General features: G+C 43.5%; 53 protein-coding genes and 1 pseudogene (1 of these 54 cut by a window edge). 27 read left to right on the forward strand and 27 right to left on the reverse strand.

Annotated elements, in window-relative coordinates:
• Positions 1 to 24: 24 nt before the first annotated feature.
• From efp to ACM0OZ_RS03120, 3 genes are all read left to right on the forward strand, one after another.
• Positions 25 to 582, forward strand: a complete 558-nt coding sequence (efp, locus tag ACM0OZ_RS03110; protein WP_069349036.1) for an elongation factor P — start codon at positions 25 to 27, stop codon at positions 580 to 582.
• A gap of 129 nt (positions 583 to 711) precedes the next feature.
• On the forward strand, positions 712 to 1,257 hold the full coding sequence (gene accB, locus ACM0OZ_RS03115) for an acetyl-CoA carboxylase biotin carboxyl carrier protein (protein WP_096570442.1): 546 nt from the start codon (positions 712 to 714) through the stop codon (positions 1,255 to 1,257).
• A gap of 65 nt (positions 1,258 to 1,322) precedes the next feature.
• A complete protein-coding gene (locus ACM0OZ_RS03120) occupies positions 1,323 to 1,667 on the forward strand; it encodes an ArsR/SmtB family transcription factor (RefSeq protein WP_041035432.1) in 345 nt (114 codons plus the stop codon).
• Between the two features lie 40 nt (positions 1,668 to 1,707).
• Here ACM0OZ_RS03120 and ACM0OZ_RS03125 read toward each other — a convergent pair whose 3' ends face one another.
• The 5 genes from ACM0OZ_RS03125 to ACM0OZ_RS03145 all read right to left on the reverse strand — a co-directional run bounded on the left by ACM0OZ_RS03125 (position 1,708) and on the right by ACM0OZ_RS03145 (position 6,118).
• On the reverse strand, positions 1,708 to 2,151 hold the full coding sequence (locus ACM0OZ_RS03125) for a zinc ribbon domain-containing protein (RefSeq protein ID WP_414581459.1): 444 nt from the start codon (positions 2,149 to 2,151) through the stop codon (positions 1,708 to 1,710).
• 3 nt (positions 2,152 to 2,154) lie between these two features.
• The gene (locus ACM0OZ_RS03130; protein ID WP_414581364.1) at positions 2,155 to 2,472 is read right to left on the reverse strand and encodes a helix-turn-helix domain-containing protein; all 318 of its coding nucleotides are present in this window, start codon (positions 2,470 to 2,472) and stop codon (positions 2,155 to 2,157) included.
• 281 nt (positions 2,473 to 2,753) lie between these two features.
• Positions 2,754 to 3,374, reverse strand: coding sequence for a GerMN domain-containing protein (locus ACM0OZ_RS03135; RefSeq protein ID WP_414581365.1), 621 nt, complete (start codon positions 3,372 to 3,374; stop codon positions 2,754 to 2,756).
• Positions 3,375 to 3,439: 65 nt separating this feature from the next.
• Complete coding sequence (locus ACM0OZ_RS03140; RefSeq protein WP_414581366.1) at positions 3,440 to 4,243, reverse strand: DUF2993 domain-containing protein; 804 nt, start codon at positions 4,241 to 4,243, stop codon at positions 3,440 to 3,442.
• Between the two features lie 51 nt (positions 4,244 to 4,294).
• Positions 4,295 to 6,118 (reverse strand): proline--tRNA ligase, encoded by a 1,824-nt coding sequence (locus ACM0OZ_RS03145; protein WP_414581367.1) that lies wholly within the window; start codon positions 6,116 to 6,118, stop codon positions 4,295 to 4,297.
• 82 nt (positions 6,119 to 6,200) lie between these two features.
• On the opposite strand from ACM0OZ_RS03145, the gene ACM0OZ_RS03150 reads away from it, so the two are divergent.
• The gene (locus tag ACM0OZ_RS03150) at positions 6,201 to 7,631 is read left to right on the forward strand and encodes a 1-acyl-sn-glycerol-3-phosphate acyltransferase (protein WP_414581368.1); all 1,431 of its coding nucleotides are present in this window, start codon (positions 6,201 to 6,203) and stop codon (positions 7,629 to 7,631) included.
• A 261-nt stretch (positions 7,632 to 7,892) separates the two neighbouring features.
• On the forward strand, positions 7,893 to 8,801 hold the full coding sequence (locus ACM0OZ_RS03155) for a class I SAM-dependent methyltransferase (protein WP_414581369.1): 909 nt from the start codon (positions 7,893 to 7,895) through the stop codon (positions 8,799 to 8,801).
• Between the two features lie 9 nt (positions 8,802 to 8,810).
• On the opposite strand, the gene ACM0OZ_RS03160 is transcribed toward ACM0OZ_RS03155, so the two are convergent.
• Positions 8,811 to 9,392, reverse strand: coding sequence for a Uma2 family endonuclease (locus ACM0OZ_RS03160; RefSeq protein WP_414581370.1), 582 nt, complete (start codon positions 9,390 to 9,392; stop codon positions 8,811 to 8,813).
• A gap of 90 nt (positions 9,393 to 9,482) precedes the next feature.
• Positions 9,483 to 10,124 carry a CocE/NonD family hydrolase gene (locus tag ACM0OZ_RS03165; protein WP_414581371.1) on the reverse strand — a complete coding sequence of 214 codons (642 nt, stop codon included), beginning with the start codon at positions 10,122 to 10,124 and terminating at the stop codon, positions 9,483 to 9,485.
• 178 nt (positions 10,125 to 10,302) lie between these two features.
• On the opposite strand from ACM0OZ_RS03165, the gene ACM0OZ_RS03170 reads away from it, so the two are divergent.
• Complete coding sequence (locus ACM0OZ_RS03170; RefSeq protein ID WP_414581372.1) at positions 10,303 to 10,527, forward strand: hypothetical protein; 225 nt, start codon at positions 10,303 to 10,305, stop codon at positions 10,525 to 10,527.
• Between the two features lie 4 nt (positions 10,528 to 10,531).
• On the forward strand, positions 10,532 to 11,134 hold the full coding sequence (locus tag ACM0OZ_RS03175; RefSeq protein ID WP_414581373.1) for a sensor histidine kinase: 603 nt from the start codon (positions 10,532 to 10,534) through the stop codon (positions 11,132 to 11,134).
• Here ACM0OZ_RS03175 and ACM0OZ_RS03180 read toward each other — a convergent pair.
• The 3 genes from ACM0OZ_RS03180 to rimO all read right to left on the reverse strand — a co-directional run bounded on the left by ACM0OZ_RS03180 (position 11,114) and on the right by rimO (position 15,033).
• A complete protein-coding gene (locus tag ACM0OZ_RS03180; RefSeq protein ID WP_414581374.1) occupies positions 11,114 to 11,791 on the reverse strand; it encodes a response regulator in 678 nt (225 codons plus the stop codon). The two genes, ACM0OZ_RS03175 and ACM0OZ_RS03180, sit on opposite strands and share 21 nt — an antisense overlap.
• Before the next feature lie 287 nt (positions 11,792 to 12,078).
• Positions 12,079 to 13,617: a DEAD/DEAH box helicase gene (locus ACM0OZ_RS03185; RefSeq protein WP_414581375.1), complete on the reverse strand. Its 1,539-nt coding sequence runs from the start codon at positions 13,615 to 13,617 to the stop codon at positions 12,079 to 12,081.
• Between the two features lie 96 nt (positions 13,618 to 13,713).
• Entirely contained in the window at positions 13,714 to 15,033 is a 1,320-nt protein-coding gene (gene rimO / locus ACM0OZ_RS03190; protein WP_414581376.1) for a 30S ribosomal protein S12 methylthiotransferase RimO, read from the reverse strand.
• 838 nt (positions 15,034 to 15,871) lie between these two features.
• Between rimO and btpA the strand changes: the two genes are divergently transcribed.
• From btpA to ACM0OZ_RS03210, 4 genes are all read left to right on the forward strand, one after another.
• Positions 15,872 to 16,720, forward strand: a complete 849-nt coding sequence (btpA, locus tag ACM0OZ_RS03195; protein WP_096570444.1) for a photosystem I biogenesis protein BtpA — start codon at positions 15,872 to 15,874, stop codon at positions 16,718 to 16,720.
• Between the two features lie 141 nt (positions 16,721 to 16,861).
• Positions 16,862 to 17,824 (forward strand): vitamin K epoxide reductase family protein, encoded by a 963-nt coding sequence (locus ACM0OZ_RS03200; RefSeq protein ID WP_414581377.1) that lies wholly within the window; start codon positions 16,862 to 16,864, stop codon positions 17,822 to 17,824.
• Between the two features lie 313 nt (positions 17,825 to 18,137).
• Positions 18,138 to 20,339, forward strand: a complete 2,202-nt coding sequence (locus ACM0OZ_RS03205) for a CHASE2 domain-containing protein (RefSeq protein ID WP_414581460.1) — start codon at positions 18,138 to 18,140, stop codon at positions 20,337 to 20,339.
• Between the two features lie 553 nt (positions 20,340 to 20,892).
• Positions 20,893 to 21,231 carry a hypothetical protein gene (locus tag ACM0OZ_RS03210; RefSeq protein ID WP_414581378.1) on the forward strand — a complete coding sequence of 113 codons (339 nt, stop codon included), beginning with the start codon at positions 20,893 to 20,895 and terminating at the stop codon, positions 21,229 to 21,231.
• A 13-nt stretch (positions 21,232 to 21,244) separates the two neighbouring features.
• Here the strand turns inward: ACM0OZ_RS03210 and nadB are convergent, their stop codons facing one another.
• From nadB to ACM0OZ_RS03225, 3 genes are all read right to left on the reverse strand, one after another.
• Positions 21,245 to 22,918: an L-aspartate oxidase gene (gene nadB, locus ACM0OZ_RS03215; RefSeq protein WP_414581379.1), complete on the reverse strand. Its 1,674-nt coding sequence runs from the start codon at positions 22,916 to 22,918 to the stop codon at positions 21,245 to 21,247.
• Positions 22,919 to 23,197: 279 nt separating this feature from the next.
• Complete coding sequence (gene psbU, locus ACM0OZ_RS03220) at positions 23,198 to 23,638, reverse strand: photosystem II complex extrinsic protein PsbU (protein ID WP_414581380.1); 441 nt, start codon at positions 23,636 to 23,638, stop codon at positions 23,198 to 23,200.
• Between the two features lie 538 nt (positions 23,639 to 24,176).
• A complete protein-coding gene (locus tag ACM0OZ_RS03225) occupies positions 24,177 to 24,917 on the reverse strand; it encodes a DUF3120 domain-containing protein (RefSeq protein ID WP_414581381.1) in 741 nt (246 codons plus the stop codon).
• Positions 24,918 to 25,102: 185 nt separating this feature from the next.
• Between ACM0OZ_RS03225 and ACM0OZ_RS03230 the strand changes: the two genes are divergently transcribed.
• Positions 25,103 to 26,050 (forward strand): undecaprenyl-diphosphate phosphatase, encoded by a 948-nt coding sequence (locus tag ACM0OZ_RS03230; RefSeq protein WP_414581382.1) that lies wholly within the window; start codon positions 25,103 to 25,105, stop codon positions 26,048 to 26,050.
• A 171-nt stretch (positions 26,051 to 26,221) separates the two neighbouring features.
• On the forward strand, positions 26,222 to 27,184 hold the full coding sequence (locus ACM0OZ_RS03235) for an undecaprenyl-diphosphate phosphatase (protein WP_414581383.1): 963 nt from the start codon (positions 26,222 to 26,224) through the stop codon (positions 27,182 to 27,184).
• Positions 27,185 to 27,347: 163 nt separating this feature from the next.
• Here ACM0OZ_RS03235 and ACM0OZ_RS03240 read toward each other — a convergent pair whose 3' ends face one another.
• Together ACM0OZ_RS03240 and ACM0OZ_RS03245 are read right to left on the reverse strand one after the other, a co-directional pair.
• Positions 27,348 to 28,235 (reverse strand): ABC transporter substrate-binding protein, encoded by an 888-nt coding sequence (locus ACM0OZ_RS03240; protein WP_414581384.1) that lies wholly within the window; start codon positions 28,233 to 28,235, stop codon positions 27,348 to 27,350.
• Between the two features lie 40 nt (positions 28,236 to 28,275).
• Positions 28,276 to 29,061: an ABC transporter ATP-binding protein gene (locus ACM0OZ_RS03245; protein WP_414581385.1), complete on the reverse strand. Its 786-nt coding sequence runs from the start codon at positions 29,059 to 29,061 to the stop codon at positions 28,276 to 28,278.
• A 226-nt stretch (positions 29,062 to 29,287) separates the two neighbouring features.
• Here ACM0OZ_RS03245 and ACM0OZ_RS03250 point away from each other — a divergent pair, with 226 nt between their 5' ends.
• The 4 genes from ACM0OZ_RS03250 to ACM0OZ_RS03265 all read left to right on the forward strand — a co-directional run bounded on the left by ACM0OZ_RS03250 (position 29,288) and on the right by ACM0OZ_RS03265 (position 35,396).
• The gene (locus ACM0OZ_RS03250; RefSeq protein WP_414581386.1) at positions 29,288 to 30,379 is read left to right on the forward strand and encodes an effector-associated domain EAD1-containing protein; all 1,092 of its coding nucleotides are present in this window, start codon (positions 29,288 to 29,290) and stop codon (positions 30,377 to 30,379) included.
• Positions 30,380 to 30,499: 120 nt separating this feature from the next.
• On the forward strand, positions 30,500 to 31,909 hold the full coding sequence (locus ACM0OZ_RS03255) for an effector-associated domain EAD1-containing protein (protein ID WP_414581387.1): 1,410 nt from the start codon (positions 30,500 to 30,502) through the stop codon (positions 31,907 to 31,909).
• Positions 31,906 to 32,925: an AAA family ATPase gene (locus tag ACM0OZ_RS03260; protein WP_414581388.1), complete on the forward strand. Its 1,020-nt coding sequence runs from the start codon at positions 31,906 to 31,908 to the stop codon at positions 32,923 to 32,925. The genes ACM0OZ_RS03255 and ACM0OZ_RS03260 overlap by 4 nt, the downstream gene beginning before the upstream one ends.
• Positions 32,922 to 35,396 (forward strand): SAV_2336 N-terminal domain-related protein, encoded by a 2,475-nt coding sequence (locus ACM0OZ_RS03265; RefSeq protein ID WP_414581389.1) that lies wholly within the window; start codon positions 32,922 to 32,924, stop codon positions 35,394 to 35,396. Before ACM0OZ_RS03260 ends, ACM0OZ_RS03265 begins: the two co-directional genes overlap by 4 nt.
• A 137-nt stretch (positions 35,397 to 35,533) precedes the next feature.
• Here ACM0OZ_RS03265 and ACM0OZ_RS03270 read toward each other — a convergent pair whose 3' ends face one another.
• The 3 genes from ACM0OZ_RS03270 to ACM0OZ_RS03280 all read right to left on the reverse strand — a co-directional run bounded on the left by ACM0OZ_RS03270 (position 35,534) and on the right by ACM0OZ_RS03280 (position 37,256).
• Positions 35,534 to 35,695, reverse strand: a complete 162-nt coding sequence (locus ACM0OZ_RS03270) for a hypothetical protein (protein ID WP_414581390.1) — start codon at positions 35,693 to 35,695, stop codon at positions 35,534 to 35,536.
• A complete protein-coding gene (locus tag ACM0OZ_RS03275) occupies positions 35,692 to 35,934 on the reverse strand; it encodes an AbrB/MazE/SpoVT family DNA-binding domain-containing protein (RefSeq protein WP_414581391.1) in 243 nt (80 codons plus the stop codon). The genes ACM0OZ_RS03270 and ACM0OZ_RS03275 overlap by 4 nt, the downstream gene beginning before the upstream one ends.
• 323 nt (positions 35,935 to 36,257) lie before the next feature.
• Positions 36,258 to 37,256 carry a FecCD family ABC transporter permease gene (locus tag ACM0OZ_RS03280; RefSeq protein ID WP_041035394.1) on the reverse strand — a complete coding sequence of 333 codons (999 nt, stop codon included), beginning with the start codon at positions 37,254 to 37,256 and terminating at the stop codon, positions 36,258 to 36,260.
• A 291-nt stretch (positions 37,257 to 37,547) separates the two neighbouring features.
• Here ACM0OZ_RS03280 and ACM0OZ_RS03285 point away from each other — a divergent pair, with 291 nt between their 5' ends.
• The 6 genes from ACM0OZ_RS03285 (at position 37,548) to ACM0OZ_RS03310 (ending at position 51,284) form a co-directional block, all read left to right on the forward strand.
• A complete protein-coding gene (locus ACM0OZ_RS03285) occupies positions 37,548 to 38,891 on the forward strand; it encodes a TIGR03279 family radical SAM protein (RefSeq protein ID WP_414581392.1) in 1,344 nt (447 codons plus the stop codon).
• A 79-nt stretch (positions 38,892 to 38,970) separates the two neighbouring features.
• The gene (locus ACM0OZ_RS03290; RefSeq protein WP_414581393.1) at positions 38,971 to 41,868 is read left to right on the forward strand and encodes a glycoside hydrolase family 10 protein; all 2,898 of its coding nucleotides are present in this window, start codon (positions 38,971 to 38,973) and stop codon (positions 41,866 to 41,868) included.
• Positions 41,869 to 42,273: 405 nt separating this feature from the next.
• Positions 42,274 to 47,067, forward strand: a complete 4,794-nt coding sequence (locus ACM0OZ_RS03295; protein WP_414581394.1) for a PAS domain S-box protein — start codon at positions 42,274 to 42,276, stop codon at positions 47,065 to 47,067.
• Positions 47,045 to 48,256: an EAL domain-containing protein gene (locus tag ACM0OZ_RS03300; protein WP_414581395.1), complete on the forward strand. Its 1,212-nt coding sequence runs from the start codon at positions 47,045 to 47,047 to the stop codon at positions 48,254 to 48,256. The genes ACM0OZ_RS03295 and ACM0OZ_RS03300 overlap by 23 nt, the downstream gene beginning before the upstream one ends.
• Before the next feature lie 236 nt (positions 48,257 to 48,492).
• A complete protein-coding gene (locus ACM0OZ_RS03305) occupies positions 48,493 to 49,587 on the forward strand; it encodes a response regulator (RefSeq protein ID WP_414581396.1) in 1,095 nt (364 codons plus the stop codon).
• A gap of 359 nt (positions 49,588 to 49,946) precedes the next feature.
• Positions 49,947 to 51,284 (forward strand): PQQ-dependent sugar dehydrogenase, encoded by a 1,338-nt coding sequence (locus tag ACM0OZ_RS03310; RefSeq protein ID WP_414581397.1) that lies wholly within the window; start codon positions 49,947 to 49,949, stop codon positions 51,282 to 51,284.
• A 94-nt stretch (positions 51,285 to 51,378) separates the two neighbouring features.
• Here the strand turns inward: ACM0OZ_RS03310 and ACM0OZ_RS03315 are convergent, their stop codons facing one another.
• The 3 genes from ACM0OZ_RS03315 to ACM0OZ_RS03325 all read right to left on the reverse strand — a co-directional run bounded on the left by ACM0OZ_RS03315 (position 51,379) and on the right by ACM0OZ_RS03325 (position 53,155).
• The gene (locus ACM0OZ_RS03315; RefSeq protein ID WP_414581398.1) at positions 51,379 to 52,137 is read right to left on the reverse strand and encodes a HEAT repeat domain-containing protein; all 759 of its coding nucleotides are present in this window, start codon (positions 52,135 to 52,137) and stop codon (positions 51,379 to 51,381) included.
• 159 nt (positions 52,138 to 52,296) lie between these two features.
• Positions 52,297 to 52,848 (reverse strand): GNAT family N-acetyltransferase, encoded by a 552-nt coding sequence (locus ACM0OZ_RS03320; protein WP_414581461.1) that lies wholly within the window; start codon positions 52,846 to 52,848, stop codon positions 52,297 to 52,299.
• A gap of 67 nt (positions 52,849 to 52,915) precedes the next feature.
• A complete protein-coding gene (locus ACM0OZ_RS03325) occupies positions 52,916 to 53,155 on the reverse strand; it encodes a hypothetical protein (RefSeq protein ID WP_414581399.1) in 240 nt (79 codons plus the stop codon).
• Between the two features lie 617 nt (positions 53,156 to 53,772).
• Here ACM0OZ_RS03325 and ACM0OZ_RS03330 point away from each other — a divergent pair.
• Complete coding sequence (locus ACM0OZ_RS03330) at positions 53,773 to 53,928, forward strand: hypothetical protein (protein ID WP_414581400.1); 156 nt, start codon at positions 53,773 to 53,775, stop codon at positions 53,926 to 53,928.
• A 263-nt stretch (positions 53,929 to 54,191) separates the two neighbouring features.
• Positions 54,192 to 54,338 carry a hypothetical protein gene (locus ACM0OZ_RS03335; RefSeq protein WP_414581401.1) on the forward strand — a complete coding sequence of 49 codons (147 nt, stop codon included), beginning with the start codon at positions 54,192 to 54,194 and terminating at the stop codon, positions 54,336 to 54,338.
• Here the strand turns inward: ACM0OZ_RS03335 and ACM0OZ_RS03340 are convergent.
• The 5 genes and pseudogenes from ACM0OZ_RS03340 to ACM0OZ_RS03360 form a co-directional block, all read right to left on the reverse strand.
• Entirely contained in the window at positions 54,318 to 54,719 is a 402-nt protein-coding gene (locus ACM0OZ_RS03340) for an ABC transporter permease (RefSeq protein ID WP_414581402.1), read from the reverse strand. The two genes, ACM0OZ_RS03335 and ACM0OZ_RS03340, sit on opposite strands and share 21 nt — an antisense overlap.
• Positions 54,704 to 55,994 (reverse strand): annotated as a pseudogene (locus ACM0OZ_RS03345) (AmpG family muropeptide MFS transporter). The gene ACM0OZ_RS03340 and the pseudogene ACM0OZ_RS03345 overlap by 16 nt, the downstream one beginning before the upstream one ends.
• A gap of 122 nt (positions 55,995 to 56,116) precedes the next feature.
• Positions 56,117 to 56,275: a hypothetical protein gene (locus tag ACM0OZ_RS03350; protein ID WP_414581403.1), complete on the reverse strand. Its 159-nt coding sequence runs from the start codon at positions 56,273 to 56,275 to the stop codon at positions 56,117 to 56,119.
• The gene (locus tag ACM0OZ_RS03355) at positions 56,263 to 56,469 is read right to left on the reverse strand and encodes a hypothetical protein (RefSeq protein WP_414581404.1); all 207 of its coding nucleotides are present in this window, start codon (positions 56,467 to 56,469) and stop codon (positions 56,263 to 56,265) included. Before ACM0OZ_RS03355 ends, ACM0OZ_RS03350 begins: the two co-directional genes overlap by 13 nt.
• Positions 56,438 to 56,611, reverse strand: a complete 174-nt coding sequence (locus ACM0OZ_RS03360; protein WP_414581405.1) for a hypothetical protein — start codon at positions 56,609 to 56,611, stop codon at positions 56,438 to 56,440. The genes ACM0OZ_RS03355 and ACM0OZ_RS03360 overlap by 32 nt, the downstream gene beginning before the upstream one ends.
• 68 nt (positions 56,612 to 56,679) lie before the next feature.
• Here ACM0OZ_RS03360 and ACM0OZ_RS03365 point away from each other — a divergent pair, with 68 nt between their 5' ends.
• Complete coding sequence (locus tag ACM0OZ_RS03365; RefSeq protein ID WP_414581406.1) at positions 56,680 to 56,931, forward strand: helix-turn-helix domain-containing protein; 252 nt, start codon at positions 56,680 to 56,682, stop codon at positions 56,929 to 56,931.
• Between the two features lies 1 nt (position 56,932).
• Positions 56,933 to 57,250 (forward strand): hypothetical protein, encoded by a 318-nt coding sequence (locus ACM0OZ_RS03370; protein ID WP_414581407.1) that lies wholly within the window; start codon positions 56,933 to 56,935, stop codon positions 57,248 to 57,250.
• On the opposite strand, the gene ACM0OZ_RS03375 is transcribed toward ACM0OZ_RS03370, so the two are convergent.
• Positions 57,225 to 57,671: the end of a chemotaxis protein CheB gene (locus ACM0OZ_RS03375; RefSeq protein WP_414581408.1), read on the reverse strand. The gene runs 2,541 nt beyond the window's last position; 447 of the gene's 2,988 nt are visible here — the last part of the coding sequence; its start codon lies beyond the right edge, outside the window — the gene reads right to left on this strand; the stop codon is at positions 57,225 to 57,227. The two genes, ACM0OZ_RS03370 and ACM0OZ_RS03375, sit on opposite strands and share 26 nt — an antisense overlap.

Here is a 57,671-nt window from a genome sequence, read left to right on the forward strand (position 1 = left end):
TGTCTTCCAAATTTTGAAAGTTTCATGATCTCCAGTAACGACTTTCGACCTGGTGTCTCGATAGTATTAGATGGGTCTGTGTGGCGAGTGGTGGAATTCCTCCACGTCAAGCCAGGTAAAGGCTCTGCTTTTGTACGGACAAAGCTGAAAAATGCCCAAAGTGGCAGTGTGGTAGAAAGAACGTTCCGCGCCGGCGAAACAGTTCCGCAAGCCAACCTGGAAAAAAGCACGATGCAGCATACCTATAAAGAAGGCGATGAGTACGTCTTTATGGATATGGAAACGTACGAAGAAGGCAGATTGAGCGCAGCGCAGATTGGCGATCGCGTAAAATACCTTAAAGAAGGTATGGAAGTCAACGTCGTTCGTTGGGACGACCAAGTTCTAGAAGTAGAACTGCCTAATTCCGTCGTGTTGGAAATTGTGCAAACAGATCCAGGTGTCAAGGGTGATACTGCAACTGGTGGTTCCAAGCCTGCAACTGTGGAAACAGGAGCAATGGTCATGGTTCCGCTGTTTATTTCTCAAGGAGAACGCATCCGTATAGACACCCGTAACGACACATACCTTGGCAGGGAGTAACTTTATTTTTACCTCTTGATGCAAATCCCTATTTTCATTTATAACAGGGATTTACATCCCTGCCTGACGAGCAAATTCACTTCACGGATAAAGTCTATCTACACCTAATTGCATGAGGTCAGAAAAGCTGTGCCATTGGACTTTAATGAAATCCGCCAACTGTTGACAACTATTGCACAAACCGACATTGCAGAAGTCACGCTCAAAAGCGACGATTTTGAGCTAACGGTTCGTAAGGCGGTAAGCACTCATCAAATTTTGTCAGCACCTCAAGCGGCGTTAGGCGCGGTTGGTTCGGAACTGACGCCAGTTCCACCACCTGCGTATGCGGTGGGATCGCCTCCAACCGTAACTCAAACCCCGCCACCTCGCGTCTTTGATAGCAATAGCGTGGGTGTACCGCCACAGACTGTTCCGTCACTCATAGAACAGAAATTCGTTGACATCCCTTCCCCAATGGTAGGAACGTTTTATCGCGCTCCTGGTCCTAGTGAATCACCATTTGTGGAAGTGGGCGATCGCGTCAGAAGCGGTCAAACAGTATGTATTATCGAAGCTATGAAACTGATGAATGAAATCGAATCAGAAGTATCCGGACAAGTGATAGAAATTCTCGTTCAAAACGGTGAACCTGTGGAATATGGTCAACCTTTGATGCGAATTAACCCTGATTAAGTATTAATCTATATAACGATGCCTCGTTGTAAATTTTTTAGTTGAGTCCTTACGGATCTAACCTGATGAAACAAGCGTTGCCTGTACCGCCAGAAGTTGTGCAACAAGTAGCTGAATACTTCAGCCTCTTGAGTGAACCCATGCGCCTACGGCTGTTGCATTTGCTGCGGGATGAAGAAAAATGTGTGCAAGAACTGGTAGAGGCAACACAGACTTCTCAGGCTAATGTGTCAAAACATTTGAAGGTAATGTGGCAAGCAGGAATCCTCAGCCGCCGCAGTGAAGGAACTTGTGCCTACTACCGGGTGGAAGATGAGATGATTTTTGAATTGTGTAATCGGGTTTGCGATCGCCTCGCCGCCAGGTTAGAACAGCAAGCCCGTAACTTTCGCATTTTAAATAGCAAGTAATTATTGACATCCTCACTGCCCTATAAGGGACGGTGATTTCCTACCAGTCGAACAGTTTTAACTGCTCGTACTGAATATGGGTTGACAGCTCAGCGGGAACTGCCGAAACTTCGGTCTTACACTCCCTCCCTGCCCGTTTAGAGTCGTGGGTATGCCCTACCCCGACTTTCTCTATATTTTTGGAAGCATTATCGTCTCTGTCGTGGTGATTGCCGCAGTTCACGCAGACAATCTCTCTAACAGACAAATCAAGCTTGCCCCATTGGTAGCCACAATCAGAACAAGTTTGACTGGTTGGTTCCCATCGACTAATGACAACAAACTCGCGCCCGAATTTGTCTGATTTGGCTTGACACATTGTCCTGAATTCTCGCCATCCAGCGCAGTGCTTATTGCCCGTGATAGACAGCGATTTTTCAGCATTCCGGACACATTCAAGTCTTCCAAAGCAATAACTTGGTTTTCGTTTACCACTTTGGTTGATAACTTATGCAAGAAATTTTTGCGTATGTCCCTTTCGCTTACCCTTGCCAGATGCAAAAAAGTTCTGGAACGCAACCCCCAAATCAGCGATAGACTGCTGCAATGGAATGTTGGAAACTTCACCCAACCACTCACGCAATGCAGTTTTCTTCGCCTGAGTAATACAGATTTTTTGCAAATCTCCTAACTTAGGGAGTTTCTCAGACTGTTTGCACAGCGCTAGCGCATCATTCCAAACAACACGGACGCAACCAAATAACCTAGCTAAAGCTTGGCGTTGTTGGTCGTCAGGATAGATTCTGTAGCGATAACGTGCTTTCATAGTAGTATTGTATTACAAATATCAATACAATGCCATCGCAATCAGCGCTAAATATCCGATTACCTGAGTCTAAACTAAAAATTCTTGAAGACTATTGCGCCAAGTCGGGTAGGACGAAGACACACGGAGTGAGAGAGTTTATTCGTTCACTCTAAGACAAAAAGCCGTCCTAGAAGGACGGGGCTTGTATCCCATTATTTTCGGTCAAAAGTCCTTTGTCCTGATGTCATCGCTTATGGCTAAGGACTAATGACTAAGGACTAATGACTAATGACTCTTAGCTAAAGTGAATAATTTTTATCAAAGCTTTCACGTGTCAGTGGTTGTTCCAACTCCAGACCTTCACCACCTAAAACCTCCAATGGTTCCCCGTTGACCTCAATGTACACCTTGGCATTCTGATCTAAAGCTGTGGCGGTGTAGACAACTTGCCCCACACGACCCATCATTGAAGAACTACCACCTCCACTAGTAAATTCTTCCGATAAATTAACGTGGATGCCATCCGACGCCTGCTTGACGCTCAACAGCTTAGTTCCTTTTGGAATTGTGGTAGAGTCCGTCCCTTCTGTGGGTCCTGCTAATAATTGTTGGAAAGCCCCTTCTAATACTTGATTGGGCGACTTTCCAGCTGCTTTAACTTGAACTGTTTGGGGAACCAATTTCAAACCAGTGCCAGTGTCTTGCAGCCAAAAGATTTGAGCATTTTGTTCATTAGGTACCGGATTTTCTGATGGCTGAGGTTGAACTAGATTTGGAACAGGGATTGGTACAGGAGGGGGGTTATTCTTATCAGATTTTGAGCCAAAAAAAGCAACACCAGCAGTCACTGCAATAACCGCTGCTGAAACAGCTGCGATGACACCTGGAGAAATACGGTTAGATCCTTGCTGTTCTTTCATAATGAAAACCTTCCTAAGGGCTGAAATAGCATTTGTATGAAGATAAGTCTGGTTAACGACGATACTTATGAGCCGGGGGTTTCCAAAAACCTAGAGGATGGCTCTACTCGGAAAAATGCGGCAATCTCTAATTCTTCTGGTCTCATATTCAATTTTAGAATTCGCACTTGTAGACCGTCACCTTCTAGATTTTCTAAATCCAATCGTTTGTTGATATTGTTGACAATTGCATTTACAAATTGAGGTGGAACTTCTTCACCACTCGCTGCCACAATTGGGTCAACTAACTGGATATTCTTCCCACCAACGATATTCAATCCTGATTCCACCCTAATTAACAACGGCTTATCCAGACCTTTTTCCTGTAATTCTACTTGCAAACTCAAGCGGTTATTTGCTAAAAACTTTACATTTGGATTCACAAAATTATAAACAGAGTTAGACCCTGTATTTGAAAAACCATCGTTAATTTTTAGCTTTTGCAACAAGGCTATGAATTGGGGTGATTGTATGAGTTTGTTGATATCCTGCTGAGTTAACACCAAACGTACACCCGCTTGTAAAGGTCGTTTGAATTTCGGTCTGCTTCCAAGACTACGTGGTTCTAATTCAATGGCATCGGTTTCCAATTCTAAAGCTGCAATGCGAATTTCTTGCCACTTGAGTTGCAAAGAACGCCCCGCAATACGCACCCTTTCCACCTTACCTTGCAGCAATTGATGAGTAGGGGCGTTGTCAACTCGCACTTGCAATTGTTCAACTTGAGCCAATTGAGAACGGATAGCAGCAACAGCAGCCTGATCAACCACCAGTCCTACCGGAGTCACTAACCCTAACAAGCCAGATACAAGGAGTGTGAAGAATTCCACGTTTTCGTTTGTAATTAGGGTATTCAGTTACCAGTTGTCAGTTATCAGTTATCAGTTATCAGTTCGGCTGGTACTGTTCACTGATTGAATCCACTGCTTTAATGTAGATACAACGTCAGCGATCGCAATTTCTTGTGAGTTGCGGCTTTTTCTTTCAACAACTTCGACTTTGCCATTGGCAATTGCTCGCCCAGTGACAATTCTGTAAGGAATGCCAATCAAATCCGCATCTTTGAATTTTACTCCCGCCCGTTCATTCCGGTCATCGAGCAAGGTTTCAATTCCTGCTTGATTAAGTTCGGCATAAAGTTTTTCCGCGATTTCTACTTGTTGGGCGTCGTTGATGTTAGGAATTGTCACAATCGCGTGATAAGGTGCGATCGCCACCGGCCAAATAATTCCATCTTTGTCGTAAGATTGCTCTACAGCAGCTTGAGCCAATCTTGACACACCCACACCATAACAACCCATAAGTAGAGGTTTTTCTTCACCCTGTTCGTTGGTATAAGTTGCACCCATTGCGATGGAATACTTAGTGCCTAATTGGAAAATGTGACCTACCTCAATTCCACGTGCGCTTTTTAGGGTTTGTTCTGGGTTATGGATGGCGCGATCGCCTGGTCTTGCCTTACGCACATCTACGGTTAATTCTGGTAATTTAAATTGCTCACCCCAATTTGCTCCAACGACGTGGTAACCAGCTTCGTTTGCACCCGTAACAAAGTTTTTTAAATCAACTGCTGTTTTATCAACCAAACGTAAAAAGCTAGGTGCAATATCTTTGACAGACTTAATATAATCATCTGCAACATCAGGAGCAATATACCCCAAGGGCAAAGGTTGATTCGCCCATTTTCCTTGAGCTTCTGCATCTGGTACTGCAAGTTTGATCACCGTTTTCGCACCGTACTTGGGAGCTAACTTTGTCAATTCATTTTGTAATTTAACATCATTAACTTCCTGGTCGCCTCGAATGCTCACCAGCACCAACACTGTTGTCCCATTATCAAAATTTGTTTGGTAAAGAACGTTTTTCACAATTTGGGTAGGGGAACATTTCAAGAATTTACAGAGTTTCTCAATTGTCTCCGTCCCTGGTGTCTCGCGTTTTTCATAACTGGTAAATGCTGAAGTTTCCGCGTCAGGTGGTAAAGACACCGCCTTTTCCACGTTAGCTCCGTACTGCCCATCTTCAGTGTAAAGGACTTCATCTTCGCCTGCTTCCGCCAGCACCATAAATTCTTGAGAAGCAGAACCACCTATCGCCCCAGAGTCAGCTTGCACGGCACGAAAAGCCAAACCAGACCGCCGTAAAATATTACTGTAAGCGGTATGCATATCCTGATAAGTTTTTTCCAAACTTTCTTCATCTACGTTGAACGAGTAAGCATCCTTCATGATGAATTCTCGTCCGCGCATCAAACCAAACCGGGGACGAATTTCATCGCGGAACTTGGTTTGAATTTGGTAGAGAAGCTGTGGTAGCTGCCGGTACGAGCGAATCATATCACGAGCGATCGCCGTGATGACTTCCTCGTGAGTCGGTCCTAGCGCTTGTTCTTGGTCGCGGCGGTCTTTGAGGGCGAACATAATACCCTCGGCTTTGGTATAAGTATCCCAGCGTCCAGACTCTTTCCATAAATCAGCAGGTTGGAGTTGGGGTAACAAACATTCTTGTCCACCTGCCTTGTTCATTTCTTCGCGGACAATTTGGGAAACTTTTTGCAGTACCCGCCACATCAAAGGAAGATAGGCATAGACACCGCTACCGATGCGACGGATGTAGCCTGCGCGGAGTAAGAGTTTATGACTGGGAATTTCAGCATCTGCTGGATCATCCCTGAGTGTAACGAATAACATTTGTGACAGTCGCATCGTTTGTCCCCTTTCCAAATTCGATAATCTCTATTTCAGTTACAGTCTAAAATGAAGCTTGCAACTTCAGGAGAAAACCACTTTGCCTGATGTCCTTTATCAAGCACAGCCACCCCTAGAATTTATCCCTCCAGCGCTAGACCCTACCTTTCTACGAGTCTGCCAATTCTTCCTACCCAGCTTAATACACTGGAGAACGGCAATTAGTCATATTGAAGCAGACAACCCAGAAGTTTTGCTGGATCTATATCACCAGTTTCAGGATAGGAAAATCCGTTTTTTAATAGCTTTTCGCCATCCCAAGGCAGAAGACCCGCTTTGTTTGGTTTACTTGCTTTCCCACATTTTGCCTGCATTTGCACGGCACAAGGGTATAGCGCTACAGCCTCCGATTCATGCCCATTTTATCTACGACCGTGGAATTCCTCTATGGGCTGGTTCTTACATTGGCTGGGTTGCTCCGCGCTTGGGTGCAACGCCTATCGTGCGAGGTAAAGCAGATTGGACAGGGTTGCGTTCAGCGCGTGATTTGTTTGCCAATGGTCAGTTCCCGATGGTAGCTGCACCCGAAGGAGTGACTAATGGTCTTTCAGAAATTGTCAACCCATTGGAACCCGGCATTGCTCAACTCGGTTTTTGGTGTGCTGAAGATTTGCACAAGGACAATCGACATGAGCAGGTTTTCATTGTACCAGTTGGGATTAAATACAATTATGTCGCCGCTCCTTGGGATGCTATTGCCAACCTTTTGAGTGAATTGGAAGCGAAGAGTGGTTTACCTGTAGAGACGAGAGGTGGCGCGTCTCTACAACAAGATGGCGCGTCTCTACAACAAGATAGCGCGTCTCTACCACCGGACACCCTCTACCCACGGTTGTTTCATTTGAGCGAACATTTACTGTCTTTGATGGAAAATTTCTACACGCGATTTTATCATCAAAAACTGCCAGTACAAGGAGACATAAAAGATGCCAATGAACTGTTAGCAGCTCGTTTGCAAGCTTTGTTAAATGTCGTGTTACATGTAGCAGAACAGTATTTTGACTTACAACCCAAAGGAAATTTTAATGACCGCTGTCGTCGGGTAGAACAAGCTGGCTGGAATTATATTTTTCGAGAAGAGTTTAAAGATGTGAAAGCACTGTCTCCTTTAGAACGTGCTTTAGGCGATCGCATTGCCGAAGAAGCGAATTTGCGGATGTGGCACATGAGGCTGGTAGAAAGTTTCGTTGCTGTCACAGGCAAATACGTACGCGAAAAACCCACAGCAGAACGTTTTGCTGAGACAACGTTACTGATATGGGATATGGTGACTCGAATTAGGGGCGGTAACCCCTTCAAGCGTCCAACACTTGGCAAGCAACAGGTAAAAATAACGATAGGTGAGCCGCTATCGGTTTCTGAACGCTACTCAGCTTATAAAGCGAGTCGTCAAGGTGCAAGGCAAGCGGTAGCTGATTTGACGAAAGACTTACAACTGGCGATGGAGGATTTGATTTTGAAGCGAGGGTAATATACGTGACAAAGATTTTATGCTAACAATAGTTTCTGGCAATTAGCTCAAAATTAATCGGAAAGAACATTTGGCAGTTTCTCTCGTTACTTTGCCCCTGATGACAAGCTTTGTAACACTGCTCCTAGTGTCTATGAATACAGATGAGGCTTTTGCAAGTATTGTATAAAAAGTAACTCATGTGCTTTTTTTGAAGACTATCAAAAGCGTATTAAACGATATTAATACAAATCAAATATCACAATAAGGAGGTAAAATACAATGGAAATTCAAATTCCTGTTAGTTATCAGGACATTGTCAATGAGCTAGTTAATTTTACTGAGTTACCCAGACAGGAAGTAGAACACAGAGTGTGGAAGCAGGCTCTGGGGTATGGGAGTGTGAAACATGATGCTGAGCATTTTGGGATAACTCCGCATCAATATGATGACAAAATGGAACACCTATACAAAGAAGGATATGGGTTAATAATTGAAACTCTAGTTTTTTGGGCATCTGGTGAAAGACAGCTTTGGATTCAACAGGCGGTTGAAAGGATTCGCTTATACGCGCAAAAGAGCGATCGTGCTTTAGATGAATTAGAAATACTAATGTTAGGTGACGGCACTGGCAATGATTCTTTAGAGCTTGTAAGGAATGGCTTTAAGGTCAACTATTTTGACATACCTGGCAGTAAAACTTATGATTTTGCAACAAAGCGCTTCGCTCATTATGATTTATTAGGAAACAGTGTAAATCTTATATCTGACTTTAATTCCTGTCTTTCTTCTCAATACGATGTTGTACTTTCCTTTGAAGTCCTGGAACATCTTACTGACCCAATATCAGCTATCAGAGATATTTCATTGATGTTGAAAATAGGAGGAATAGCACTAATAACAGAAGCATTCGATGCTGTTTCAGATAACTTTCCCACACATTTACAATCTAACTTCAAGTTTGCCAATAAGACACCTTTTTTGTTTCTAAAAAGTGGAATGCTACTTTCTTGGTATAGTCAAAAAACTTTATTTAAGTTCAAACCAATGGAGTTTACTAAACTGGAAAAGCCATCAATTATGAACTATATCTCTCTCTTTAGAGATGGCAAGATCAGCAAACCATATTTAAATAAAAAAATGAGTGGATTGAAGTTGGCAGTCAAGAGAATGCTTGCAATGCAGAGTTGAGCGTATTACTCAGGTATTTTTTGGAAAAACCTTTGACAAATTTAAGGACAAATCAGGAAAAAACGGTAGATTAACTGATTCGTTAGGCAGAAAAATAAACTTGCTGCGATAACCAAAATTACCTTGCAAATTTTGATAGGGTTCACTGTAGCATTCCAGGCAGTTATTTACTAAATTAAATATCCAATAATCAGAAATACCCGCTTCAGCATAAATTGGTAATTTCACCTCTTGGTCATATTTTAAAGAGGAATCAGAAATTTCAATTAGAAGTAATACATCACTCGGAATCGGATGCGCTGAGAGATAATCGTCTTCTCGATTTTGTACAATGACAAAATCTGGTTCAGGTTCGCTGTACTCACGGATAATAATTGGTTCTTGTCCTCGCAGTGTCCCCCGTTCTCCAACAAGCTTGAATAACTCGCGAAATAAACGGGTGCTGCAAACAGAATGTGGTTTACCTTTCGATACCATTGGGATAATTTCTCCGTTGATTAGCTCGACTCGGTCATCCTCACTGAAAAATCCGAGTTCTGCTAAACGGTCATATTCGGCTATAGTAAAACGTTTAGGGGTGGTTATGGTCATAGTCTTTGGTGGAAGTGCAGGACTATTTGAATCTTAATGTTTAATAGCAAAAACAGTGGCAGGCAACACGCCTCGCCTGCCTCACTCTTGCTAGCCTCGCTTACCTTTCATCAGTGGTAAGTCAATGTAGGAAGCATTTACAGCATTTCGTTGTACGCTAATTTCTGGTGTCCCTTCTGCTGGATAGCGGGCGAATAAGTCTTTGTCGTGTCCGGCGATCGCCACTCGAATTTGGTGTCCTTGTTTAAATAGCACCGAGGTTGGCAGAAGATGAAACGAGAGTTCAGTTAACTGTCCTGGTTCAAAGGGCAAGCTGTCTTTACGTTTGAAAGAATGGTAGGGACCAAAGATGGCATACGGAGGAGATTCGTTGGATATTTTGCGGTGGATGGGTCGTAACTGTCCTTCTGTGATATAAGTAACATTGCCGTTTTCATCTACATCTTCTAGGTAGACGAAGAACGCACCATCGTTAGCAGTAGAAGTCACGTAAAGGGTCACGACTGGATCACCAGTGATTTCCACATCGTTTTTTAGTGGTTCGCTGGTGTAGGTAAGCAGCTTTTTGTCTTCTTCTGTGCGGTTAGGAAAGACCATTTTCTCAAAACTCTGGTTCCAGCGGCTATCTGGACCAGTGGTTGCTTCAAAGTTGATGGTGTACTTATCTTCGCCACTTTGGCTTGTTGGCTGTTTCTCGGTCAAGCTGTTGTTCTGTGCAAACTTGACAAGCATCCTGCCTGTTGACTGTATGCAAATTAAAAGCTTAACTCATCCCCCGGGCAAGAACATTTCACTGCGTTTAGTTTCATGAGAAGCCGGGGGGAAATCGAAGTCATTAGTCATTAGTCCTTAGTCATTAGTACGTTTTTCACAATTTTTCGTCATTAATTATACGTCGGACTGATGACCAATGACGCCGGACCAAGACGGGGAACGAGAAATCATCCCACCCCTTGAAGGGGCGGGCTTTCTCGCCGTCTTTTCGGTAACAACTTACTCTGGGGCGCTTTGGGGACACAAAGGACAGCACTTGTTAAGTTTGACACCAGTATCGTATTGCAGTAGTTGCGATCGCCATATGGAATCGATAGTAGTTTTATGCTTATTTCCTACACAGGATCGTGTGACTAAATAACTTATTGAAAAAGTCAGATTCGCAAGTAAGTGTTAGTGCGAGTGTGCTGGAGCGTTTGCTAGAGGGCAACTCACGTCAAATCAATCTACTAAACTTATTGCAAGAAGCTTACTCCTTGGAAGTGCGTGGGGTAGTACTACACTGTGAGCCAGTGCAACTCAGTACTGTAGTGACATCAGTCCTCAATGATTTGGAACCCTACACAACTCAAAATCGCGTCATTGTCAATAATTTAGTGCAGGTGGATTTGCCTCTTGTCAACGTCGATGCTATTCAGCTAGGGCGGGTGTTCAGTAACCTGATTTCTAATGCTCTTAAACACAATCCCCACGAGACTACTCTAACGCTGGATGCGATCGCTAAAGGCAAGAAAATCCTCTGTCGTGTCCAGGATAACGGCGTGGGGATGAGCAAACAGCAGTATAGTAGAGTGTTTGAACTGTATACACGCAGTGAAAACGCCCGTTTCATGCCAGGTCTAGGTTTAGGGCTGTATGTGTGTCAGCAAATTGTGACAGCTCATGGTGGCAAGATTGGCGTCACAAGCGTTCCAGGAACCGGGTCAACTTTCTGGTTTACACTGCCACTATACCAACCCATTACGTAGCGCTACCACAGCTGCCTGAACTCGGTCATTAACAGCTAGTTTGTTCATAATATTCCGTATATGAGTTTTGACGGTACTCATGCTCATGTAAAGTTCAGCTGCAATTTCTGGGTTACTTCGACCGTCAACTATAAGTTTTAAAACTTCTAACTCCCGCGATGAAAGTTGACTAGTATTTTTAGTAGAAGTTGGGGGTTTGAGATGTTCGATGACTTTGCGGGCAATCAAGGGGTCTAGGTAAGTAGCTCCTGTTTGAGCAGCACTCATGGCTACTGAAAGTTGCTCCAAACTCGTACCCTTGATACAGCAAGCATCAGCGCCACTGGCTAAGGCCGCAATCATCTCTGTTTCATTATTATGGGAAGTCAGCATAACTACCCGTACATTCGGTAGATTCGCCTTGATTTGCTTTGTCGCTGCAATTCCATCTAACTGAGGAAGACCAATATCCATAACCACTAAGTCAGGCTGGAGTCTCATGGCAACTTCGACACCTGTGTAACCATCAGCCGCCATTCCCACAATTTGGTATTCAGGGTATTCTTCAAAGAATTGCTCTAAGCCCAACCGCATAACCGGATCATCTTCCACAATTAAAATTCGCTGCAGTGGAGATTGATGGGGTTTGTTCCAGTCAAGATTTGTGTGAGATGACATGGATGAATTTAACTTAAGGGCTTAGAGACGCTCAAGCAGGGCATCAACAAGTTCATTGGAACAGCTTACCTACTTTGCTTAATAGCTTATCAGCGTCTTATGTCACAAATCTACTGACCTTTTACCAAAGCAAAAACAGCCCAACCAAGACAAATCATACTGGCACTTTGGGCTGATTTTGATTGATGATGAAATTGCCCAGATTGATAAGCTTATCAACCCTTGGGTGAACGAAAAGTCAGTAGTCAAAAGTCAGGAGTTCATGACTTATGACTCATAACTAGTCACTATGAAGCTGTTTCTCTAGCTGTGGTAGAACCTAGCTTTTTTGGAGATATGGAACTATCGCGACGTCCTGTCCGCAGTTTGGGCTTGGAACTGTGTTTGTCTCCTTCTGTCGTGCTGCCGTCTGATGGTACCCAAGCGGAGCGACTGCGCTCACCAGAATCGCCGCGACGGTTTGACCGCAGCCTGGGTTTGGGAGATGGCGGCATGATCTCTTCTTCTGGAATGTCAAGTTCTGATTGCAGCCAAGCAGGACGGGTTTGGTCGTAAGCGATTTGCAACGCTGCCGCAGCGATCGCCTGAGCATCGTATTGTTCAATCAGCTCGCTCACCATCGGTAAAAATGAAGCCAAACGCTCGCCAGCCAAAGCTTCGCGCACCTGAACTTGCAATTTTTCTATGTGCCGTGCCTCAATTTGTGTCCGTGAAGGAATCGACAGGACTTGCCAACTTTGGCGGTTATGGCGTTCAAACAGTTGCTGCTTGCGTCGCTCAAACGGCTGTACTAAAGAAATTGCTGTGCCTTCCTTACCAGCTCGACCTGTACGACCAATCCGGTGGACGTAGGTTTCTACGCTATCGGGTAAGTCGAAGTTGATCACGTGAGACAACTGGTCAACGTCCAAACCTCGTGCCGCAATATCGGTTGCGACCACCCAGCGTACTTGACGATTGCGGAACCGTGTCAGTAACCGTTCACGTGCTTGTTGTGACAAATCACCGTGGTATTCATCAACACTATGACCTGCCGCTTGCAGTTGATTGGTGAGTTCTGCTGCTGTACGTCTAGTGCGGACAAAGATTAAAGCCGATTCTGGGTCTTCCATTTCCAAGATGGGCTGTAAAGCTTTCGCTTTTGTCCAATGACGCGGTACAAGATAAGCGACTTGATTAATTTTGTTAGGAGCGGCTTTTGGCTGCTCAACAGTCACTGTGACTGGCGAGCGCAAGAACTTGTTCACCAATTGGCGAATCGAAGGTGGCATTGTTGCCGAGAACAACGCTGTTTGGCGCTCTTGGGGTGCTTGTGAGAGAATTTTGTCTACATCGTCGATAAAGCCCATGCTCAACATTTCATCGGCTTCATCTAACACAAACCACTTCACTCGATCTAGCTTCAAACTACCCCGCTCTAGCAAGTCTATGACTCGCCCTGGCGTACCAACAACCATGTGAACGCCGCGCTTGAGTTGTAACATTTGGCGCTCAATCGATTGACCACCGTAGATTGCTAAAATCCGCAATCCTTGGTTTCCCATGAAGGTGCTGATCGCATCGTGAACTTGGATGGCTAACTCACGAGTCGGCGTCAAAACCACAGCTTGGACTGCTTTTTGAGTCACATCCAGCCGCTCTATGATCGGTAGGGAAAATGCTGCCGTTTTTCCTGTTCCTGTTTGCGATTGACCTACAACATCCCGACCACCCAATAGGTGCGGAATTGCTTGCGCTTGAATGTTAGTTGGTGCGGTAAAGCCTAATTTTTCTAATTGCTCAACACGCTCTTGTGAAATTCCTAAATCTAGAAACGAAAGATTCATCAAATCTCCTATGTTTTTCTTTGGTCTTTTTTCTTTGGTCTTTATAGATTGGTTAGTAGTTAGTGGTTATGGGTTAATAATGACAACTAATAACCATTAATTGTTGACAACTTGACCATAAAGGTCGTAAGCATCAGCATTTTGGATAGCTACTGGCACGATTGTTCCTAATCGTGCTTCCCCATGAACTAACACCTGCCCATCGACTTCTGGGGAAAATCTGTCAGAACGACCAATTAATTCTCCTGTTACGGGATTTTCTTGTTCAATCAGAACATTGACCACTTTGCCAACTTGCTGTTGATTTTTCTTTAAAGAAATTGGCTGTTGGAGTTCCATCAATACGTTCCGCCGCTCATCCATAACGAATTGGGGCAGTTGGTTTGGTAGGTTGTAGGCAGGAGTTCCTTCTTCGGGTGAAAAGGTGAAGACACCTACGTGGTCGAATTCATGACGCTCGACAAACTGTAACAAATGCTCAAAATGCTCCTGTGTCTCTCCTGGAAAACCGACAATAAATGTCGTTCGCAGCACAGCTTTTGGTAGCGCCTCTTTGATGCGTTCGATAATCGCATCATTCACCCGTCCTTGCCAGGGACGATTCATGGCGCGGAGAATATCTGGATGGGAATGTTGTAGGGGCAAATCCAGGTAAGGCAAGATGTTCGGTGTTTCTTGAATCGCCGCTATCACATCTGGGGTGAGTCCGGTGGGATAGGCATAGTGCATGCGAATCCACGGCACATCAACTTTCCCTAGGGCACGGAGTAATTCGGCTAACTTCGGCTTGCCGTAAATATCAATACCGTAATTGGTGGTTATTTGGGAAATTAGGATAATTTCCTGTACCCCTTGACTTGCTAACTGCTCTGCTTCGGTCACTATTGATTCTATGGTACGCGATCGCTGGTTTCCCCGCAGGTGGGGAATTATGCAAAAAGCGCATCGGTAATCACAACCTTCAGCAACCCGCAGGTAAGCCACGCCTTCAGTCGTAGTTCGATAACGGGGTGTGGTTTCATCAGCAATGTAGGTTGGTTGTGAACTTACGATTTTAACCCGCTTGCCTTGTTCTACCTGCTGAATGACATCGACTATTTTGTGATAATCCCCGGTTCCTACTACGGCTACGGCTTCGGGCAACTCTTCCAATAACTGTTCTTGGAAGTGCTGCGCCATACAGCCTGTGATAACGATTTTTTTATCTGCTTCTGCCAGTTCCACTAAGGTTCTGACAGATTCTTCTCTTGCTGCTTCAATAAAACTACATGTATTGACTATAACATAATCTGCTAACTGTTCATCAGAATCTACGCTGTAGCCTGCTTCTACCAGCAGTCCTAGCATATGTTCTGTGTCAACTCGATTTTTCTCGCAGCCTAGGTGAGAAATTGAAATTGTTGGCTTGTCACCCATATTAAGAAAGAGTCTTTAGGTTTTTTCATCTACTTAAACGCCCTTGAGCGCAAAATTTTTGCTTAAGATCTCAACGAGGTCAAAACCTCTGAAACTAAGCCATGACCTTCAAAAGTCTTACACACCGTCAAACCAAGCTACTACCATGATGAATCTGGAGTTCATGCTATGATAGCTTTATTAATCTGTTTTTCAGGGGAAAATAGACAGAATTTAGATAAATTGGACACTAGTAGTTAATCTTTTTTAAAATTTTACCTGTTGGTATTCTACATTACCGCAAAATGTATATTATTAATCAACCTACTGGGAAGCCACTCTCTAAATGACACTGGTTTTGGTCAGGAGCGGAGTCATCCATCTTGCCTAAACCAAGTGTGTGTGGCGCATTTGGAGAAGTCGCTACCAGCCTTTGAAAATATCGCGTGACTACGCTTGTATAGCGGTAATGCCTGTACCTTGAGCAGGCGAGATGCCTGTTCATCGGAAAGCTGCCTCGCGTCTTATGAGCGGCAAACTCCTCTTCTATCCATATGTTATCTTAACATATCTTAGGGAAAGTGTTACGCTAAATTCCATCTAAAGGTGGAGGTAAGCAATTTCCATTATTAAGTCGAAGAAACCAGTGGTAGCAAGCATCCTAACTGCTAACAGGGTGCAAATGAAATGCGTGACAGAAATGAAGGCACGGTTGAAACCTCAAAGGAGGTACAGCGCCCTTTACTTTACTTAATTAGTAATGAGTCATGAGTCATGAGTAAATAGTCAATAGTTACCAGCGATAATAACAAATGACTAAGGACTAAGGACTGAAGACTCCGTAAAGCGGGTTAAAGACGTGACTTTATATCAGCTATTTAAAACCCGAACACCAATTATTGGCGTAGTTCACCTACTACCGTTACCTACCTCGCCGCGCTGGGGAGGTAGCCTGAAAGCAGTTATAGACCGTGCCGAACAAGAAGCAACAGCCCTAGCAAGTGGAGGGGTTGACGGCATTATTGTGGAGAATTTTTTCGACGCGCCGTTTCCCAAAAACCAGGTGGATCCAGCGGTTGTGAGTGCCATGACCGTAGTGGTACAGCGGATACAGAATTTGGTGACGCTACCTGTAGGTATAAATGTTTTGCGGAACGATGGCAGAAGCGCAATAGCGATCGCCACCTGCACAAAAGCGCAATTCATTCGCGTGAATGTACTGACAGGTGTCATGGCAACCGACCAGGGAATCATTGAGGGAGAAGCTCATCAACTGCTACGCTATCGCAGAGAGTTAGGCAGCGATGTGAAAATTTTCGCCGATGTGTTGGTCAAACACGCCCGTCCGTTGAGTGCGGTGAATCTCACCACTGCGGTGCAAGACACAATTGAACGCGGTTTGGCAGATGCAGTGATTATGTCTGGTTGGGCTACAGGTGATCCTCCAAACCTACAAGATTTGGAAATGGCAACTTCTGCTGCTCACGGCACTCCAGTGTTTATTGGTAGTGGAGCAAGTTGGGAAAATATTGGTACACTCCTGGTGGCGGCAGATGGTGTGATTGTTTCGAGTGCCCTGAAACGCCACGGTCGGCGAGAGCAACCGATAGACCCAAACCGGGTGAGTCAGTTTGTGGAAGCTGCACGTAAAGGTTGGAACTCTAAAGAGGAAACACAATCAATTCCTTCTGTAAAGCTACACTCATAGGTACGGAATAGGTCATGGGTGATGGGTAGTCATGAATGATGAATTATAAATGAGGAAAAACACAATTCCTAATTCATCATTCACGTCGCATGACCCAATACTCATTACCAATTCTCAATTCCTAATTTTCTATTGCAGTTTATGAATCGCCGCCGTTCTACTCCCTGGATTCATAGATGGTCGCGGATATTGATAGCCGCGATCGCATCTGTTGGTGCATTGACAACGGGTTATCTCACCGTAGTTAAGTTGACACAAGGTTCCGCCGCTTGCCCCACCAATAGCTGTGATTTAGTACTATCTAGCCCTTATGCTACCGTTTTGGGGCAGCCTTTAGCGTTGTTTGGCTTTCTCGCTTACGCTAGCATGGTTATCTTCGCTTTGGCTCCTTTGGCAGTTAACCCAGCACAAAGTAAAGATACTCGGACAAAGCTGGAAAATTGGACGTGGTTGCTGCTTTTGGCAGGTGCGATCGCCATGTCTGTCTTTAGTGGGTACTTAATGTACCTGCTATTTTTCAAAATCAAAGCAGTCTGTCTCTACTGTCTTGCCTCGGCTCTCTTCTCCACCAGCCTCTTAGTGCTGACGATGATTGGTCGCACATGGGAAGATATAGGACAAATCTTCTTTACCGCCATTGTTGTGGGCATGGTAACGCTGATTGGGACTTTAGGCGTTTATGCCAATGTTAATAACCCTAATGCTAACGCTGGCAATAGTCCTAGCTTAAGACCAACCGGAGATCCGACAACTGGAGTGGGTTGGACCATTACCACGACCTCTGGTGAGGCAGAGATTCAGTTGGCACGTCACCTGACCAAAATAGGTGCCAAGGAATACATAGCTTGGTGGTGTCCTCACTGCCACGAACAAAAGCAATTGTTTGGTAAAGAGGCGTATCAAGAAATTAAGCACATAGAGTGTGACCCACAGGGCAAAGACGCCCGTCCAGATTTGTGCAAAGCAGCTGGCATTCAAGGCTTTCCTACTTGGGAAATTAACGGTAAACTTTATCCCAACGTGCAAGCATTAGAGAAATTAGCGCAAATTTCTGGTTATCAAGGTCCCCGCAACTTTAAGAATTTTCCTGACGCTTTTAAGTAGTCTACAAAAGCAGGATAACTTCAAACAAAAAAGTCAGGTGGTAGTAATGTATGACTTCTGTACCATCTGACTTATTTTTTTTTATACCTTCTGCTCTACCATTAGACTTATTTTTTTCTATGTTGCGAAAGATACCATTGCCGTTTTAGCAAATGGTGAGTAATTTATATCAGAGACATCTGAGATTGTCTTTAATAACTCAAGAAGTAGATTAACAGCTTATAAAGCATTAAAGGTAGCCTATGAACTGCATCCGCCAGGTAGTTAATAATTACAAAAAGATAAAAATATTTCTCCCACCTAGGTTATGGGAATAAGTAAGCAGCTTAGTCAGCGTCTTGTGAAGTTGCTGTTTGCACTGCAACAACCACTTAATCAAGGACGCAGTGAAATTTTTACCGCTTCTAGCGTCGCAATCTGCATTTTATTGCTGCGCTCTTTCGGATTCATGCAATTTTTAGAGTGGGCAGCCCTGGATTATCTTTTTCATTTGCGTCCACAGGAGCCACCAGAGGAGCGTATTACAATTGTAGCGATTGACGAAAGTTCTTTACACCAAGTCGGTTCATGGCCAATTCCAGATCGGTATATTGCTGAGGTGTTGCAAAAATTAAAAGAGAACCAACCTCGGGCTATTGGTTTAAATATTTACCGTAATTTACCAGTGGAACCAGGTCATCAGGATTTGGTTAAAGCTTACAAAACCATACCAAACTTGGTTGGAATTGAACTCCTGTCCAATAATAAAAACACCAGTGTTTCTCCTCCACCCCAGCTAAATCAGACCGACCGAGTAGGTTTTAACAATGTAGTGTATGACGCTGATGGCAAAGTACGTCGTAGCTTGTTGTACTGGCACATTAATCATCAAGCACACGAAAGTTTTGCTTTGAAACTCGCTTTAATGTATTTAAAGCCCGAAGGTATTACTCCCAAAAAAGCAAAAAACAATCATGAGTATTTACAGTTGGGTAAGGCTGAGTTTCGCCGTTTTCAGCCTAATGATGGTGGCTACGTGGGAGCTGATAACAGAGGATACCAAATTTTGTCCAATTTTCCCAAAGTTGGCACCGCAAGCTCATCAGTGGAAGGTTATGGCTTCCGCAAGGTATCAATGCGAGATGTGTTAAACAATCAGGTACCACCAAGTTGGATTAAAGACCGCATTGTACTTATTGGTTCCACTGCGACCAGTCTCCAGGATTTTGTATTTTTCCCATATTCCAGCCGTCTGATTGGTACGGTCAAGCCTGTGGCTGGCATTGAACTACAAGCTCATTTTATCAGTGAGATTATCTCAGCCGTCCTCGAAGGAAGACCTTTACTCAAAGTTTGGTTTCACCCGATTGAATGGTTGTGGATTTGTGTTTGGGCTTATCTGGGAGCAGTCGTAACTAGGCGAATACAACGTCCAAGCTTAAGCTTTCTTAGTATTCTATTATTATATTTCGTGCTATGTGGAAGCGCCTACCTTGCTTTGTTGTTTGGTTGGTGGATACCACTTGTACCTGCGTTGCTTGCCTTTAGCGGCTCAGCTATTGCAATCACTTATCAAGTTGCATATCGTCAGGAAGAGTTGAAACGCTCCAAAGAGTTTTTGCATGAACTGATCAATAAGATTCCTGATCCAATTTTTGTCAAAAATAAAAAACATCAGTGGATAGTCTTAAATGAAGCTTATTGTCAATTTATTGGCTATCCGGAAAATGTGTTAATTGAAAAGTCTGACTATGACTTTTTCCCCAAGCATGAAGCGGATGCTTTTCATGCCTCAGATGATCTCGTTTTCCACACGCAGCAACCCCATGAAAACGAAGAGGATTTCACAGACGCTCGTGGAATCACTCATGTGATTGCCACAAAGCGATCGCTTCATAAAGATGCCGGTGGCAATTTCTTCTTAGTTGGGATTATCCGAGATATTACCATACGCAAGCGGATGGAAGATGAACTCAGACGCCGTACCGCTGACTTATCCCGGATGAACAAACAATTAAAAATAAAAGAAGACCACTTACGTTATCTTGCTTATCACGACCCTCTGACTGGTCTACCCAATCGTAAATTTTTTACAGAACAACTTCAAGAGTCGCTTTTGTGGGCACAGGAAAATAATTCCTTAACAGGGCTACTATTTATTGATTTAGATGGTTTCAAACAGGTTAATGATAACTTTGGGCATGAGATAGGCGATCGCCTCTTGATAACCATTGCCCGACGTCTCACTCACTGCTTACGTAGCAGTGATACTGTTTCTCGCCTAGGTGGTGATGAGTTCACCGTCATTTTACGGACAATTCCTAAGGTACAAGTTGCTGCTACAGTTGCTGAAAAAATTCTGACAACTCTGACTGAGGCGATTGTCTTAGAAGGACATATAATTAACATCTCCGCCAGTATTGGCATCAGTGTCTACCCAAGTAACAGCCAAGACAGTGAAGCTTTGATTAAGCTGGCAGACAATGCAATGTACCGTGCCAAGCATCTCGGGAAAAACCGATATGAGTTTGCCTAATTAACCTAAGTTGTGGGCTTACATCCCATATACCACAACGAAGAATTCCTCAACTTTTGCTTCCGCCATCTACTGACTGTATAGCTCAATACAGTTAAGTAAATACTGTTTAGTTATAAAAGCTACCTCCAACTCCCTTACAAAAGGGGGCTTAATTCCCTCCTTTTTAAGGAGGGTTAGGGAGGATCAAGTCTTATCACCAACCGTATTGCTATATAGTTGGCTTTCTTTAGTCATGATGCCTACCTTACAAGCTGCATCTTAGCTAATTGAAACTTATGATACCAGTAAATTGCTGGTATTCACCTGTAAGCATCTCAATCTTCAGGTAGAGGTAAATGACTCCATTTTCATAATAAAACTTAACTTAAGATAAAAAGTAGTAAAAATAGCCCTATGGTAAAGCTGCTATTTACCACTTTAGAAAGATGGCAAAGCTAAGTAATAATCCGGATGACAGTGTGAACTTTATAAATTCTTAAATCATCTGTCATCCTATATAAGTAAAAAAATAATACTTTTTTTTTTAAATTAAGGGAATTTACTGAAGCGTATGAGAACTAACTTGAGACTGACTAGCGTTGTGCTATTTTTTATCGGAGCCTATCTGATAACTCCCAAAATTGCTGATACTGCGGCTGCTGTGGATTCGGACACCACACAAAAAGTAGTTGTCAATGGAGTGAAACACAGTCAAAGTACGGGCTGTTCTTTGTCGTGCCCCTACCGTGTAGTGCATACAATTGAGAATTGCTATAATCAAGACTTGGCAAATCTCAAGCTTGATACTCAAGTGTTCAAGCAAGTTGTTTGTGATGCTGACTTAGATAAGAACTACGAACCACCAAATTATGGTGGTCCTGATAGCCAGCATGGGAGTGGGACTCGATAAAGGCTTGAAAATTTTAATGACTCAACACTGGGGATTTCCACCAATTATTTTGTTGTACAAGTGTGTGGACTTGCCAGTTAGGGTCTAGTTGAGGGTAATCTAAGCGGTAATGCCCTCCCCGGCTTTCGGTTCTAAAGCCAGCACTTTTGAGGATTAAAAAAGCGACATCCAATAAATTACGCGTTTCTGCCCACAATCGCAATTGTCGTTCAACATCAGGTATGTCTAAACGAGCTGATTCTGTAGGATGTACAGACAACAAGAATTGAGTGATCGGCAAAGAAGTAAAATCTTGCTGCCAGGACTTAATGGTTGATATCGCTGCTTCTAAGCCTGATTGCTCCCGGCAAATACCAGCACTTTGCCAAACCAGACGCGGTATGTTTTCTCGCAGTCGTTCTAAATTTTCTTGCTGAGGTTGCCATTCAGCGACATTGGCAGAAAATTCTCGCTTAGGAACTACTGGCACGTCTTCTGGTCTACTCACATCTAGAGGCTGCAAATGAGCCATCTGTGCGCCAAATACGATACATTCCAGCAGAGAATTGCTGGCAAGGCGATTTGCTCCATGCACACCAGTACTTGCGGTTTCTCCGACTGCGTATAAACCGGGAATGTTTGTCCGGTTCATGAAATCGGTAACAATGCCACCCATCCAGTAATGAGCAGCAGGGGCGACGGGAACGGGTTCTGTGAAGACATCCACACCCCAGTGTTGACAAACTTTGATGATGTTGGGAAAACGGTGGCGAATTTTTTCAGCAGGGATGGGGCGCATATCTAACCACACATGAGCAGTTGCGAGGTCAGTTGAAGTGCGTTGCAAGTGACTAAAAATTGCCCGACTCACCACATCTCTGGGGGCAAGTTCGCCTGCTGGGTGATAATCAAAGGTAAAACGTCGCCCTTCATTATCAACAAGGTGTGCGCCTTCGCCACGTACAGCTTCACTTATGAGAAAACGACCTGGTTTTGTCAAAGCAGTGGGGTGGAATTGCACAAATTCCAAATCTCGGAGAATCGCCCCAGCACGCCATGCGATCGCCACTCCATCACCTGTACTAACAGCGGGGTTTGTGCTTTGGGCAAACACCTGACCTCCACCACCTGTTGCCAGAACGACAGCATTTGCTCTGACGAGGCTGATTTGACCTTGGTAAAACAGGCTAATTCCTTGACACGACTGTGTTTTTGGTTCTAACCATAAACCTAACGCCAAAGCTTGTTGAATGACTTGAATGTTTTGGCGTCGCAGGGCTTGGGCGGTGAGAGTGGTGATCACTTCTCTGCCTGTCGTATCTGCGGCATGAAGAACGCGGTTGCGGGAATGAGCAGCTTCTAAGGTTAAGGCTAACTGGCTGCCATGACGGTCAAAGGCTACTCCCAAGTTTACAAGCGATTGAATGCAGCTAGGAGCTTGTTTGGCAAGAAATTCCACAGCAGGGCGATCGCACAAGCCAACACCTGCGGCTATTGTGTCTTCAATATGTAAATAAGGAGAATCTTCTTTTGCGATCGCTGCAGCAATACCACCCTGCGCCCAATCACTAGCAGAAAGAGAAACTGTTTCTTTGGTAATCAAGCCGACTCGCAATTCGGCAGGTAGGCATAGTGCCGTGTACAGTCCAGCAGCACCAGCACCGACAACGATGACATCAAATTGGCTAGGAATATCTATCTGAAGCAAAGCAGGGGGTGGGGGGAGTGAGGGAGAGGGAGATGCGGGAGATAAGGGAGATGAGGGAGTGAGGGAGTGAGGGAGTGAGGGAGTGAGGGAGTGAGGGAGATGAGGGGGATGAGGGAGAGACTCCTAATGCCGTACCTTATGAATTGATTTCTCCCCCTGCACCGGGTGCTCAAGAGCTCCCCTGCTCTTCCTTGTTCCCGTTTTCCCTCTTGCTGAATAAACTAATTCCCACTCCCTGAAAGGAGTGGGTTCTGGTAGCTTAATAAGCTGCAAGTCCGATTATCTGTAAATACCGTTGTTAAAGCGGTCGTCTCCTTCGGTGAAGACTGATTCCACTTCTGACACGGTAAAGTGGTCTAGGTTAGCTTGCAGAACTTGTTTTTGACGTTCGCTCAATCCTTGAATATCCAACACATCCTCTACTTTGTCGTAAGGAGCATTCTTAATGAGTGTCCTTGCGAGAGTGGGATACAATCCTGGATACTTTTGGAAAGCTCGCACGTTGGTATTATTCAAATCAATTTTTTTACCATAAACCTCTGCCAGCCTAGCGTCTGCGCGGTTCCTCAAACTTTGAGTTCCCTCAACTGCTAGAACTGGGACTGAACGAAAAGCAATTGAGTTGAAGTCAGCTGCTTGGGCTATTTGAGGCGTTGAAAGCCATCCCAAGCATCCTAACACCAAACTAAACATTGTTAATAAACGCACCAATCGTTTCACAATTTTTCACCTCTTTCCATCCACTCTAATTGAAATAGAAGCCTTAAGCTAAAAGCAGTCAGCGCAAAAAAGTTCTGAGCAATGAATGTTAAGTGCGGAGTAGACCGACTTATTATCCCACTCTTTACTCGGTACTTTGTACTCAGAACTGAGTAAGGCTGATAGGCGATCGCTTAATCAACACAGCAGTATCAGAAACTAATATACAGCTTATTAATATCCACAATATTTACCGCTACTAGGTTTGACTGTAACTTTTGTCAAAAATTCTTTGCAGTTGCCTGCATTGCCTACTTTCGCTTCATTTCAAATCTGTAATAGAGATTCGTAGATAATAAGCACTTTAGTGGTTCCTCAACTTGTAGTACAGCACCACACATGAAAATCCTATTAACTGGGCGGGCGGGGACGCCCACCCCACTGCTCACGGGATAATTTATTTCTTGGAAATCCCTAAAGCGCTGACTACAGGTGAAAACGTTAAAAATTTCCGAGTAGCTAGCTGTGCTTTGCGCCTTTGCGTCTTGGCGCGAAACTATCATGCTAGAACTGCAGCCAGCCAAAATAGGCAGTCTACCAAAATAGTACTCAAAACTGCTCCACTAAAAGCGTACCAGTGCCGCTGCTTCTTGGCTAAAGGCAAAATCCCGACGGTTAACAACGCTATGGCAAGAATGAGCGCCCAAGCTTGTCCCCAAGGCGTTTGTACTTGCACGACGGCACTTTGCAAAATTGGTGCCACATCAGCTGTTGATTCTACCTGCATAATTTGCCGCCAATAGGGAATTAAATCTACCAGGTAGAAATACACATCAGTCAATACTGTACCGAGTAAAGAACCTAAATAAAACCAGTTACCTATTTTGCCCCAGTTGCGGGACAGACACCACAAGGCGAATGGCAAACCTATAGACTCGACAGGTAAATGCCATAACGGTTCCCAACGTAACCAGCCCCAATAAATTGAGCCTGCTAACCAACTCCAACTAAATCCTAAGAGCAAATCTCCCCACACATAAGTCGAGGGACGCGACATTAATTTAAAACTTAACCATACCCAACCTAATGTTAAGGATAAACTCAGCCACGGCAGCGATCGCACAAGTGGCGCTTCGATAAACACAGGCACAGACACCAAAAATACCGCCGCCGCAAATACTAACCATGCTGGCTGAGAGGCGACTTTCCATAACAAAGGAACGTCAGCGCTTTTCGTTGGCTCAATTGGCGCGATCGTAGTGGTAGAAGCAGCGTAAGAAGACAAAGTATTGTTAACCAATTTTTTTAATATTTGTTACTTAACTTTATTTTATTTAAGATATCACAACATAATATCCCCCCTAGGGGCATATTGATTTTAGCTTAATTTCAGAGCGTGTTATGTGCCACCCGGAAAGACCAAAGAAAACAGCGTAAATTTGGATAATCCAGTACAATTACGCAGGTATATTGGGAGTCCGAGTCATGACGACAATATTAGAGGCGGGTAGTACACAGTGGTATGGGTTGCTTTATCCTGTGTGGGGACAACTGGCACAGGTGGGAGAAATTCAAAACGCTACAGCTGGTGAAGCCAACCTCATTGAGCAACTCATTCAAGCATTTATCTTGGGGATTATCCAAGGCATAACAGAATTTCTGCCTATCAGCAGTACTGCACATTTAGAGGTATTTACCAAAGCATTTGGATGGGAACTCTTGGGGCAAAAGGCATTTGTGGCGACGATTCAATTTGGCAGTGTCATTGCCGTCTTAATGTATTTCCGCAAAGATATCAGTCAAATCTTGACTGGAGGCTGGACAGCTTTTCAGCAAAAAGATTGGCAGCGAAATGAATGGCAATTGCTCGTTGGTATAGCAATAGGCACATTACCAATTTTGGTAGCAGGCTTTCTGCTGAAGGATGTGCTTAATGATGAAAACTCTTTGATTAACAGCATGAGTACCATTGCCATCGATTCAATTGTCTTAGCGATTTTACTAGGAGCAGCAGAAAAATTTGGTAGTCGCAAGCGAGATTTTAGCGCACTAAAAATGCAAGATGGGTTTTTGATAGGGTTGGGGCAAATGCTCTCGCTAGCACCTGGTGTATCCCGTTCTGGTTCCACTTTTACGACTGCTTTATTTTTAGGACTCCAGAGACAAACAGCCGCAAGATTTTCCTTTTTGTTAGGGATTCCAGCCTTGACTATTGCAACAATGTATCAGTTTTTGAAAGAGGCGTTGGGCAAAATTGACTTGGTGGTGGTGAGTGTTGGGGTACTTTCTACGTTTGTATTTTCTTATATATCGATTGCTTGGTTGCTGCGATATCTTCAAACCCGCGACAATTGGATATTTGTTTGGTATCGTTTGGCTTTTGGGGCTACAATTCTGGTTGCGATCGCGACTGGACTATTGAAAAATACTTAGAAGCCATTATTATATTTTTTACAGTTACAACTTTGGACTACTGGCTGTGGGTTCATGACTTGATGCGTGAGTTTAACCACGTAGCACTCCTGAAAAAGCTATTTTGCCTCCGGGTTTGTGTGTGGGCTGTGTGTGTATTTGGTTGTAGAGACAGTGAGCATAGGTAAAGGAATGGCTTTATCAAAACGTCAATTATTTTTGCTTTTAAGTGCTGCATCCGCGATGATCTCGGTTCTAGCAGTACCGATAAAAGTTCTTGCCACCCAGCCCAACGTAGGGACTGATGGGGTGCAACAAATGAATATTTTCCAAGCTTTGGTTTTAGGTTTTGTACAAGGAGCTACGGAATTTCTACCCATTAGTAGCACAGCACACTTAAAGGTTGTGCCCGTGCTCCTTGGATGGGGTGATCCGGGGGTAACTTTTACCGCTGTCATTCAGCTTGGAAGTATTGCTGCTGTAGTGTGGTATTTCTGGAGCGATTTGACACAACTTGCCCAAGGCACAACAAAAGCGATCGCGCGTTCTGATTACCAAGACAAGGACTTTCGTATCACTTTGGGAATTCTCATCGGAACGTTGCCAATTGTCTTTTTTGGACTTCTAATAAAAAAATTCATTCCCGATTTTGATAATTCACCTTTGCGGAGTCTGGCTGCGATCGCAGGTGCCTCAATTTTTATGTCACTGTTATTGGGGGTTGCAGAAAAACTAGGCACACGAAAGCGAGAGTTTAGCCAATTGAATATGTCAGATGGTATATTCATGGGATTAGCTCAAGCTATGGCATTAATTCCTGGTGTTTCGCGCTCCGGTTCTACCTTAACAGCAGGATTATTTATTGGTTTAGAAAGGGCAACAGCAGCTAGATTTTCCTTTTTGCTAGGTATCCCTGCCATTACCTTAGCTGGGTTAGTTGAGTTAAAAGATGTTTTCGGACAAGGGTTAGAGAGTGCAGGGATAGTTTCCCTGGTAGTTGGCGTCGTTTCATCTGCGATATTTTCTTACATGGCGATCGCTGGGTTGTTGCGCTTTTTGAAAAACCGAAGCACTTGGGTATTTATCTGGTATAGATTGGTGTTTGGCGTACTTATCCTAGGGGCAATTGGAGCAGGATTATTGAAAAATATTTGATGAGATTTGTTGCAAAAATCTGATTTTTGGCTCTTTAAAACCGCACATGGACGCCGAAGTAGATGGACGCAGATAATTTATCTGTGTCCATCTGTGTCCATCTGTGGTTCTTATCTCCTGATGTATTGCACTCAATTGAGTCCGCTATATTGACTGTTTACTTCTAGCCAGATAGGGCTACTTTTAATTGCTGACAAGCTTTTTCAATCGCATCTACACTACCAGGATTGACAAGCCCGTAATAGTCGAATTCGTAAACTCGATTATTTTTGGTAGCTTTGAGTTGATTCCAAAAAGACTCTGACTTGAAACTTTCTAATAGTCCTGGTTGGGGACTAACAACAATTAATACATCTGGATTTGCTTCGAGAACTTTTTCAGCAGAAAGCGTCACATAACCTGGTATTGAAATTTTACCTTGTAAATCAGCTGTGAGGTTTTTTGCTTGAAATTTCTCTAGCAAATTTCCCGCCCAACTTTTTTTGCTTGGTGACAAAATTGGTTGACGGCTAACAAGCACTAATGTAGAAGGATTCTGAGTTAGCTTATCTGGCAAAAAAGTTTGATAGCGGTTTAATAATGGAGTTGAGTCTGCATCAACAATTTTTGCCAGGGTTTTGGTTAACTCTTGTAATCCTTCCCAACTGTCAACTTTGGTAAGTAAAGTTGTTATACCTAACTCTTTAAGTTTGTCGGTAATCAGATTAGAAAAACCTTCTGCGCCAATAACTAAATCTGGTTTCAATGCTACGATTTTCTCTAAATTTGGTGTTGCTTGTCCCTCACTCACACGGGGAATATCTTTAAATCGTGAGTCGTTTTTGAATAAACTGCTACCAGATATACCCACTAGTTTTTTGTTATCCAGTTGATAAACAATATCAGCCGAAAGAGATGTGAGGCTGACAATTTTGACTGATTGGGATTGCTGCGATGTAGAGATAGTACTTGCCTCTGTATTTTTTGCCTGTTCAGTCGTTGCATTTGTGCAAGCAAAAATGCCCAAACTCAACCACAGTATTAACCCAAATAGTATGAAACGACGTTGCATAATAACCCCATAATTTTTATTCATTGCTCAATGCAGCTTGCTACTCATCACCAATAGCAGCCAAGGAGCAAATTTGCAAACCAACTGGCGTTTCCAACACAGCAACTTCTACGCCCAAAACATTAGCCAAATTAAGAGGCGTCAAAACTACCCTTGGTTCTCCTACAGCCCAAATTTTACTTTGGTATAACAGTGCAATGCGAGAGCTATATCTTGCTGCCAAATTTACATCATGCAACACTGTGATAATTGACAAGCCTTGTTCTTGGTTAAGCTGTTTGAGCAGTTCTAGTAACTGTAACTGGTAGCAAATATCTAAATAAGTCGTCGGTTCATCCAACAGCAGAACTTGCGGATCTTGCGCTAAAGCCAACGCCAAAAAAGCTCTTTGTCGCTCACCACCGGATAATTGTTCTACAGGGCGATCGCACAAAGATTGCATCCGCGTTAACTGTAAGGCTCTCTCTACTTTATCTCTATCCTCTGCGTCTAATTCCCATTGCCACCAAGGTTGATGGGGTGTACGTCCTAAAGACACCAACTGTCGCACCGTCAACCCCGCAGGTATCGTTTGCTGTTGCGGCAATAATGCCAGTTTTTGGGCGACAACAGCAGCTTTTTGGGTGTGAATGGCTTTACCATCAAGTAGTACAGCGCCTGTTTGCGGTTTCAGCAGGCGACTCATGAGTTTTAGGAGGGTGGATTTTCCTGAACCATTCGCACCTACAAGACTTAGCCATTCTCCCGCTTGCAGTGCGAGAGTGATTTCTTGAACAATCGGTTTACCTGCGTATCCACCAGTGAGATTGTGTGTTTCTAATGGCATTGAAGAAAGTTAAAGATAAAAGGAGTCAAAATACACAATAGTTGGAAAAAGGGTTAATACCATTTTACGAAAAGGATGATACAAATCGGTAGTGTAGAGACGCGCTGTTTGAAGCGTCTCTACAGAATTTAAATGTATCGCGATTAACGTGAAATGGTATAAGAATGGAGATCTAAAATTGTACTGCATACATCCAAACTAGAACCGCACTTGCGTAGAAGAACCCATGAAACTAAATGGTCAGCAATACAAACAATTCACACAAGCTCTACTTGACGCGTTTCCAGAGCAGCAAAGACTTGCTGAAGTAGTAAAATTCCAGTTTGGAAAAAACCTCAATGCAATAGCAATGGGCAATGACTTACAAGCAATTGTCTTTAGATTAATTCAAGCAGCAGAAGCTGAGGGATGGGTTGATAAACTGATTGCAGGTGCTCGTGAGTCAAATCCTGGAAACTCAGCATTATTTGTCTTTGCTCAGGAGTTTAATCTTGCGACTCCTATGCCACCACAGCTATCAGCAAGAGGCGCATTAGAGAAAATTATTAAGAAAACGAATAGTTTTCTAGACGTGAATACATGGCGAGAAAAGTTAGGCACAATTGAAGCGCAAGTGTGCCGCATAGAAATTACCAATAACAATAATACTAAAGAATTCGGAACAGGTTTTCTGATTGCAGCAAATGTGGTAATTACCAATTATCATGTCATCGAATCTGTGGATTCAGGACAAGCAAATGCCAGCAATCTTATTCTGCGTTTTGACTATAAACAACTAGCGGATGGCAAGATTATCAACAAAGGTACAGAGTATCGCTTAGTAGAGTCCGACTGGCTGGTTGATAAAAGTCCTTATGCCAAAAATACTTTACCAACACCTGACGAACTAGATTATGCCTTGCTCCGAGTAGATGGAGTTCCTGGAGAAGAAGCGATAGGGAAAAACTCTGATCCAAATGCTCCACAGCGAGGATGGATTTCGTTACCTACCGAACCTTATGATTTTTTGCCTGAGACTCCATTATTAATAGTGCAACATCCAAAAGCTGAGCCATTAAAATTGGCGTTTGACACAGATGCTATTATTGGCATCAATGAAAATGGCACAACTGTTAAATATAAAACTAATACTGAGCCTGGTTCCTCTGGTTCTCCATGTTTTGACATTAACTGGAATTTAGTAGCGTTGCATCATAGCGGTGATCCCGACTGGAGAAATCCAACTTACAACGCGGGAACACCCTTCAGTGCTATTTGTTCTCGTTTAGAGAGGCAAGGTTTATTGGCAGATTTACGAAGTGGTCAACCACTATGGTAAATATTTTATATCGAGAATAGGAAAGTTGAATTTCCGGAAGGAAATAAAACCAGGGTGTAGATACTTGAATGGAGTTAACAACTGTGAATTTTCATTTTGGTAGGTATGGAGTAGTCACTCATGTGCTTGTCTGGATATGAGATAAAAAAAATAAGAAAGGCACTAAAATCTGCTTACCCTAGGCGAGACAGATTGATTATAATGCTACGTGAAGAAATTGATATAGATGAGTCAGAAGTTCCTCAAGATTCAGATTATGATATTGTTCTCTCTAGATTAATAACCAATTTTGAGATTCGAGGTAATATCCAAGAATTAATTAATGGTGCGCGTAAGGGAAATTCTGGTAATTACTGCTTGCAGAAATTATCTATTACAATTGATGCTTTTAAAAAACTTGCTCCTTTCGAGGAAAAATATCTTGAAAAAATGAAGCAGTCTTATCTAGCCTGTTGTCCTAAGGATTGGCATATCAATCAAAATACTGATACTGCTCATGATCTGGAAGAAATTTTAGATAATCTTGAGGATATGCCTCAAGGGAGTAATCTTTACAGCCGTACTGAGCAGTTTGTGGCTCGTTTCTTAGTAGATGTAGAAAATAAGCTACATCCTGAGGAATTTAATAAATTAAAGGAATGGGGCGAACAGAGTTTTGAGAATTTTTCTGAGTTGCTTCTTCGGAAAGATGAGAAAAAAACAAGCAAAGAACAAGAAACTATACCAAATCACCTGATTATTTACCTAGACTCAAGTAAACAACAAAAAAAGCGTTATTTTGTTTCGGCTTGGTTTATCCCTGATGGAGCAAATGAGAAATTCAATCATCTGACAGGAGAAGGTTATAAATTTTTAGAAATCGAAGAACAGGAGCAAGAAACATTTACTCTAGAACAAATCCCTTCTTTACTAGAAGACTATCTTGACAAAATAACTCCATACCTAACTGACTTCTCTAGCCAACCAACGATTGAGATTTTCTTACCCTATGAACTCTTAAACGAACCTATTGATACTTGGAGAATTCAAAAAGAACTAGCAATTCCTATAGGCAGTTTATATAAAGTTATTGTTCGTTCTAGTTATCGCCTACTAAAGGAATATCGTTATAGAAATGTTTGGGTACAGAAGTGGAAGATTTTAAAGGAGCTAACTGAGAACGCCTGCTCTGAGTGTTGTACTTCTGGTGACTGTCATTCTTGGCAAGAACTATTTTCTAGATTAAATCAAGAAAGTGCTATTGCTTTAAAACTGTTGAAACCGCCGTCGAAGGAATTTTTTCAAGTGATGAATCAAACGGCAATTCCAGTTGCGTTATGGATAAGACAGGAATTACAAAACTCACATCATCAAGTTCAACTTGATGAACTCCTGACATGTTCAATAACAGAATTACCAGAGCGAGTCAAACGCAAGCGTTCAGATGATTTTCCTTATGATTCTGAGCAGCGCATCGGACATCATCTCTCCTTGCTATGGGAAAATCCTCATATATTGCCACCTCAGATTAAATATACAACACCATCATGACATCTTGGAAAATCTTTCAAGGAACTCCTGAAAAACCCCACAATGGAATTGAGCGCCTACCTGAGCCTCCTAACTGGCGCAGATTTGACAAAGAAGAACGAGGTATCACTTATCAGGCGAGGGGTGAGGAAATAGAGCTAGTCAATGCAGCTTTATATTTGCGTCGTCCTTTATTGGTGACAGGAAAACCGGGGACAGGCAAAACTTCTTTAGCTTATGCGGTGGCTAAAGAATTACAACTGGGAGAAGTTTTGCGTTGGAACATTACGACTCGCTCGACTTTACAGCAAGGACTTTATCGTTATGATGCCATTGGTAGGTTACAAGATGCTCAAATGAGTCAGGATAATAAAGATAGTGATAAGAATAATAGTGACAAAGATAATAAGAAAAATTTAGCTGAGATTGGCAAGTATATTCAATTGGGTTCCTTGGGAACGGCGTTACTTCCTTCAAAAAATCCCAAGGTGTTATTAATTGACGAAATGGATAAAAGCGATATTGATTTACCCAATGATTTATTAAATATCTTTGAAGAAGGGGAATATGAGATTCCCGAACTAGCAAGGATAGCAGATAAAATTTCTGAAATTGTTGTACAAACTTATGATAACCAAACGACAACCATCGTTAAAGGAAAGGTGCAGTGTCAGGCGTTTCCGTTTGTTGTCCTCACAAGTAACGGCGAAAGAGAATTTCCACCCGCTTTCTTGCGGCGCTGCTTGAGATTAGATTTACGAGAACCGACTCGTGAGGAGTTAGAAGCGATTGTCAAAGCGCATTTAGGAGATATTATTGGACAAGCAGACAAAATTATTGAGAAATTTGTCAACCGACGGGATAAGGGAGACTTGGCAACAGACCAATTACTCAATGCCATTTATATGTTAACCCGTACGGCTCATTTGCCTGATTCTCCGATGCTTGATTCTGTTGTTGATGGAGAAAAAGAACAGAAAAAAGAAAAGTTCATCGAACGGTTGCTGCAATACTTGAGCAGTACAGAGGGGATATGATTGAGCGGGCGATCGCCATTCTACAACAAGCAGGCTTCGACCTAACCGCCCGCGAGTTAGCAGAAATTATCTGGTTGGCGGTTCATATAGAAGAGTCTGAGCAATCGCAACAGCAATCGCAACAATCAACAGTATCAAAACCAAAGCCACCCAAAACTAATCAACCCCGAACCCGAACTCAAGTCACAGAACCTCGTGCTGAAGTCTATCTTCCCTCTTCTGTGCAAAGTTCCGCAAAGTCTCCAGAAAATCGGGAAGCAATTCCTATCAAAGTACCTGCGGCTGTAGCACTGAGAAATGTTCTAGCTTTAGGACGTGCACTTCGTCCTTTAATGCGGAAAGTTCCATCTCCTACAGAAAATATACTGGATGAAGAAGCAACCGTTTGCCGCATTGCACAAGAAAAAATTTGGGTACCAGTTCTAAAACCTGCGCCAGAAAGATGGTTAGAGTTAGGGTTGGTAGTTGAACAAAGCAGTTCCACCGCTGTCTGGAAACAGACTATCACCGAACTCCAACGGCTGTTAAAACATCACGGTGCGTTTCGGGATGTGCGAACTTGGGAATTAAAGGTTACTGAAACAAAGGTACAATTATTCCCTCAAAATAGTACAGGTGCTGATAGTTCAACTCCGTATACTCCTGAGGTATTGATTGACCCCAAGGGACAGCGTTTAATTTTACTGGTGAGTGATTGTATTTCTCCCGCTTGGCGAAGGAAGTTTATTCATCCAGTATTAGAGCTGTGGGGACGTAAGAGTTTAATGACTATTCTGCAATTACTCCCTGAACGGCTTTGGGAACGAACACCTTTAGCTTCAGAAATACCTGTTCTACTGCGTTCTCTTAACCCTGGAGTTTTCAATTCTCATCTGATTGTAGAAACTTGGGATAAAGATACAACTGATGAAATTGAGAATGCTATCCAAGAAGACGCAAACAAAATTCAAAATTCTATCCCTGTTCCCATTGTCACTCTAGAACCTGAACCTTTACTAAAATGGTCACAGGTTTTAGCAGGTTTAGGGAATGTAAAAACAGCAGGGTTTAAATTTTCCTCTGTAAATGTGGTTGAACACAGGGACACTCAACAATTAACAGAACACAAAGAACTCAACCTGACTCCACAAGCGTTAGTTAGTCGATTTCGCGCCACAGCTTCTCCCCTTGCTCGTCGGTTAGCTGGATTAATGGCAGCTGCACCCGTTAGTTTACCAGTCGTGCAACTAATTCAGCAAACCCTGCTCTCGCAATCATCACAAATTCATGTGGCGGAGGTGTTTATGAGTGGATTGCTCAAACCTCTAACATCTATTCGCCAAGATACAGACGCTGATTATATTGAGTATGAGTTTGTTGAAGGGGTAAGAGAATTACTGCTAGAGTCTGTACCAGTTAGTAAAACAATTTCAGTCATTGATAACGTATCTGAGTTTGTCGCTAAACGACTCGGTTTATCAGTACGGGAATTTGAAGCGCGTTTGCTTACACCTGTGTCTCAGGGGGAAGATTCCTTAAAAACAAAGATTCGTCCCTTTGCACAGCTCAAGGCTCAAGTTTTACGACAATTGGGAGGAGAGTATGCGCGTTTTGCCGAGGAATTAGAAGGACAATATTTTGAAGTTTTTGAATTTAATGTCGTCACTGTCAACCGTGGCGGTGAAATTATCAAACGAGAAACCAAACAAGCTCAATACTTCACCGAAGACTTAGGAAATAGTATCACCTTAGAAATGGTCGCAATTCCTGGTGGCAAATTTATAATGGGTTCGCCAGAAGGGGAAGGAAATGATAGGGAAAAACCTCAGCATGAAGTCACTGTTCAACCCTTCTTCATGGGTAGATATCCCGTCACTCAAGCGCAATGGAGAGCCGTAGCAGCTTTACCTCAAGTCAACAAAGAACTAGACCCAAATCCATCTCACTTTAAAGGAGATGACCGACCAGTAGAGCAAATTTCTTGGTATGATGCATTGGAATTCTGTGCTAGACTTAATTTTAGAATAAATTTCACAGCGGGAAGGGATTATCGGTTACCCAGCGAAGCGGAGTGGGAATATGCTTGTCGTGCAGGTACAACGACACCCTTTTACTTTGGTGAGACGATAACGACTGATTTAGCAAATTATCGCGGTAACTCCACTTACGGAAATGCTCCCACGGGAGAGTATCGACAACAAACCATCCCAGTAGGAAGCTTTCCACCTAATGCCTTTGGATTATACGATATGCATGGCAATGTCTCGGAATGGTGTGCTGATACTTGGCATGAGAACTATCAAGGGGCACCCAAAGATGGCAGTGCATGGATAAATGATAATGATAATCGTACACTGCTGCGGGGCGGTTCCTGGGACTTCCTTCCTGTAAGCTGCCGTTCCGCGTCTCGCGGCTGCGGCCATAGGGCGGAGCGCGACAACATCGTCAACTATATTGGTTTTCGTGTTGTCTGCGTGTTCGGGAGGTCTTAGTAGCCCTTTATAGTTTTGCCCTTTTACCCTTTACTCTTTTTTCTTTTCTCTGTGTCAGCGGAGCGAGAGCAAATTTTTTTTCAGGAAATAGAGTAGAGCAAAATAAGACTCTTTCGATTATTTTAATTTAAAAAACCCTAGAACACAACTATTTCAGTATTTAGTGTTTTGGCGATTTCTTCAAACGACATACCTGATCTTAACTCGAATGCCTGTTTCACCAAATCAGCCGTAATTTCCACTAATCCAAATTCCAACTTAACAATGTCACCTCTGTCTGGAATGTATGAACTACTCACCAAATTTCATTCCCCATAGCGATTCCAGTATCAACTTCAGAATGGAATTTATCTGGTGTCATACCTTCGAGTAATTCATCAAGCGTATATTTTTTCCGCTTTCTTGGTGTGATGACAATGCTGTCACCCGAAATGCTCAAACTCACATCGCTTCCTTCTTGAATTTGTACCTGTTCTGCCAATGCTCTAGGAATACGAACCGCTAAGCTGTTTCCCCACTTCGTAATGATGGTGGTCATAAATTCCTTAATGATGTTGCCTGAAAAATGACACGTTCAAATGTTACTTTCATATGTATCTACTTTGAATATACATAACCTGTCCCAAAAACATCAATTGTTAAGTTTATAAATCAGATCTAAGTAGATAGGTAGAAAGAAACCGAACTATGTTAAGAAATGTAAAAGCCTCTAAAACCCTTACTAATGAACGGCAGGTGACGCCAGTCCGCTCAAGTCGGCAGAGCCGCCCACGCGGCTGGCTCCTTTATGCCGGGGAACCCGTCCACCGCACTGCCTCCCAATGAGATGTAGAGACGCGCCATGGCGCGTCTCTACAATGACTAATTAAAATTTCCTTTGCGTTGATACAGCAACCAGATAAACAGAGGTGATCCAAACAGTGCGGTGACAGCACCAACTGGTAACTCCACAGCGCCTAAGCGAGAGAGCAAATCAGCGCCTGTGAGGACGAAAGCACCGCCAACAGCACTCAATGGCAAAACAACGCGATAATCTGTGCCAACAAACAAGCGGATACCATGGGGAACGATTAAGCCGACAAAGCCAATCAATCCCGCAACACTCACAGCACCTGCGGCTAATAGTGTGGCAATAGCGCCAATAAAAATGCGCGATCGCACTAAAGAAACTCCTAACCCAACTGCCAAGTCATCACCTAAATTGAGCAAATTAACACTACGCCCCAACAGACAGCCCAACAGTAAGGATAAACAAATATAAGGTCCGGCGATCGCCACCAGATTCCATCCTCTTCCATTCAAACTACCAATTAACCAATTTAACGCTGCTTGCACCCGTCCATCGTCTGCCAGCAGCAACAATACCGATTGAATCGCCCCAAATAATGAGCTAACGGCGACTCCACCCAAAATTAACCGTTCAATGGAAATACCATCACCACTGCGAGCCAGAAAATAAACGAAAATTGTTGTTAGTAAGCTGCCAATCCAAGCAGCCAAAGGAACCCAACTCTGCAATACTCCAAGGGTGATTATTGGCACAACTACCAAACCTGCACCAGCAGAAATACCGAGTAAGAACGGATCTGCCAGTCCGTTTCGTAGCATTCCCTGAAGCAGTGCACCAGACATTCCTAAGGCTGCACCGACTAGCATTGCGGCTAGGGTACGCGGTAGTCGTAAATCCCAGATAATCGTTTGAGTGAGTGTGTCTCCTTTACGCAGGATTGCTTGCCATAATTGGGCTGGAGTCATCGCCACTGCTCCGAATGACAGGGAAATCCCTATCATAAAAAGTAGTGCGATACTCAGTAATAAAGTTACCACCAGTACACGGTTGCTTGAGATTATTTTCCGCACTCGAACTCTACGCTGCTGTTACGACTTTAAAGTTGACAATCATAGAGAGATTTCATTTTATGCAAAATTAAAGTTAATACACTGATTTTTATTCTTTATTAAATCAATTAAAGTCTATTATCGACTCTTGGATAAATTATAAATATTACTTTGATTCCAGGTAAGTTAAAATCAGTAGCGAGAAATTATAAGCTTGTAGAGTATCACTCGTTTGACTCTACAACTTCCCAGACGATTAATTATCGCATATTAACTAATAAATAATAGCCCGTATATTATAACTCACAACTTATGACTACCATTCATCCTGCCCGAATTACAAAAGTCCTACCAGAGTCCATCGCCGCAGAAATTGGATTTGAAGTGGGAGATGCGATCATCAGCATCAACGGTACACAACCTCGCGATTTAATAGATTATCAGTTTTTGTGTGCTGATGAGGTACTAGAACTAGAAGTTTTAGACACTGCTGGCAAAACCCATCATCTTGAAATTGAAAAAGACTATGACGACGACTTAGGGCTAGAGTTTGAAACAGCTCTATTTGATGGTTTGATTCAGTGTAATAACCGTTGTCCGTTTTGCTTTATTGATCAGCAACCACCAGGTAAGCGCTCAAGTTTGTACCTAAAGGACGATGATTATCGCCTGAGCTTTTTGTATGGGTCTTACTTAACTCTCACTAATTTAACAGAACGAGAATGGCAGCGAATTGAAAATATGCGGCTATCTCCTTTGTATGTGTCGGTTCATGCGACGGAACCCGATGTTAGAATTAGACTGCTGAAAAATCCCCGTGCAGGACAAATTTTGCAGCAAATCAAGTGGTTCCAAAAAAGAAGACTGCAAATTCACGCACAAGTCGTGCTTTGTCCTGGTATCAATGATGGTATCCATCTGGAACAGACATTAAGAGATTTAGCGTCTTTTCATACTGGAGAAGTGCCAGCTGTTGCCTCTGTGGCAGTGGTACCAGTGGGTTTAACGCGGTTTCGTCCCCAAGAAGATGAACTCACACCTGTCACCAGAGAAAAAGCACGAGAAGTCATTTCCCAGGTGCGATCGCTACAGCAGGAATTTCAAAAGAAACAACGACAAAGCTGTGTTTGGCTAGCTGATGAGTGGTTTTTGATTGCTGGAGAGGAATTACCAACCGAAGCAGAATACAAAGATTATCCTCAAATAGATAACGGTGTCGGTTCTATTCGTTTGTTTCTTAAGCAGTTTGCCGAAACAGCAAACAAGTTGCTACCGCCAAAAGTTCAGCCGAGAAAATTGACTTGGATAGTTGGTAATGCAGTAGAACAAGCGTTTCAACCTATTTTGAAGCAATTGAATTCTGTTGAGGGTTTAGATATCAAAATGTGTGCTTTGTCAAGTGATTACTGGGGACAAAATATTACCGTTACTGGCTTGCTAACTGGTCATGATTTGCTTTTGAAGTTACAGGGGCAAGATTTGGGAGATGGAATTTTGCTGCCAAGTGTCATGCTCAAACATGGTGAATTGGTATTTTTAGATGATATAAGTGTTGAGGATGTGGCTTGTAAGCTGGATACAAAAATATTTCCAGTAGCAGGAGTTGAAGAATTCATTCAAAGGTGCATTCAACCAATGAACGGCGACAAAAGTTAATCTTTTATAATTTCATGTCAAAATTCATCTTTGAACTTTGAATGAGCGAATTTTGAATTTTTCAAGGTGAGGGTGAAGAGTGAGAAATCAGAAAAGACGAAGTAAAAAGATAAAATTGAAAATTAAAAAAGCAGGAATATTAATTCTAAATTTTAATTTTTTAATATTTAATCTATTAAACGTTTTGCCAGCCAGCGCGGCAACTTCAGAACCGGTATTGAGCATAGTCCATAGCGAAGAAAATGCAAATCAGTGGACGGGGATCACAAACCGCTTACAGGCGGCTGGGGTGAAGTATTGCGTGATTCCTCTTGCAAGTGTGAAGGATGCAGCAGATTGGGGCGATCGCGTGGTTTTATTTTTGCCAAATATCGAGTTATTATCGCCCCCACAAGCCATTGCCCTCGAAGAGTGGATGAGCAAGGGAGGGCGCATAATTGCCAGCGGTCCTGTCGGGAGTTTGTCAGCCCCAGGAGTGCGACAGCTACTGCGAACTCTTCTAGGCGGCTATTGGGGATTCAGCCTTGATAGTCCACAAAAGCTACAACCATCACCAAAAGCAAAATTCCTAGAATGGGCAAATCAAAACGGACTCTTTGGTCAGGTACGCGGTGGCGTCGTGATTCCTGATAACTTCACAACTCAAGCTGCTGCTGTTTGGGGTTCCAAAGATAATCCAGCAGCAGTGGTAGCTAATGAGCGTTCCACCTTTTTTGGCTGGCGCTGGGGTGTAGATGCGGCTTCATCGGCTCAGTTAGATACTGCTTGGTTACAAACCACCATCAACCGATATGTAAAAAAGCCTACAACTGCCCCAACTAAAGTAGCAGGAGGTTCTCAAACCTGCTCCACCACCGTGGCTGTGGCTAAAGCACCAGCAACTCCGGCGAAAGGACAAGCAGGGAGCAGGGAGCAGCAGAGCAGCAGAGCAGCAGAGCAACAGAGCAGGCGAGCAGGGGGAGAAAAGACTTCCGCCACTTCCCCATCTACCCCTAGTTCCCGCACTCCCTCACTCCGTCCCTCCCTCCCTCCCTCATCTCCCTCATCTCCCTCATCCCCCTCATCTCCCTCATCCCCCTCATCCCCTCCTCCCAAGATTGCCACAGCTCCTCTACCCAGACCTATTCCTAGTGTCACGCCTCCAAAATCAGATGAGGCTATTGACCAACTTGAAACAGCGGTGCGGTTTGATGTTGTCCCTAACTCGCAAGCACCAATTAGCCAAACTGAAACGCTCACCCTGCAGTACGAGCTAGAAAAACTTATTGGTAGAGTCGAGAGTGCTCATTTAGCAGCACGAGCTCTTTCTGAAAATGACGACAACGCCCAATTAGCAAAGACGCAACAAGCGCAAGTTGCCTCAACAAGACCTGGAGGAGCAGTTGTGAACGTAGAGCAAGCTTTAGATGCTGCTCGCGAAGTTGCGAAAAACTTGCCCCAATTGATTGCACAGAAAAATTACGCTCAGGCTCGTCAGCAATGGTTGGTAGCAAAAGCAAATTTGTGGAACCAATTTCCTTTGAATCGCAGGCTGGCGCAACCAGAAATTAGGGCGATATGGCTCGACCGGGGAACAATTATCCGTGCGAGAAACGAGGAGGGACTCGCTCTGATTTTTGATCGCATAGCGCAAGCCGGAATTAACACTATATTTTTTGAAACGGTAAATGCTGGCTACACGATTTATCCGAGCAAAATTGCGCCGCAGCCAAACCCTTTAGTTCGCGGTTGGGATCCATTGGCATCTGGAGTCAAGTTGGCTCACGAGCGGGGTATAGAATTACACGCTTGGGTTTGGGCTTTTGCTGCTGGCAATCGAAAACACAATGAACTCCTCAACATAGATCCTAACTACCCAGGACCAGTGCTTGCTGCTAATCCTGATTGGGCAGGATACGATAATCGCGGTCAAATGGTTCCTTCTGGACAAAGCAAGCCATTTTTTGACCCAGCAAATCCGCAAGTGCGGCAGTACTTGCTGAGTTTGTATGAGGAAATTGTCAGCCGCTATGACGTGGATGGTCTACAACTAGATTATATTCGCTATCCCTTTCAAGACCCAGCCGCTAACCGGATTTATGGTTATGGCAAGGCGGCTAGAGAGCAGTTTCAGCAAATCGCTGGTGTAGATCCAGCCAGGATTTCTCCAAGAGAACGACAGCTGTGGCAAAAGTGGACAGAATTTCGTACCTCACAAATTGATAACTTTGTTGCTCAAGTGTCACAGCAACTGCGAAAAAAGCGACCTAATTTGATTTTATCGGCTGCTGTTTTTCCCCTTCCAGAACAAGAACGCATTCAGAAACTGCAGCAACACTGGGAGGTTTGGGCAAGGCGTGGCGATGTCGATTTAATTGTCCCCATGACTTATGCTCAGGATACCCCGCGCTTTGAGCGACTGGCACAACCTTGGATAACATCTTCTACACAACTGGGTTCTTCGCTGTTGGTACCAGGAATTCGCCTGCTTTCTTTGCAGACAGTCGGAGCATTTGATCAAATTCAACTGCTGAGAGATTTGCCTGTTATTGGTTACGCTTTGTTTGCTGCCGAGAATTTCACCAATGACCTGAATAAAGTCTTTAATAATACTCAAGGTAACGTTCAACGTGCACAAAAAGAACCGATTCCGCACCGCAAACCTTTTCAAACTGCTGCTGTTCGTTACACAGCCCTACAAAGTGAGTGGAAATTGGCATTGCAAAACAACAAGCTGCGAATACCTTCCACAACGCTTTCAACTTTTAACTCCCAAGCAGAAGTTGTGGAAAATGCTTTAAATCAACTGGCTACTGATCCAAATCAGACTAAGTTGGTAACAGCAAGAGCGTCGCTTTTAAGGTTACAGTCTCAATTTAGAGTGTGGATGCGTCTACAAGCTCTGGAAAATCCATATCAAGTCAAAGTTTGGGAAAATCGTCTCGCTACGATAGAAAAGTTATTGCGTTACGGAGAACGGGTACAGTTGCATCCCTAGTGCGCTTTCAATAGAGAGAAAGAAAAAGGTACAAGCCCCCAACTTCCGTTATGGAAAAAGAAAAAATGTATTTCATCGAGTAGGCGCAAGCGTCTACGGCGTCCTTGTTACAAGCCCCCAACTTCAGTTATGGGGTTCTTACTTTTGAATGCGTGAATGCATGAATGCGTGACTTCCCCGTAAGCCCTTCGGGCAGGCTCCGCCAACGCGCAGTGTGCCCGAAGGGCTTAGGGGCTGACTTCCTCTTAATATGCATTCGGCTAAAAAAATGTATAAATTTTAACTAAATTAAGGAATTTTACGCAAGAAATTACTGAGGAAAAACGTAAAAATAATGGAAAATAATTAAAGACATTACCTGATAGATCTAGAACATTTTTGTGCTACTAGCTATTGCAAACATTTATGCACGCCTTTGCTCAATTTATCTCACTACCATCATTGGATTCTGCAATTGACTTTTCTCCCCTGAGTGTTGCACCTGATACACCATTGTTAGATGTAGTTGCTTTGATGAGTCAGCGTCAACCGCAAGCAGGTTGTGCGTTGATAGTTGAGAATTTGCAGGTAGTGGGATGGTTCACAGAGCATGATGCATTGCAACTTTTGTACTCAAACGTAAACCTACAAACAGCTAGAATATCTGAAGTTATGGAGACTTCAGTAGTGATTCTAAAATGCTCTGAGGTTTCTAGTGTAATATCAATATTGTCATTTTTACGCGAATATAACTTGTATTTTATACCACTAGTTGATGAGCAAAGTCAACTCGTGGGACTATGCACTTATGAAAGTATTTGTCAAGCTCTCGAACAACAAGCAGGGGAAACAAGAGGCGAATTAACGCAAACGGAGGCACAAGGGCGCTTGTTGGAGGCTGCTGTTGTCAATGGCAATGACGCTGTTGTGATCATCGAAGCTCAGGAACTGGATGATCCATTGGGTTGGCGTATAGTGTATGTCAACGAAGCGTTTACCCGGATGAGCGGTTGGTCAGCTGATGAAATTATTGGCAAAACGCTACCTACTTTATATGGTGAAAAAACTTCTAGCACAGAAATAGATAGAATTTGTACGGCGCTTAGGGATGGCTCCTCAATTAGAACAGAATTTATTAACTACCACAAAAACGGCTGTTGTACATACTGGGTTGAGGTTAACATAGCCCCAATTGCATATTGCGAAGGCAAAATCACTCATTTTGTTTGCACACAAAGAGACATTACTGAGCGCAAACTGGCAGAAGAAGCGCTACGTTCAAGTGAAGAACTCTTCAGACAAACAGCAGAAAATATTCGCCAAGTTTTGTTTGTGCGAGACCTCAAACAGGACAAAGTTATATATGTAAATCCAGCGTACGAAGAAATTTGGGGACGTAGCCGCGATCGCCTTTACGAAAACCCAAAAGATTTTATAGAGGCTATCCATCCACAAGACCGCGATGCTCCTCTGGAGCCGCCCCAAGGGGGCGATCGCGTTATAGCTGCGATCAAAACTTTTGATAATGGTCATGTTTACAGCCAAGAATATCGCATTGTCCGCCCTGACGGCGAGGAGCGCTGGGTTTGGACGCGAGCCGTTCCTGTAAAAAATGAATTGGGAGATTACCGCATTTTTGGAATCAGCGAAGACATTACCGAGCAAAAAAGAGCAACTGAAGCATTACGCGAGAGTGAAGAGCGCTTTCGTAAACTCGCAGACGAAGCACCAGTCCTGATTTGGATGAATGATGCTAATGGTTCGGGTACGTTTCTCAACCAATATTGTCTGGAATTTACAGGACGACCTTTAGAAGAGTTACTGGGTGAAGGTTGGGCAGAAGGAATTCATCCTGAAGATAAACAGCGCTGTTTTGAGATATACCTATCCGCATTCAAAAAGCATCAGCGTTTCCAGTATGTCTGTCGTTATTTGCATGCAGATGGAGAATATCGTTGGCTGATCAACATGGGGGTTCCCAGGTTTGCATCTGATGGCAGCTTTATCGGTTACATCGGTTGCTCTACAGATATTACTGAACGTATGCAGGCAGAAGCAGCACTGCAACAGGCACAGGTAGAACTCCAGCAGGCAAACGCAGAGCTAGAAATGCGAGTTGAGGAACGAACAAAGGCTGTTAAGGAAATAAATCGGCAACTCATTAATGAAATGAGCGATCGCCTCTATGCACAAGAGCAAATGCGGCAATCACAGGAAATGTTGCAGCTCGTCATGGACAACATCCCCCAAAGTATTTTCTGGAAAGATACAGCTTCTGTATTTTTGGGTTGCAATCGCATCTTTGCCGAAATAGCTGGTCTTGAGAGTCCAGAAGATATTGTGGGTAAGACTGACTATGATTTACTCCCTCAAAAGGAGGAAGCAGATCTCTACCGTGAATCTGACCTTCGGGTGATGCAAAGCGATACGCCAGAATATGGCGTTATCGCTCCCCACCTGCAAAAGGATGGCACACTACTTTGGCTAGAGGTAAGTAGAATTCCACTTCACGATGCTGAAGGGAATGTGATAGGAGTTCTTGGCACTTGTGAAGATATAACCGAGCGAAAGCAAGCACAAGAGGCGCTTAAACGCAGCAAAGAGCGTTTCCGTAATTTAGTTGAAACGACCAGCGATTGGGTTTGGGAAGTAGATGAGAACACTGTCTACACTTATGCGAGTCCAAAAATATACGACCTGTTGGGTTACCAGTCGCAATTCGTGTTGGGCAAAACTCCGTTTGACTTGATGCCACCGCAAGAAGCCGAGCGTGTTGCTAATATATTTGCCCCAATTGCTGCTGCACAACAACCATTCAAATGTCTGGAGAACACAAATACTCATAAAGATGGGCATTTAGTTATTTGCGAAACCAGTGGGGTTCCCATATTTGATGGTGAAGGTAAATTTCGGGGTTATCGTGGCGTTGGCCGAGACATTACTGTGCGTAAGCTCAGAGAGGCAGTATTGCGCGAGACTCAGGAACAACTACAGGCGATTTTGGATAACTCCCCAGCTTTCATTCATTTACTAGACACTCAAAATAAATTCCTGTTAGTCAACCACCAGTATGAAAAGCATTTCAAAATTAGCAAAGAGCAGATTGTAGGCAAAACTTTCTATGATTTCTGGCCTGACGACATTGCCCATAAGCTCACGGCAAATAGCTGCAAGGTCATTACAGAAAGCAAACCGATAGAAGTTGAAGAAGTCGTTCCCCACGAAAATGGGCTACACACTTACCTTTCTGTCAAGTTTCCTCTAAAAGATGCTAATGGCATCCCTTATGCTGTTTGCAGCATCTCTACAGACATCACTGAGCGCAAATTAGCCGAGGAGTCTCTGCTGCGCTTTCGCAAAGCCATAGAAAGCAGCAGCAATGCTATAGGTATGGCTGATATGACACGTAACGTTATTTACCTTAATCCAGCGTTTGTTGAGTTATTTGGGTATACGTTGGAGGAATTGCGCGACTCTGGGGGACCACCAGCTATTTATACCAATCAGGCAGAGTGTGAACGAATTTTTGCAACTGTTAACAAAGGAGAATCTTGGCGCGGTGAAGTGACGATGAAAACTCGCAGTGGTCGTATCATCCAAATCGAATTACATGGTGATGCGATTAAAGATACTACTGGCAAAATCATCGGCTCGGTCGGTATTCATACTGACATCACAGAACGCAAACAAGCAGAAGAAAGTTTACAACTGCGCGATCGCGCGATCGCAGCTAGCAGTAATGGCATCATCATTGCTGATGTCACCATGCCAAACTCCCCAATCATATATGCTAATCCGGCGTTGGAGCAAATCACTGGTTATTCAGTAGCGGAAGTGATTGGGCAAAATAGTAGTTTTCTGCATGGTGCTGATCTCAATCAACCAGGCATAACCGAAGTACACGACGCCATTACCCAAGGAAAAAGCTGTACCGTAGTTTTACGTAATTATCGTAAAGATGGCACTCTGTTTTTGAATGAGATAAGTATTTCTCCGGTTTATGACATTGATGGCAGATTCACTCATTATATTGGTATTCAAAGTGATATCACCGAGCGCAAGCAGGCAGAGGTAGCGCTATTAATATCACAAGAGAGGTTACAATATTTACTTTCTTCTAGTCCAGGTGTGATTTATAGTTGCAAAATTTACGGTGATCATAGCATTACCTTTATGAGCGAAAACGTTGTCAGTATGCTGGGATATGAAGTAGAGGAATTTATGGAAAATCCTAGCTTTTGGGCTAGTCATGTTCACCCGGAAGACTTACATCAAGTTTTTGCTGTGACCGCAAAACTCATACAGCAAGGACAACACAGCCACGAGTACCGCTTTTTGCACTCAAATGGTACTTATCGGTGGATGTACGATCAAGTCAAGCTGGTGCAGGATGACGCTGGTAATCCATTGGAAATTGTCGGTTACTGGTTAGATATCACCGAACGTAAGCAACTAGAAGAGGAACTGAAAGCTGCGCTGCACAAAGAAAAAGAACTTAATGAACTCAAATCTCGCTTTGTCGCCATGACGAGCCATGAGTTCCGTACACCTTTGAGTACTATTCTTTCCTCATCGGAGTTGCTGGAACACTACCGCCATAGGTGGACAGAGGAAAAACAACTGTCGCACCTGCATCGCATTCAAACTGCTGTCAAGCATATGACTGAGATGTTAAACAATGTATTGGTGATTGGCAAGGCAGAGGCAGGAAAACTAGGTTTTATACCTGTGCCTTTCGATTTAGTAAAATACTGCCACTATCTAGTTGAAGAATTACAACTGAATGTCAACAATCAACATGCAATCAACTTTATTCGTCAAGAGGATTCGATGCCGTGTTGTATGGATGAGAAATTGCTAGAACATATTCTTAGTAATTTACTCTCGAATGCAATTAAGTATTCTCCAACTGGTAGTACTGTCAGGTTTTCTCTTACCTTTAAGGATGGGCTAGCAGTATTTACAATTCAAGACCAAGGTATTGGCATTCCACCAGAAGATTTACCCCACCTATTTGAGTCTTTTCATCGAGCTACGAATGTCGGTAATATCCAAGGCACGGGGTTAGGATTAGCAATTGTCAAAAAGTGTGTGGATACCCACAATGGTGAAATTGCTGTGAAAAGTGAAGTCGGAGTGGGAACAATATTTACTGTCACTCTGCCGTTAAATAGTCACACCAAAACAGAGGCAAACTATGACAAAAATTTTAGTTATTGAAGACGAAAAATCAGTACGAGAGAATATTCTGGATTTGTTGGAAGCAGAACATTTTGATACTATTGCTGCTGCTAATGGACGCATTGGACTAGAATTAGCGGTTTCTGAAGTTCCCGATTTAATTTTATGCGACCTGATGATGCCAGAAATTGATGGTTATGGCGTACTGATAGCATTACGTGAAGAATCAGTAACAGCAAACATTCCGTTTATTTTTCTGACAGCAAGAGCTGCTCGGGCTGATTTTCGTCAAGGGATGGAGTTGGGTGCTGATGACTATCTGACGAAACCATTTACTCGTGATGAATTATTAAGTGCGATCGCAAGCCGCTTGAGCAAGCAAGCGAATTTGACAAAAAAAGTATCTACAAAATTTGAAACTCAGACCATCTCTCCCAGAGTACAGATGATAGAAATGTGCTTGCGTCGTACTTTAGAACGGAGAGATTTTCAACAATTTCTCGTTTACTATCAACCTATAGTCGATCTTCGTTCTGGTAAAATCATCGCTGCTGAAAGTTTATTACGTTGGCAGCATCCCGAATTGGGGATGGTTTCTCCTACAGAATTGATTCCTTTAGCTGAATCTACCGGTTTAATTCTCCCTATTGGTGATTGGGTATTAAAAAGTGCTTGTAAACAAGCTAAACTCTGGCAGAATGCAGGATTTACCGAGTTACGTGTCGCTGTTAACTTATCAGCACATCAGTTGATTCAACCTGATTTTAGTGAAAAAATCATGAAAATCTTATTAGTCAACGATGTGCTGCCAAATTGCTTAGAATTAGAGTTAACAGAAAACATAATTATGCAAGATGTCAATAGTGCTATTTCTACGATGAAGGAAGTACACACCTTCGGTGTCAGAATTGCTATTGATGATTTTGGTGCTGGATATTCTGCTTTAATGTATTTGAAGCAATTACCGATTGATACGTTGAAAATAGACCGTTACTTTATTCAAGATATTGCAAATGATTCCCAAAAAGCAGCCATTACAACGGCATTGATTGACATGGGACGTAATCTCACTATTCAGACAGTTGCTGAAGGTGTGGAAACCGAACAAGAACTTGATTTTTTACGCGGATATAAATGTGATGCCATGCAAGGTTTTCTCTTTAGCCGTCCGTTAAGCGCCGCAGAATTTGAAAATATTTTGTTTGCTAACAAACGGTTGAATGTATAGGATTGATACAGCAGAACTTAGAATTCCGCAGCTAGGAACTCAGAACTTAGAAGTAAAATTTGCTTGCTCTCTGGCTCTTGAGTTGAAAAAATGTATCACAATAAAGATACAACCTGCTGTAATAATGGTTTGTAGTCTGTGGTTCAGCACTACTACCAACCAATTTGAGATAAATAATAGTAAATTCAATCACAACTATAAATTATTTATATAGTTAATTTTTTGAATTTTTTAATATGTATAAAATTTTAGTCATAGAAGATGAGACAAGTGTACGGCAGAATCTTTGGGAATTACTAACCTATGAGGATTTCGATGTCATTGCTGCAGAAAATGGTCGCATTGGCGTACAGTTAGCTCAACAGGAAATTCCCGATCTAGTCATTTGTGATGTGATGATGCCAGAACTAGACGGTCATGGTGTTTTAAATATATTACGTCAAGAACCTACAACAGCGACGATTCCGTTGATTTTTTTAACGGCTAAAAGTGACAAAACTGACTTGCGCCAAGGGATGGAGTTGGGAGCTGATGATTACATAACAAAACCTTTCACCCGCGCAGAACTACTAGCTGCGATTTCCTCCCGATTACAAAAACAAGTTACCATTCATCAGCAGTCAGAAAAAAGGTTAGACGAGTTGCGTAGTAGTATTACTATGTCCCTTCCTCACGAAATGAGGACACCACTCAATGGTATTTTGGGTTTTTCAGAACTTTTAATGAAAGAAGTTAATACCCTTTCTCGGGATGAAATCCGTGATATGGCTTTATTTATTCATCTGTCGGGAGAACGCTTACACAGATTGGTTCAGAACTTTTTACTTTATGCAGAACTCGAAATTATCGCAACAGATTCAAAACGAATTAACCAGTTGCGAAGTGAAAAAACGATTTTCCCTTCAATGGCGTTGAAAAAATTAATTACCGAACAAGCTAAACAAGCAGGACGTTATGCAGATTTACAAGTGAATTTCCAAACTCATTGTTGTCTACAAATTTGTGAAACAAAACTTTATAAAATTATTGAAGAATTAATTGATAATGCCTTGAAGTTTTCAGAATCAGGAACAACAATTCATCTTGTAAGTACTTTAGTGAGCAATCAAGTTATCATATCAGTTACCGACCACGGGCGAGGAATGACAGGCGCTCAAATTGCTGAGTTGGGAGCATATCGACAATTTGATCGCCAATTTTATGAACAACAAGGTTTGGGTTTGGGTTTAATGATTGCTAAACGTATCGCTGAATTACACGGAGGGGAACTTAGCATCCAGAGTCAGCTAGGAGAAAAAACAGTTGTGCAGGTGATGCTTCCGTGTGTTTGAGGAGAAAGTCAACTTGGTTCATAATGCTTCTTGCAAAAGTCAACAAGAATCAAAATCAAACCACAGATGAATTATCTGTGTGCATCTGTATACCCTAGGGGGAAGCCGCCCGGAGGGCGTCTATATCTGTGGTTCAAAATCATCTTAATAGCGGTAAGAACCCGGAGTAAGGTACACAAAGAAATAATGAACCACAGATGGACACAGATGGACACAGATGGACACACATAAATAATTACTTCATTCAATTGAATTGCGCTATATATGAAATGGTAAAAATCGGACTTTAGACTGGCGACAATTTTGGAGCATCCAGTCTAATTTTGAAAAGACTATGCATTATTATTGAATTTGCTACCATGAAACATCTGCGTTGCTTGCTGCTTTTTCTGCTACTGTCCACAGCAGCAGCCTGTGACCAGACTCGCGCCTCCCTAGAAGAAGTCACACCCCAATCTTCTGTAGCTTCTGGTCAAATAGCACAGAATTCTACACAGCCAAAAAATCTCGTTCGTACTCAACCACTTTCACCCACACCTATCCGAATTAATGTCGGTGATTTGCCAAAACCCTTCGCTACTGATAGTGCCTCAAAGTCACCCAATGTAGTGCCAATTCCAGCCAACCCGACTCTAAGTGTACCTGCTGGCTTTGTGGTTAACGTTTTTGCTGACGGTTTAGATGCGCCACGCTGGTTAGCTTTAACTCCGAACGGTGATGTGCTGGTGACAGAAACCAAGCAAAACCGTATTCGGCTGCTACGCGATACAAACGGTGATGGAGTGGCTGATGTCAAAAACACCTTTGCTAGTCCAGCAAACGGACTCAATAGACCCCTTGGGATGGCTTTTGCAGATAATTCCTTTTTCCTGGGTAACACTGATGCGGTGTTGCGGTTTCCTTACGCTAAAAATCAGCAGCAAATCACTGGTACTGGCAGAAAAATTGCTGACCTGCCTGCTAGCGGCTACAATAACCACTGGACGCGCAATGTGGTTGTTTCGCCTGATGGCAATAAGCTGTACGTTTCCATTGGTTCAGGAACCAACGTAGATGAAGAACCACTCCCACGGGCTTCGGTGCAGGTGATGAATTTGGACGGTTCCCAGAAACAGACTTTTGCATCTGGGTTGCGTAATCCAGTCGGTTTGGACTTTCACCCTGTGACTAAGGAACTTTACACATCTGTCAATGAACGGGATGGTATAGGCGATGACCTGGTACCAGACTATTTAACACGCATTCGGCAAGGGGAATTCTATGGCTGGCCTTATACATATCTAGCACCAAATAACCTTGACCCACGTCAGAAGACGAGTGACAAAAGTAAACGCCCTGATTTAGCAGCCCGTACCCGCACCCCAGATGTGCTGTTCCAAGCGCACTCAGCCGCGTTGGGATTGCAATTCTATGACGGTCAGACGTTCCCCCAAAAGTATCGTAATGGTGCTTTTGTTACCTTTCGTGGTTCATGGAACCGCGATCGCGGCACTGGCTACAAAGTTGTTTTTGTACCATTTGATACGAATGGGCAACCGCAAGGTTACTATGAAGACTTCCTGACAGGATTCCTGCTAGACCCTGCTGCACCAACTACTTGGGGGCGTCCTGTAGGCTTGCTTGTGTTACCCGACGGTAGTCTTTTAGTCACAGAGGAAGCGAATAACCGTATTTATCGGATTCAGTATACGGGTTAGTCATCAGTCATTAGTCATCAGTCATTAGTCATTAGTCATTAGTCAAGAAGTGCTTTTGTACTAATTACCAAGGACTCATGACTCATGACTACAATTAAAACCATCCTTCTTGTTCGAGTGTTTCAATTAACTGAAGTCCACGGGGATCGCCGACTCCCAGAAGGGCTGCTTTGGTGTCTTCCCGCACTCCCAAATCTTGGTCTTCGGCAAATGCTTGAATTAATGCATCAATAGCCGTGGCGTAAACTACGTTAGAAGGTAGTTCGCGACACAGTTGTCCAATCGCCCAAGCACAATTACTTCGCACTGCTGCTACGGGGTCTTGCACCAAGGCTGCAATCAAGGCTGGTATTGCTCCCACAACTGTCTCGTAACCCACGTCTGCCATCTGCGCCAAGGCGCTGGCTGCCCATAAACGTACTGCGGAAATATCGGTTCTTAAAGCGTCTGCTAGGGGTGCGAGGCTTCGGCGATCGCGGCAGTTTCCCAATGCCCAAACGACTCCTTTACGTACGTACCCGTTCCAATCTCGGTTTAACTGGGCAATCAACGGTTCAACAGCATCTGGATTTGGGTTTCTTCCGATACCATATGCCGCACTAACGCGCACCAAGGGACAGGTATCAGTTAACAAGCGAATTAGATGCGGAGTCGCTCTTGTATCTTCTATGTCGCAAAAAGCACGCGCTGCCAGCATCCTTTGCTGTGGCTGAGGATGTTCTAATAATGCCAGCATCTGCTCTGGATTGGGCTTTGGCGTCTCTGTTTGGGCAGAGAGCGGTTCCATATGATCCAGAGGGCTTTCTAGCTCTGCTTCGACATCTAGTAGGCTTAGGTCGTCTTCGTCATACATAGTTTCAATCCCTGATAGGGATTAACATATAACCCCCCGTGTCAATAAGTCAAACTCTTAAGAGTAGTTTATTTTTCTAACTATTTATTTTTCAACTATAAGGATAAGCGGTAAGGCAAGTTCTTTGAGAATTCAACATTCAAAAATTTTTCTACACCCCTATTTCCTTGAACTATCAAGAGATTTTACCATCCACAGTGACTGGGTTTGATAACCTAACTGATTGTAAAGATTTAATGCGGCTGTGTTGCTTTGAAACACTTGCAATCCAATTTGGTGATCGCCTCTCGCCCTTGCCCAATTTTCTACATATCGCATCAAAGCTGTGCCGATACCTCGTTGTCTGTGTTCTGGGACAACGTAGAGTAAAAAGATGTGAGCATGGCGCGTTCCCTGCACTTGATCTATGGCATTTCCCACCCAGAGACAGGCGACGGGGGATGAGGGGGATGAGGGAGTGAGGGAGTGAGGGAGTGAGGGGGATGAGGGGGATGAGGGGGATGAGGGGGATGAGGGGGATGAGGGGGATGAGGGAGATGAGGGAGAGACTCCTAATTTTGAATTTTGAATTTTGAATTTTGAATTGATTTGTTCTTCTCCTGCAAAGTCTACCCACCACACAGGGGTGTCGTTGGAGAAGTATTGCTCGACTGTTGTGGCTAAATGGGAGAAATCTTGCTCTGGGTAGGCTTCTTGGTAAGTTCGCTGCATGAATTTCACCAGCAGCGCCTTATCCAAGGTAGAACCACGGCGAATTTTGTAACCTGGTAGCAGTTCCTTAGACACTTAAAGAATCAGACAAGCAGGACAAGGAGGAATTGATTTTTCCTACCGTCCCCAACTCCACAGGGAACCCCAAACCCCCATTTTCCCATCTGCTTATCTGCCTATTTTCTTCAGTCGGCGCGGGTGCAGCCATATCAGAGGGTAAAAAGATGCGGGCGCTTACTGCTACAAGGGCAGTGAGGAATATCAGCACCACGATGAACGGGGCAATGTACTGACGAAATATAGCCATATTCTTTGTATTTTGCAACCAACAGCGAATTTTTATGAGAATTTTACTTAAGAATTGTGAAGCTTTCTTGGTTTATTTTAGCGAGTTTTAGGTGATTTTAACTAATTCGGCGTAACTCCCCCGCCATAATCTACTCATTTGGCGGCGGGATATAAGCCGGGGGATAACGAAAGCATCTCCGAACAATAATGACCGCAGGTCATTGAGAGAGAGGGGTGCTTGAGGAATCCCCTATCTCCGGACTTGGCAACCTGTCAATCCAATCTTCAACTAACTGTGTCATTGTTTTTTCCTTGCTGGCTGCATATAACCTGAGTTTATTTAAACGGCGTTCAGATATGCGTAAATTCAATCCTTTTTTCGTCATTTTTATCTACACAATATCTACACTATATATGTTATTATAGATGCATCTTCTCCCAAGGGGAGACGCTTCGCGAACAGCAGGTCTACATGGTTCGGCATGGGCTGATGACAGTCACGCTAGGTGATAAGAGAAGTAGTCCTTGCACGTTGATGTTAGCGTTCGCGCAGCGTGTGCCTTTGGCACTCAGCTCCTCACGAAGTGAGGCACTCGCCCACCGTTTGCCTCGGCATTCAGAAAACAAGAGTGCAAGATGCTGCAAAGCATTATTTGGTTGTCAGCACAACCCCAGTCCGTGAAAACCAAACGGCACGAACAAAAATCAATAACTGCCAAGGGATACGCAGGGCGGCTGCGCGGGTTCTTCCTTCGTGGAGATAAAGGCAGCAATGCCAGAGACGCTGTGTAAGACCATCACCGGATTTGGTTCCGGACATTCAGTAATGATTGTTCCTAACGTGGCAACGGTGAAGCAGCGCTGAAGACGGGTTTCCCGTCGCAGGCGACTGCTGAACCCGAAGGGCGAATGAGACGCGAAACCCCCACTATACGCGAAGCGTAAGTGGTGGGTACTTCACAGAAAACACTTTCGCTGATTGTAAAGCACCTACTAGCTGTTAATGAGCCTCAAGCCCTGCTAAAAGCAAAGCTTGAGGCTTGTTGGACTGAGTAATGCTTTTTAAGGGCGATCGCAAAGCGTATGCTGCTCCCGATGCTAAGAGCGCACATAGCTGGGGGTTACGGGCGATTGGGCAAGGAACCGCGCCCTTAAGCGCGATGGCGCAAAGCGCCCGCCCTTTAGGGGCGATCGCGTTCTAAGTCAGCAATTGCTTTTTCCCAATACCAATTTTCTGGCATACCAGGGTAATCTTGCTTTGCCTGGTTGACTAGCCGTTCGGCGCTAGCAACATCACCAGCTAAAGAGATGAGCCTGTTTTTGAGATTGACATCAGCTGAACGCTCCTCTGTTCTTGAACGTCGCGTTCTTCCGGGACCTGTTTGCGACTGTTGTCTTCTAAACTCCCAAAATAAAACGTAATAAAGCGTACCAAAAATTACGATTAAGCTAAATGTTCCTAGAAAAGTTAGTAAATTAAACGTCAAGAATCCCAGAACTAACTGGGAGAGAACGTAGCCAAGTAAGACGCCAGTAATTAAGAGAATAGCTGTTGCAACAATAATAATTAGTTTCTGCCCCATAAATCCTTATTCCTCATAGTCGAGACCTGGTCTGTTCATTGCCACTGGCTTAGAGTTCCAAGGGGCAAACAATGGCAACAGAAGTAGCCCCGGCAAAGCAGCGACTATACTAATTAAGAAAAACATAGACCAACCTGTGCTTTTTGCCAATCCGCCAGCTGGGCTAACCAAAACGTCCCGGGTGACAGCCATAATGCTTGATAGTAAAGCAAATTGGCTGGCAGAAAAACGCGGGTTGCACTGACTCATCATAAAGGCAGCGAACGCTGTTGTTCCCAACCCACCACAGAAGTTTTCGACGTTTATTGTAATGACCAAAAACTGGTAGTTTTTACCTACTTGAGCCAGAAAAAAGTAAGCTAAGTTACTCAAAGCTTGCAGAATGCCAAATACCCAAAGGGAGCGATTGATACCGATTTTACTCAAAATCGCTCCCCCTACGATAGCACCTACAATGGAAGCAATGAGTCCCATACCGGTCTGGGCACCAATATCGGTTAGGGTGAACCCTGTTTGCTGCAAAAAGGTCGTTGCCATACTACTTAAGAAAGCATCGCCCAGTTTGTAGAATAGGATGAACACCAAAACCAATAAGGCTTGGAATACACCTTGACGTTGGAAAAAGTCCCCAAAGGGTAATACTACCGCATCTGCTAACGACTCTGGTGGGCTAATTTGCTTTGGTTCTGGTGCTAACAGGGTGCCAAAAATTCCAATTGCCATGCTTGCTGCCATCAACAAGTAAACCGATGACCAAGGTATTCTATCGGCAAGTATGAGCGCTAAGGAACCTGTAAGCAACAGTGCCACTCGATAACCTAACACGAAAACTGCTGCACCAGCCCCCATTTCCAGTTCGTGAAGGACATCAGTACGATAGGCATCGGCAACGATATCTTGAGTCGCACTGAAAAAGGCAATCACTACGGCATTAATGGCTAAAAGTTGTAATGCTTGCTTGGGTTGTTGCAAAGCCATGAAGGCGATCGCAATCAACAACGCCACTTGTATCGAAATTAACCAACCCCGCCGCCGTCCCAAAAATGGGAGTGTAAATCTATCTAGCAAAGGTGCCCAAATAAACTTAAAGGAATAGGGTATAGCGACTAAGCTAAACAACCCAATGGCTGTCAAATCCACCTTCTCGACTGTCATCCAAGCCTTCAAAATATTACCCGTTAAGAAGAACGGCAAACCCGATGAAAAGCCCAATAACAATAAAGCCGCCATCTTCCGGCTTCCAAAAACTTGCAAAAGCGATGAAATTGTTTTCACTGTTTTATATAATTCTCCTGACCAGGATGAATGGACGATATCTTGCCACACTTACTGTGTAATGTCAGGCAAAGATGCCAATACATAACGTAAAGTTCCATAATCTTACGCACTTTGCGTTTTTAGTTTTGTGGCTGTTTCCTAATTTTTGTTAACTGTAGCAATCCGGTATCGAAATGGATCAGAGCAAGATAAACTTGGATGTCAAGAGAACGACGCGATTGCGATCGCATCCCATTGTGCTTTGTCAGTGGCTTGGCATAGTTAGCTATTTCGGGCATTCATCCCACGTCTCACCCGATAGGAGAGCGTGGGACGGACAGATACCTAGGTCGGGAAACCCTCCTTCAGTACTGTCCTCATGAATGCCCGGATAAAAACTCGGTACACCCTCGATTAATAACTGGCACAGCCAGTTGAGATGAGAAGATGTCCCTGCTTCGTCAATCCATCGCCCAACGCTCAATGAGTTCACTAACACTTATTCCTTGGTCTTTTGCACGCTGCTGCAATCTTTGCCATGCAGTAGGAGTTAACAAGATATGATGTCTTGTTTTCACCTCATCATGAAACAAAGGTACATTTTTTACTGCTTTTTTACCTTTCCTGATTGACATAACCAAGCTAGTGGGACTAAGCTAAATATAAGCAGAGAAGGAAAGAAATGCAAGGGGGGTGAGTTCCTTTGTTGCTTAATTATCAGTACCGTGCTTATCCAAATATCAATCAAAAATTAGAACTGAATACTTGGTTGAGAATTTGCCGATACTGGTACAACAAGCAACTAGGAGATAGATTTGATTGGTGGGAAAACAATCGCAATCTTCTTGATGCTTGTTCAATAGTCAGTTGTCCTTTACCACAACTACGGGACAATCCAGATTTCTATTCTCAGAAAAAACAACTTCCTATTATCTATCAAGGAAGACTTAATTAAGGTGGGACACTCAGGTGAACTGGTTGATTTTACCCGTGTTCCATCTCAAACATTACAAGATGTTTCTAAGCGAGTAGACCTAGCCTTTTCTCGCTTCATCAAGGGAGACAGTAATGGTAATCGGAGCGGGAAGCCACGTTTTAAGAACGCAGCGCGCTACCGCACTATGCGTATAGAAGGGCAAGCTATAACTGTTGAGCGTATCGAAAAGAATTGGTTGTTCTTGTCTTTCTCAAAGCTTGATGGTTGGGTGAAAGTACGTTTACACCGTCCTCTTCCTAACGGTTTTACGCTCAAGAACGCATTTGAAGCTCAGTGATGTCCTCGATCGCCAGCAAAATCATCTGTGTATTGTCGATCATAGGCATCTTGCGAGCATTGAGCCGCATGATTTTACGCCCAATCTGGTCAAAATCATGCTCAACCTCAAAGTCTTGAAACTGGGTATTACTGGCAAGAATCTCTTCTAGCAGCGATCGCAATTCGGGAATGTTCCACTGTCCGTTGCCCAATTCAAAAATCAAATGCTGCTCAGTTTCAACTGGTCGTACGTGAAACGTGTTATAAAAAGAACGATTTGCCGTGATTACCCGCAAATCTAGATTCAGCACCAGCAGAGGTTCCCGCACGGTTTCCACGATCGCTTCGGCATAATCTCTCGCTTCCATCAACTGGGTGTTGCTGTGTTTAAGATTGTCAATATCAACCAACACCAACACCGCCCCATCAATCTTGTTGTC

Origin of the sequence: Scytonema sp. PCC 10023, from assembly GCF_963920835.1 — a bacterium.
Classification (GTDB): Bacteria; Cyanobacteriota; Cyanobacteriia; order Cyanobacteriales; family Nostocaceae; genus Kalymmatonema.

Excerpts from the sequence above, each read along its gene's own strand:
- efp (WP_069349036.1), top strand. The coding sequence starts at position 25 with ATGATCTCCAGTAACGACTTTCGACCTGGTGTCTCGATAGTATTAGAT.
- ACM0OZ_RS03120 (WP_041035432.1), top strand. The coding sequence starts at position 1,323 with ATGAAACAAGCGTTGCCTGTACCGCCAGAAGTTGTGCAACAAGTAGCT.
- ACM0OZ_RS03130 (WP_414581364.1), bottom strand. The coding sequence starts at position 2,472 with ATGAAAGCACGTTATCGCTACAGAATCTATCCTGACGACCAACAACGC.
- ACM0OZ_RS03135 (WP_414581365.1), bottom strand. The coding sequence starts at position 3,374 with ATGAAAGAACAGCAAGGATCTAACCGTATTTCTCCAGGTGTCATCGCA.
- ACM0OZ_RS03145 (WP_414581367.1), bottom strand. The coding sequence starts at position 6,118 with ATGCGACTGTCACAAATGTTATTCGTTACACTCAGGGATGATCCAGCA.
- ACM0OZ_RS03155 (WP_414581369.1), top strand. The coding sequence starts at position 7,893 with ATGGAAATTCAAATTCCTGTTAGTTATCAGGACATTGTCAATGAGCTA.
- ACM0OZ_RS03160 (WP_414581370.1), bottom strand. The coding sequence starts at position 9,392 with ATGACCATAACCACCCCTAAACGTTTTACTATAGCCGAATATGACCGT.
- ACM0OZ_RS03165 (WP_414581371.1), bottom strand. The coding sequence starts at position 10,124 with ATGCTTGTCAAGTTTGCACAGAACAACAGCTTGACCGAGAAACAGCCA.
- ACM0OZ_RS03170 (WP_414581372.1), top strand. The coding sequence starts at position 10,303 with ATGACGCCGGACCAAGACGGGGAACGAGAAATCATCCCACCCCTTGAA.
- ACM0OZ_RS03180 (WP_414581374.1), bottom strand. The coding sequence starts at position 11,791 with ATGTCATCTCACACAAATCTTGACTGGAACAAACCCCATCAATCTCCA.
- ACM0OZ_RS03185 (WP_414581375.1), bottom strand. The coding sequence starts at position 13,617 with ATGAATCTTTCGTTTCTAGATTTAGGAATTTCACAAGAGCGTGTTGAG.
- rimO (WP_414581376.1), bottom strand. The coding sequence starts at position 15,033 with ATGGGTGACAAGCCAACAATTTCAATTTCTCACCTAGGCTGCGAGAAA.
- ACM0OZ_RS03200 (WP_414581377.1), top strand. The coding sequence starts at position 16,862 with ATGAATCGCCGCCGTTCTACTCCCTGGATTCATAGATGGTCGCGGATA.
- ACM0OZ_RS03210 (WP_414581378.1), top strand. The coding sequence starts at position 20,893 with ATGAGAACTAACTTGAGACTGACTAGCGTTGTGCTATTTTTTATCGGA.
- ACM0OZ_RS03230 (WP_414581382.1), top strand. The coding sequence starts at position 25,103 with ATGACGACAATATTAGAGGCGGGTAGTACACAGTGGTATGGGTTGCTT.
- ACM0OZ_RS03235 (WP_414581383.1), top strand. The coding sequence starts at position 26,222 with ATGGCTTTATCAAAACGTCAATTATTTTTGCTTTTAAGTGCTGCATCC.
- ACM0OZ_RS03240 (WP_414581384.1), bottom strand. The coding sequence starts at position 28,235 with ATGCAACGTCGTTTCATACTATTTGGGTTAATACTGTGGTTGAGTTTG.
- ACM0OZ_RS03245 (WP_414581385.1), bottom strand. The coding sequence starts at position 29,061 with ATGCCATTAGAAACACACAATCTCACTGGTGGATACGCAGGTAAACCG.
- ACM0OZ_RS03250 (WP_414581386.1), top strand. The coding sequence starts at position 29,288 with ATGAAACTAAATGGTCAGCAATACAAACAATTCACACAAGCTCTACTT.
- ACM0OZ_RS03255 (WP_414581387.1), top strand. The coding sequence starts at position 30,500 with ATGTGCTTGTCTGGATATGAGATAAAAAAAATAAGAAAGGCACTAAAA.
- ACM0OZ_RS03260 (WP_414581388.1), top strand. The coding sequence starts at position 31,906 with ATGACATCTTGGAAAATCTTTCAAGGAACTCCTGAAAAACCCCACAAT.
- ACM0OZ_RS03265 (WP_414581389.1), top strand. The coding sequence starts at position 32,922 with ATGATTGAGCGGGCGATCGCCATTCTACAACAAGCAGGCTTCGACCTA.
- ACM0OZ_RS03275 (WP_414581391.1), bottom strand. The coding sequence starts at position 35,934 with ATGACCACCATCATTACGAAGTGGGGAAACAGCTTAGCGGTTCGTATT.
- ACM0OZ_RS03285 (WP_414581392.1), top strand. The coding sequence starts at position 37,548 with ATGACTACCATTCATCCTGCCCGAATTACAAAAGTCCTACCAGAGTCC.
- ACM0OZ_RS03295 (WP_414581394.1), top strand. The coding sequence starts at position 42,274 with ATGCACGCCTTTGCTCAATTTATCTCACTACCATCATTGGATTCTGCA.
- ACM0OZ_RS03300 (WP_414581395.1), top strand. The coding sequence starts at position 47,045 with ATGACAAAAATTTTAGTTATTGAAGACGAAAAATCAGTACGAGAGAAT.
- ACM0OZ_RS03305 (WP_414581396.1), top strand. The coding sequence starts at position 48,493 with ATGTATAAAATTTTAGTCATAGAAGATGAGACAAGTGTACGGCAGAAT.
- ACM0OZ_RS03310 (WP_414581397.1), top strand. The coding sequence starts at position 49,947 with ATGAAACATCTGCGTTGCTTGCTGCTTTTTCTGCTACTGTCCACAGCA.
- ACM0OZ_RS03315 (WP_414581398.1), bottom strand. The coding sequence starts at position 52,137 with ATGTATGACGAAGACGACCTAAGCCTACTAGATGTCGAAGCAGAGCTA.
- ACM0OZ_RS03320 (WP_414581461.1), bottom strand. The coding sequence starts at position 52,848 with ATGCAGCGAACTTACCAAGAAGCCTACCCAGAGCAAGATTTCTCCCAT.
- ACM0OZ_RS03325 (WP_414581399.1), bottom strand. The coding sequence starts at position 53,155 with ATGGCTATATTTCGTCAGTACATTGCCCCGTTCATCGTGGTGCTGATA.
- ACM0OZ_RS03330 (WP_414581400.1), top strand. The coding sequence starts at position 53,773 with ATGCTGCAAAGCATTATTTGGTTGTCAGCACAACCCCAGTCCGTGAAA.
- ACM0OZ_RS03335 (WP_414581401.1), top strand. The coding sequence starts at position 54,192 with ATGCTTTTTAAGGGCGATCGCAAAGCGTATGCTGCTCCCGATGCTAAG.
- ACM0OZ_RS03340 (WP_414581402.1), bottom strand. The coding sequence starts at position 54,719 with ATGGGGCAGAAACTAATTATTATTGTTGCAACAGCTATTCTCTTAATT.
- ACM0OZ_RS03350 (WP_414581403.1), bottom strand. The coding sequence starts at position 56,275 with ATGCCCGAAATAGCTAACTATGCCAAGCCACTGACAAAGCACAATGGG.
- ACM0OZ_RS03360 (WP_414581405.1), bottom strand. The coding sequence starts at position 56,611 with ATGTCAATCAGGAAAGGTAAAAAAGCAGTAAAAAATGTACCTTTGTTT.